Source organism: Rhodanobacter umsongensis, from assembly GCF_042654965.1.
GTDB classification, from domain to species: domain Bacteria; phylum Pseudomonadota; class Gammaproteobacteria; order Xanthomonadales; family Rhodanobacteraceae; genus Rhodanobacter; species Rhodanobacter umsongensis.
This window is the reverse complement of sequence record NZ_JBHSMK010000009.1, coordinates 744,644-801,115: the sequence shown is the minus strand read 5'-3', so window position 1 is coordinate 801,115 and position 56,472 is coordinate 744,644. Positions and strand designations below refer to the sequence as shown.

The window sequence follows — 56,472 nt, the reverse complement described above, 5'->3', positions numbered from 1 at the left end:
GAGCCGGTGCATGATGCGCCGGACTGGCTGCTCGGGCGTATTGCCTGGCGTGGCTGGCGCGTGCCGCTGGTGTCGTTTACCAAACTGGCCGGCACCGAGGAAGGCGACGCCGAGCTGAGCGTGCGCGTGGCCGTGCTCAAGGCGCTGGGCGGCAACCCCGCCTTGCCGTTCATCGCGGTGTTGACTCAGGGCTTCCCGCGTTTGACCACCCTGAATGCAGAGCTGATCATTCCCACCCATGATGGCAGCGCGCTGCCGCCTGGAGTGCGCGCCCATGTGCTCGTGCGTGATGACGTGGCGATGATCCCCGATCTGGAGTGGCTCGAAGTCGAGCTGCTGAGTCTGCTCGACGAAGCCGACTTGACCGCGTCCATCGAACCGGATGAACCGGTCGAGATTTCCGAACACTTCGACGCCGAAGACTGAGCGCCTTGCAGGCGTTGCACGGCGACCTAGCCGTCGCCGTGCAACGCCTGCAAGGCCGCGAGCGCGGCCAGCCCGGCGGTTTCCGTGCGCAGGATGCGCGGGCCCAACCGCAAGCCGTCGAACCTGGCAGCGCGCAAGGCCGCTGTATCGCGCTCACCCAACCCGCCCTCGGGGCCGACCACCAGCAGGCCGCCGGTGGCCGTGAAACGCAGCTCGCGTGATGAGCGCGTGGCTTCGGGCAACAGCGCCAGGCGCAATGCAGAGTCCTCGACAAGGCTGTCCAGCCAGACGGGCAGCGGCAATGCTGCGGTGATCAGCGGCAAGCGTGCGCGGCCACTCTGCTCGCAGGCGCTGGCCGCCACCGCGCGCCAATGCGTCAATCGCTTTTCGGACCGTGCGGCATCCAGCTTCACTTCCGATCGTTCGGTCAGCAACGGCACGATGCGCACCACGCCAAGCTCGGTCGCCTTCTGCACGATCAGATCCATCTTTTCGCCGCGCGCCACCCCCTGCGCCAGGGTCAGCGGCAACGGCGACTCGTTGTGCAGCATTTGCCGTGACGCGACCCGCACCACGACGTCGCGTTTGCCCACGACGAGGATGCTGGCCGCGTAGTCGCAGCCGTCGCCGTTGAACAGGGTCAGCGGATCGCCTGTCGCCAGCCTGAGCACGCGGGCGACGTGCTCGCCGGCCTGCGCCGGCAGCGTCAGTTCGATGCCCGGTTGCAGCGGCAGGTCGGCATGGATTCGGATGGTGCGCATGGAAGTCGTGGTTCGTCGTGTAATGTGGGGTCAGCCAGCCACGGCGCGTTCGATACCGGCGATCGCGGTATCGACCAGCAGGTCGAGTTCCGCTTCGGTGACTACGTAGGGCGGCATGAAATAAACCACGTTGCCCAGCGGACGCAGCAGCACCCCATGCTGCAGGCCATGCAGGTAGACGCGCAAGCCGCGTCGTTCGTCCGCGGGAAACGGCTGCCGGCGCGTCTTGTCGACGACCAGCTCGATCGCCGCGATCATGCCGGTCTGGCGGACCTCGGCCACATGCGGATGATCGCGCAGCGGCTGGAGTCGGCGGGCCAGATGGGCGGCCAGCCGACGGTTGCGTGCGAGCACCGGCTCATCGCGAAAGATGGCCAGCGTTTCCAGCGCCACCCGGCAGGCCAGCGGGTTGCCGGTGTAACTATGCGAATGGAGGAACGCCTTGCCGGCATTGTATTCGGCGTAGAACGCTGCGTAGATGCCGGTGGTGGTCAGCACCGCCGACAACGGCAGGAAGCCGCCGGTGAGCCCCTTCGACAGACACAGGAAATCGGGTGTCACACCGCCCTGCTCGCAGGCAAACAGGGTGCCGGTGCGGCCGAAGCCCACCGCGATCTCGTCAGCGATGAAGTGCACCGCAAATTCGTCGCACAGCGCGCGCAGGCCGGCGAGATAAGTCGGGTGATACATGCGCATGCCCCCGGCGCACTGCACCAATGGCTCGACGATCACGGCGCAGGTCTCGTGCGCATGCCGTCCAAGCAGCGTGCGCAACTCCTCCAGGCGGCGTTTGGCCGTCTGTTCCGGCGACTCGCCCGGTTCGCCCCCGTAGGCATCCGGGGACGGCGCCAGGAGCGGCGCCAGCAGCAGCGGCGCGTAGGTCTTGCGGTACAGCGCCACGTCGCTGACGGACAGCGCGCCCAGCGTCTCTCCGTGGTAGCTGCCGGTGAGCGCGATGAAGCGGGTCTTCTCGCCATGGCCCTGATTGAGCCAATAGTGGAAACTCATTTTCAGCGCTACTTCGATTGCCGCCGAGCCGTTGTCGGCATAGAACACGCGATCGAGGCCGGGCGGGGTGATCCGCACCAGTTCCTCGGCCAGATCGATTGCCGGTTCATGCGTGAACCCGGCAAAGATCACGTGCTCCAGCGTGCGCGCCTGTTCGGCCAGCGCGGCCGCGATGCGCGGGTTGGCGTGGCCGAACAGGTTGGTCCACCACGAACTGATGCCGTCCAGGTAGCGGCGACCATCGGCGTCGACCAGCCACGCGCCATCACCGCGCACGATCGGCACCATCGGCACGCCGCCACCGGCGAGGTCGTGATCGTGCATCTGCGTGCAGGGGTGCCACAGATGTTTCAGGTCGCGCGCGGCGAGCGCGGCATTGCCGTTTGCGGGGTTGCTCATCCGGCTATCATCGACGTTGCGCGATGGGCGCTCAAGCCCGCGCATGGATCGATGTGGGAATCGACGCTTGAACTACCTGCGCAAAAGCCTGCTTGGCCTTGGTGTGTTGCTGCTGACAGCGGCCGTGCTGCTGTGGTTCCTGCCAGCGCGCTGGGCCTTGCCCTGGATCGAGCCACAACTGCACGGGCTGCGCCTCCAGCAGGTGCAGGGATCGGTGTGGGATGGTCGAGCCGCTGAAGTGACGGCTCCCGACGGAGGCGTACTGGGTCAGCTGCAGTGGCGATTGTCGCGCCTTGCGTTGCTCGGCCAATTGCGGCTGCAGTTGCGGTTCAACGGGCCGCAGCTGCATGTTTCCGGCACGATGGCACGGCTGCCCGGCGATCGCATCGCACTGGATGACGCGAACATGCGTGGCGACCTTTCCGCACTGCATATCGACCCGGGCCCGCCGTGGGGTCAGCCGCGCGGCGAGCTGCAACTGAGCGTCGACCAGGCGGTACTTCAAGGCGGCTGGCCGCTGAAATTGCATGGGCAGGCGCACTGGCGGCACGCCGTCATGCACACATCGCGCGGCGATGTGGTGCTGGGCGAACTGGAGATGCAGGCGCAGGCGCACGGCGGAGTGATCGAGGCGCAACTGCGCGACGATGGCAACGGCCCGCTGCATGTCGATGGTCAATGGCAGCTGAGCCCGCTCGGTTGGCGACTGGACGCAACGCTGCGGCCTCGACAGACTGATCCGTCGCTGCGCCATTGGCTGGCCGGTCTCGGACCGGCCTCCCCCGATGGCAGCGTGCCTGTGCACCGTAGCGGTGGCCTGGCGGCGACATCGCTGGCGCCGCCACCGAAATGAGGATACGAGACCGCATGACTCCCGACATCGCCGCCACGGCACTGGCCGCCGCCCGCGAGGCCGCCGCCGCTGCAGCCGAAGTGATCAAGCACTATTGGCGGCGCGGGGTCGAAGTCGAGCTGAAATCCGACGCGACGCCAGTCACCATCGCTGACCGCGAAGCCGAGCAGGCGATCCGGAGCATCCTGCATGCGGCGTTGCCGCAGGCGTCCATCTACGGCGAGGAATTCGGTCTGGAGGGTGAGCGCGGCGGGCTGCTGTGGCTGGTCGATCCGTTGGACGGCACCAAGAGTTTCGTGCGACGCACGCCGTTCTTCTCCACCCAGATCGCGCTGATGGATGGCGATGAGCTGGTGCTCGGCGTATCCAGCGCACCGGTCTATGGCGAGGTGATGTGGGCAAGCGCCGGCGGCGGTGCATGGCTCGACGGCGAGCGTGTGCAGGTGGCCGCCACGTCGGCGATCGCCGAAGCGTCACTTTCCATCGGCAACGTCAGGACGCTCACTGCCGATGCGCGCTGGGCCGCCCTGGGCGCGCTGATCCGCGACAGCAACCGCATCCGTGGCTACGGTGATTTCTGCCACTATCACCTGCTGGCACGCGGCAGCCTGGACCTGGTGGTCGAGTCGGACGTGAACATCCTCGACATCGCGGCTCTGGCGGTGATCGTGCGCGAGGCCGGCGGCGTGTTCACCGACCTCGACGGCGCGCCGCCGACGCTGGAAACGCGCAGCGTGCTGGCCGGCACGCGGGCGATCCACGCGCAGGCACTGCCTCGACTGCGGCGTTGAACCGCGCGCGCTAGAATGTGGCGATGCCCAAGCTACCCATCATCCATGCCGTGCGGGATGTCACCGACAGCCGGTTCCTGCAGGTCGAACAGATCGATCTGGAGTTCTCCAACGGCGTGCGCCGCACGTATGAACGGTTGAAGGGCAGCGGTCTGGGCGCGGTGATCATCGTGCCGATGCTCGATGATGAAACCGTGCTGCTGGTGCGCGAATACGGTGGCGGTGTGGGGCGCTACGAGCTTGGCCTGCCGAAGGGTCGGCTGGATCAGGACGAGACCGCCGAGCAGGGCGCCGAGCGCGAGTTGAAGGAGGAGATCGGCTACGGCGCGCGCAAGCTGAAGATCCTGCACAACCTGTCGCTGTCGCCTTCGTACATGACGCACATGGCGCACGTCGTGCTGGCGCAGGACCTGTATCCCGAAAAGCTGGTCGGCGACGAACCGGAAGAGCTCGAAGTGGTGCCGTGGAAGATGGCCGAGCTGCACACCCTGCTCGGTCGCGATGACGTGACCGAAGGGCGCTCGATTGCCGCGCTGTTCATGGCCCGCGAATACCTTGCCGGGCGCTTCCAGCGCACATGAACACCCGCGCCGCCCCTGCCTTTGCCCGCCGGATCGGCGAGATCGCCCGCGCCGCCGGCGACGCCATCATGGCGGTGTATCGCAGCGATTTCGAGGTGGAGACCAAGGCCGACGCATCGCCCCTGACGGCTGCCGATCTCGCCGCGCAGCAGGTCATCCTGACGGGCCTGGCCGGGCTTGATTCGCTGCTGCCGATACTGTCGGAAGAAGCCCGGGCGCTGCCGTGGTCCGAGCGCCAGCACTGGTCGCGCTACTGGTTGGTGGATCCACTCGATGGCACCCGCGAGTTCGTCAAGCGCAACGGCGAGTTCACCGTCAACATCGCCCTGATCGAACAGCAGCAATCCGTGCTCGGCGTAGTGCTGGCGCCGGCGACCGGCGAGCTGTACGTCGCCGAGCGCGGGCACGGCGCCTGGCTGCAGGCGATGCCAGGTGGCGACTGGCATCGCATCCGTACTCGTCCGCTGGCACAATCGCCGCGGGTGGCGGGCAGCCGCTCGCATGGCGGGTCGCAGCGCGCCCTGCTGGAGCAGCTGGTCGGCAGCGACTACGAACTCGTTCCGCTCGGTTCGTCGCTGAAATTCTGCCTGATCGCTCGCGGTGCGGCGGACGTCTATCTGCGTCTCGGCCTCACCAGCGAGTGGGACACCGCCGCCGCACAATGCGTGCTGGACGAGGCCGGCGGCGCGGTGCTGGATCTGGCTGGCCGCCCGTTTCGCTACAACCGGGGCGAATCGCTGCTCAATCCCGAATTTCTTGCAGTGGGCGATGGAGCGATCGATTGGGCCGCGCGCTTGCGGAGCGCCGTGCAACGCTGATTTCGATGGATGCAGGTTGGCCCCTCGCCCCGGTCTTGTTGTCCAGAGCGGGAAATGAGTTGCGGTACTGATGGAGCTTTTCGCAGCATGAGCGACTCACCTCGATACGGCCTCGACGACCTGCTCGCGATCATGGCGCGCCTGCGCGATCCCGCGCGCGGCTGCCCTTGGGATGTGCAGCAGGATTTCGCGTCGATCGCGGCTTACACGATCGAGGAAGCCTACGAAGTGGCCGACGCGATCGACCGCCGCGACTGGCCGGATCTGCGCGACGAGCTGGGCGATCTGCTGTTGCAGGTGGTATTCCACGCGCAGATGGCGCAGGAACAGGGGCTGTTCGACTTCGCCGACGTGGCCCACGCGATCAGCGCCAAGATGCGGCGCCGTCATCCGCACGTGTTCGGCGACGTGCAGTACGCCAATCTCGACGAGCAGATGCGTGCATGGGAGGACATCAAGACCGTCGAACGCGCGGACAAGGGCGAAACGGCCGACGACAGCGCGTTGGCGGGGATCTCCAGCGGCCTGCCGGAATGGAAGCGCGCGCTCAAACTGCAGCAACGTGCAGCCGGGACCGGTTTCGAATGGACCGATCCCCAGCCGGTACTGGCCAAGCTGGCCGAGGAAGTGGACGAGGTGCGCGCCGAGCTCGCCAATGGCGCCGATCCGGTGCGGCTGGAAGACGAGATCGGCGACGTGCTGTTCGTGACGGTGAATCTGGCGCGCCACACAGGCGTCGATTTCTCGCAGGCATTGCGTCGCGCCAATGCGAAGTTCGAGCGGCGCTTCCGGCGGATGGAGCAACTGGCTGCCGCCGAAGGGGCCACATTCGGGGAGCGCACGCTCGCCGAACAGGAACAACTGTGGCAGCGTGTCAAGGCGATCGAGCGCCAGCCGTGACCGTCGGATGTCGAGCCGCGGCAGTCCATCGGGGCACATCCACGCGTTGGCATGCAACCTTTTTGCCCCGGGTTGCATCCCAAGCCTGTCGCCAACCCGAGGAGTTCATCATGCGCCGTCTTTTCACCGCTACCCTGTTGCTTGCGCCCATCGCTGCCTTCGCCGCCACGCCATGCAAGTACGAAGCGCCGCGAAACCTCCAGCTGGACCTGGCCGGCGTGCGCGCCGTGCAGATCGAAGTGCACAGCTACAACCTGCACCTGACCGGCAGCGACAGCGCCAGGGGTCTTGCCGTTACGGGACGCGCCTGCGCTTCGGAGAAGGCCGCGCTGGACGATCTGCAGGTCACCCAGCGGCGCGAAGGCGATCAGTTGCTGCTCGACATCGGCGGCAGCAACAACAGACATTTTTCGCTAAGCCTGTTCGGCGACTCTTACGCCAATCTCGAGGTCACCGCGCAGCTGCCGGCGAACTTGCCGGTGACCCTCAGCGTGGGTTCCGGCGACGCCGACGTCAGTGGCGTGCAGCAGCTGCAGAGCAATGTCGGTTCGGGCGACCTGCATGTGCGCCAGACAACGGGCAAGTTCAGCACCAGCGTGGGCTCGGGGAACGTCGACGCGACCGACATCGGCAGCCTGGAGCTGGGTTCGGTCGGCTCCGGCGATTTCAAGGCCGATGGCATCAAGGGTGATGCCAAGGTCGGCAGCATCGGTTCGGGCGATGTCACGCTGAGCCATGTCGGCGGCAGCGTGCATGCCGACACGCTGGGTTCCGGTGATCTCGCCGTGAGCGATGTGTCCGGTGATTTCAGTCTCGGCGCCAAGGGCAGCGGCGACGTCAATCATTCCGGCGTGAAGGGCAAGGTCAGCGTGCCGCGCGATAAAGACGACGGCGATGACGATTGAGATGGCTTGAACTCCTGCCCGCGCCTTGCGTGGGCAGGAGCGACCTGACTTCAGCCCAGCCAGCGCCAGGCCAGGTACACCATCGGCGCGCACACCAGCAGGAACGGGATCGATACCAGGTGCAGCCGCCGCAGGCCATGCGGCTGCTTCGCCAGACGCAGTGCAATCAGGTTCGCCAGTGAGCCGATCGCCACGCCGAAGCCGCCCACGTTCACCGCCACTGCCAGCGCGATCGGGTCCGGAGCGCGATCCAGCAGCAGCACCGTAGCCGGGACGTTGCTGATCAGCTGCGAGGCGACGATGCCGCTGGCATACAAAGTCAGCGGCTGGCTGAAGTCGAGCCGGTCCAGCGCATCGCGCATCAGCGGCAGTTCGGCGAAGTGGCCCAGCCCCAGGAAGATGGCGGCGAACGTCAGCAACAGCGGCCAGTCGATCCGCGCCAGACTCGAGCGCGCCAGCAGCGCGAACAGCCCCAGCAGCAGCGTGGCACCCAGCGGCGCCTGGTGATACTCCATCAGCAGCACCATGCCGGCCAGCGCGACCATCGACCATGCGCCGAGCCGGTTCGACGCTACCCGACCGTCGATCCTGTCCGGCGTCAGTGCGACCCGATCGCGCGGCAACCACAGCAGGGTGAAGGCCGCCACCAGCGCGAACATCACCGCCGCAGCCGGCAGCATGGCTGCCGCGAAATGCAGGAACGGCAATGACGAGTGCTGCCACAACAAGAGGTTCTGCGGGTTGCCGATCGGGCTCAGGGTGGAACCCGCATTCACCGCCAGCGCCTCCAGCACCACCATGCGCAGTACCGGCAGGTTCGACATGCTGCCGATCGCCAGCGTCAACGGCACGATCAGGAACAGGCTCACGTCATTGGTCAGCACCATCGACAGCAACGCCGTCGCGGTTACCAGCAGCAAGCCGAGACTGCGCAATGAATGTGCTTTCGCCACCACGGCGACCGCCGCGTGCTGCACCAGTCCGCTGTCGCGGATGCCCTGGATCGCTATCAGCAATCCCATCAGTCCGGCCAGCGTCGGCAACTGCAGCCAGTGCCGATACTTCGCCAGTGGTTGCGGGTCGAGCAGGGCCAGCGCGATCGTCACTGCGGCGAACAACAGCAGCAGCCATTCGGCCCGAAGCTCGGCGCGCCAGTCGGTGCGCGCATGTGCGGAGTCGTTCACCACCGGACGGCGCGTCGGTGCCGGCCGAGCGGCTTCAGCCGCGATTGTGTTGCAGAGGCGCCTGCGCCGATCGCGAGCGGAGCTGCTCCCGCCATCGCAGCGGGCCCGTTGTGCACGCGCGCGGTCCGAACGCCGTAGCTCACCACTCGCCCAGTCCCTCGATCTCGTACAGCTTCTGCCAGCTCGGCCGCGCGCGGACCAGATCGGCCAGCCGCTTCAATGCCGGCCATTCGGTGGCCGGGCGCGGCATGTTGCGCGACCAGCGCATCAGCATGGTCAGCAGCAGGTCGGCGCCGGAGAATTCCCTACCCAGCAGGTAGGGGCCACTCGCGGCGAGTTGCGCATCCAGCAGGTCCCACACGCCTTCGATCTTGCGCTGCAGGGCGGCGTGCACGGCCGGCGTGTGCTCAGCTGCACCCAGTTCCGACGGATAGAACCAGAAGCGATACGTCGACATCAGGGTGTTGCTGAGATAGACGACCCACTGCTGCCACGCCTCGCGTTCTGGCGTACCCGGCGCCGGCGCCAGCTTCGCTTCCGGGTGACGCTCGGCCAGCACCATCAACAACGCCGCCGACTCCGACAACGGCCGGCCATCGATCACCAGCGTCGGCACCACGCCACGCGGATTGAGTTTCAGATAGGCCGGATCGTGCTGTGCGTCGGCGTCGAAATCGACCAGCCGCAATTCGTGCGGCGCACCGATCTCCAGCAGTGCCAGATGCACCACCATGCTGGCGGTGCCGGGGGAGTAGTAGAGGGTGTACATGGCGTGCCTTTGCGGATTGGTCGGGGGTGATCCTGCGCAGACGCCCGTCTGCATGACGGTGTCGTTGCCGCCAAGTATGCCAAGGTCGTCCGCGATTGATCGAACATGCCACGATGGCGCCGGTTCACGAGGGGACACCTCCGGGCGTAGTCCGGCGCCGGCGTCGCCGACGGGATCGCAGCTTGGCGCGAATCGCGTGGATCATCACGCTCATCAGCAGACCGGCGACCAGTATCAAGAACGACAGGATCAGGATGGCCACGCCAAGGCCGTCACCGGGCGAACCTTGAAGCCCTGGGCGCGACATGTCGTCTTGGATGGCGTAGGCGATCAATCCGCCGAAGCCGCAGAACAGGAGCACGGCATAGGCCAGCCGACCGCGTTCGTTGAGCAGTATCGGAGCGGCAAGCGCGACAACGACGGGGATCATCCAGGACATCATGAGTGGACATCCTGGTTGGGGTAGCGCGCGCAAGTGTGCATCGACACCATGGCTATCCGCGGTCCCGCTCGGGGCGTGATCGGGCAGAAGCGATGACGGCGGCAGTGAACCTATCCCTCCCGCAACAGCCGCATGGGCGAAGTCCTCGTCACCTTGCGTGTTCCGGCCAGCCCCAGCAGCATCACCACGAACCCCGCGCCGAGGGCGGCGGACACCAGTGGCCACAGCGGCGGCACGAAGCCTTCGATGTGGAACACGGCCTGACCCAGCCACAGACCGGCGCCGGCGGCACCGAGCGAGGCGGTGAGCCCGGCGACCAGCCCGAGCAGGGCGAACTCGCAGGCGGCGGCGACGCGCAGCTGGTTTCGACGTGCACCGAGCGTGCGCAGCAACGCGGCCTCGTGGCGGCGTTCGGCCGCGCTGGCGGCGAGTGCGGCGGCCAGCACCAGCGCGCCGGCGAGCAGGCTGAAGCCAAGGATCCAGCGCACCGCGTTAGCGACCCGATCGACGATTTCGCGCACGCGGTCGAGCAGCGAGTCGACGTCGACCAGACTGAGGTTGGAATAGTCGCGCGACAGCTGCGCCAGTTGCGTGGCGTGCCCGCGCGACAGATGGAAGCTGGCCAGCCAGGTGTGCGGCAGGTCGCCGGCGTGCGCCGGATCGAGCAGCAGGAAGAAGTTGACCCGGAACGAACTCCAGTCGACCTTGCGGATGCTGCTGACTCTCGCGTCGAGGTCGCCTTCGCCGACGTTGAAGCGCAGCGTGTCGCCCACCTTCAGCGCAAACATGTCGCGCCACATGGTATCGATCGAGACTTCCGCCTGTGCCGGATGCGCGCCTTGCCACCGGCCCGCGATCACCTGGTTCGACGGCGGCAACGCAGCGGCCCAGGATAGCCGCAGTTGCCGGTCCGCCCAGTCCTTTGCGCGCTCGTCTTCAAAATGCAGCTGGTCGATCGGCGCGCCGTTGATCGCGGTGAGCTTGCCCACCGCCAGCGGCAGCATGTTGAGCTGGTCGCCACCGATGCCGGCCAGGGCGTGCTCGAAACCGGCGCGCTGGTCATCCTGCAGGTTCAGCGCGAACCAGTTCGGCGTATCCGCCGGCAGTTCCTGTCGCCACCCTTGCAGCAGGGCCGGTGCGACGATCGCCAGCAACAGCAGCGCGCACAATCCCAAGCTGAGCGCGGTGGCCTGGACCAGGCTCAGCGTGCGCCGTCGCGCCAGCGCAGCCAGGCCCAGCCGCAGCGCCGGGTGTGCGCCGGGGGCGATGCGGCGCGCCATCCACAACAGCAGCGCGGCCAGCAAGGCGGCCACCACGGCCACGCCGAGCAGGCTGGCGGCAAGGATGCCAGCCAGCTGCAGCGAACTGCTCTGGCTCCAGATCAGGCCCAGCGCGACCAGCGCGGGGATCAGGTACAGCATGTCGAAACGCCGAACCCGGCGCGTCGCGCTCTGGCGGAATACCGCCACTGGTGAGACCTCGGCCAGCCGTACCAGCGGCGGCAGTGCAAAACCGGCCAGCACCGCGATACCCATTGCGGCGGCGGCGAACGATGGCGCCAGCGGCAGCACGGTCGGCAGGCTGCCGAACAACTGGCTGGCGAACACCCATGCCAGCTGCGACAGCCCCAGCGCCAGCAGCAGGCCGAGTGTCGCTGCAGGCAGCGCGAGCGCGCCGAGCGTGCCGAGCAACAGTCCAAGCACGCGTCGTCGCGAGGTGCCCAGCGCGCGCAGCAGGGCGACTTCGGAGGTCTTGCGCCGCGCATAGCGTTGCGCGGACAGCGCAATCGCGATGCCGGCCAGCAGCGCCGACAGCAGCGCGGTCAGGCGCAGGAACGCGCCCGCCCGGTCGAACGACGTCCGCATGCGCTCCTGGGTCTGCTCCGGCGTGATCAACTGCGCACCCTGCGGCAAGGTGGTGGCCTGCGCCCAGTCGCGCCAATGCTGGACCGCGTCGGGAGCGCCAGCCAGCAGCAGCTGGCGGCGGGCGCGGCTGCCGATGCCGAGCAGGCCGGCCTGTTCGGCATCGGACAGGTTCATCAAGGCGCGCGGCGCCAGCGCGAACAACTGGCCGCCATCGGGCTGCCGCACCAGTTCGGCGGCAATGGTCAATTTGCGGCCACCCAGTTGCAGTGGCTGGCCGACCTTGAGGTTCAGCGCCACCAGTGCGCGGTGATCGAGATAGACCTCGCCGACGCCGGGTGCGTGACCGTTGCGAGTGCGGCCGGCTGAGTCGCCCAGCTCCAGCGTGCCGCGCAACGGATAGTTTGGCGTGCTGGCCAGCACGTCGAGCAGCTGGGTCTGCTGGTGGGCGAACGCGACGCTGGGGAAGCTCGCCGTGCGCGTGATCTGCAGATGGTACTGATCGGCCTTGCCGACAAAGTCACCTTGCACGGTTTGCGGTGATGAGATGCCGATGTCGCCGCCGATCAGTTCGGCCGCACTGGCCAGCATGCCGCGCTCGATCCGCGTGGCCAGCGTGGCGACCACGCCGAGCGCGACCACCGCCAGCACCAGCGACGCGGCCAGCGTGCGCAGCTCGGGCAGGTGCCATTCGCGGCGCAGGCTGCGCAGGGCGAGCAGAAACATCTTCATGCGTGTGCGCTCACGTCGTGCGGCACCACGCGGCCTTCCTCCAGTTCGATCCGCCGATCGCAGCGCGCGGCCAGCGTGGCATCGTGGGTGACCAGCACCAGCGTGGTGTGATGATCGCGGTTCAGCGCGAACAGCAAGTCGCAGACATGGTGGCCCGTGCGCTGGTCGAGGTTGCCGGTGGGCTCGTCGGCAAACAGCACGCGCGGGCGGTGCACGAACGCGCGCGCAATCGCCACGCGCTGCTGCTCGCCACCGGAAAGCTGGGCCGGATAATGCCGCCGCCGCGCACTCAGCCCGACGGCTTCGAGCGCTTCGCGGGCGCGCTCGCGCGCCGCGCCGACGCCCTCCAGCTCCAGCGGCAGCATCACGTTTTCCTCGGCGGTGAGCGCGGGCAGCAGATGGAACGACTGGAACACGAAGCCGACCAGCCGTCGGCGCAGGTCCGCGCGCGCCTCCTCGTCCAGCTGCTGCAGTGCATGCCCGTCCAGTTCGATGCTGCCAGCATCGGGAGTGTCCAGCCCGGCCAGCAGGCCGAGCAGGGTGGTCTTGCCGGAGCCGGAGGCGCCGACGATGGCGAAGCTCTCGCCCGGCCGGATCTGCAGGCTGACCTGACTGAGGATCTCCAGTCGTCCCTCGGGGCCGCTGACGGACTTGCTAACATCGCAGGCCTGAAGAATGGGACGGGAAGAATCACTCATGCGTCGATGCCTATGGCTGTTGATCGTTCTGTGTGGCATCGGCAGCGCCCAGGCGGCGGCGCCGAGAACCGTGCTGGTGCTGGGTGATTCACTGTCCGCCGCGCACAACATTCCGACGGAATCGGGCTGGGTGCACCTGCTGGACGCGCGTCTCGGCAAGATGGTGCCGAAGTGGGCCGCGATCAATGCCAGCATCAGCGGCGAGACCTCACTGAGTGGACGCCACCGATTGCCGGCATTGCTGGCGAAATACCGGCCGGCCGTGCTGGTGCTGGAGCTGGGTGCCAACGACGGCTTGCGCGGCTTGCCCTTGTCCGACTTGCGCGACAACCTGGCCGCGATGATCGATCAGGCGCGGCGGGCGAATGTTCGCGTGCTGCTGGTTGGCATCGAGCTGCCGGTGAATTACGGCCCGCAGTATCGCGACGGACTGCGCGCGATCTATGCCGAGCTGGCGCGCAGTCGGCATACCGCGCTGGTGCCCTTTCTGCTCGATGGCGTGGCGCTCGATCCCGGGTTGATGCAGGACGATGGTCTCCACCCCGTGGCGAAAGCCGAGCCGGTGGTGCTGGAAACCGTATGGCGCGGGTTGAAGCCCCTTTTGTGAGTTCCAGCCGAACGATTTGTGAACTGCCGAACCCGGTTTCACGGAATCCTCACCCATCGCTTGATTAGATTTTCACCTATGTGAAGCCATGGAAGTGGGGACTATGACCGTACATGACGAGCAAGCAGGGTTGATCCTGCTGGTAGAGGACAACCGCCAGATCGCTGAAATGGTGGGCGAATTTCTCGAACGCCGCGGCTATTCGGTCGACTACGCCGCCGATGGTGTCAGTGGGTTGCATCTGGCGGTATCCAACAGCTACGACGTGCTCGTGCTGGATTTGATGCTGCCCGGGCTGGATGGTCTGGAGGTATGCCGCAAGCTGCGCAAGGAGGCGAAGAAGTCCACGCCGGTGCTGATGCTGACCGCGCGCGACACGCTGGAGGACAAGCTGGTGGGCCTGGAGGCCGGCGCCGACGATTATCTGGTGAAGCCGTTCGAGGTACGCGAGCTGGAGGCGCGGCTGCGTGCGCTGATCCGGCGCGATCGCCGTCAGGTATCCACCGAAGTGCTCACCGTCGGTGACATGATGCTCGACACCGCGACGCTGCGGCTGACCCGCGAAGGACAGGAGCTCACCGTGTCGCCGATCGGGTTGAAGCTGCTGGCGATCCTGATGCGCGAATCACCCCGAGTGGTAAGCCGGCGCGATATCGAACGCGAGATCTGGGGCGATACGCTGCCCGATTCGGACACCCTGCGTTCGCATCTCTACAATCTGCGCCGGGTCATCGACAAGCCCTTTGCGCGGCCTTTGTTGCACACCATCCATTCAGCCGGCTACCGTCTGGCGGATCTGGAATCGGAAGTCGCTTCAACCGCGCAGACGGCCTGACTTTGTCTTGCAGCAGCGCAATCGTGCAGAAGTGATGGACAGCAGGGTCAAACCAATCACCTTCCGCGTGGGCGCGTTCCGGCGGCGAATTGCCTGGGTCTTCGGACTCCAGTTGGTGATCGTGGCAATCGTCAGCATCCTTGGCATCTACAACGCCATGCCGATGGCGGCGGTGATCACCGTGATCGTGTTCACCGCCGCCATCGCCTGGCTGATCACCCGGCGCGAGTGGCGGCCGGTGCGCGCGCTGGCACGGGTGGTCAATCGCTGGGGCGGGCAGCAGTTCGATCCGGACGCGCTCGACCTCGCCCGGTTGTCGACGCATACCGACGCCGACGTCGCTTCCCTCGTGCGCGGGCTGCACGGGTTCGCCACGCGTATCGCCGGATACAACCAGCGCGAGCGCAATTTCACCCGCGACGCCAGCCACGAGCTGCGCAGTCCGCTTACCGTCATCAAGATGTCGGTGGACATGCTGGGCGAAGAGGAGAGCCTCAGCGAGTTCGGGGTGCGCTCGGTCCTCCGGATCAAGCGCGCGGCGCGCGAGATGGAGATACTGGTGGAAGCGCTGCTGCTGCTCGCGCGTGAGCCGGATGCATCGGACGGCGAGCATTTCGTCGTCAACGACCTGCTCGGCCCCCAACTCGCGTCCGCCCGGGACTTGCTGGCCGGACGACCCATCGAACTGCTGCTGAAGGAATCGGCCAGCTTTGCCGTACAAGGTTCGACCCTGGCTTTTTCAGTGCTTTGCTGGCAGTTGATCCGCAATGCCTGCCAGCAGACCGAGCAGGGCAGCGTGGTAGTCAGCGTCGCGCCTGGCGTGGTCAGCGTGAGCAATCACGCAGCCCCGCATGTCTCCGGCGACAGCTCGCGTCCCGTGCGTGTGCCGGGTGCCGACCGCCATGGATTCGAACTGGCCATTGCCCAGCGCATCAGCGACCGCTTTGGCTGGCCGCTGGAGTTGCAGACACGCCTTGGCGAGGAGAACATCGCCCGCATCCATTTTCCGCAACCCCTGCCGCCGCACCCCGCGAACCGACCGAGCCACCACTCCACCGGGTTGTAGGGTGCACGCGCGCCGTGCGCGATGCTCTCGCGGCACCCTTGAAATACAGCGCAGTGGCTGTGCTCCGGCCAGTCTCAGCCAGTCCGCAGCGCCGGGTCCACGCTGAACGCGCAACCGGTTTTCGCCTTCACCTCGGCGAGGCCGATGCCGTCGTTGAGTTCGATCAAGGTCAGCCCCTGGCCCTTCTCCACCTTGAACACGCACAGGTCGGTGATGATCAGGTCGACCACCTGCTTGCCGGTCAATGGCAGGTCGCAGGCGGTCTTGATCTTCGGGCTGCCGTCCTTCGCGGTGTGCTCCATCAACACCACCACGCGCTTGACGCCACTGACCAGATCCATCGCGCCGCCCGGGCCCTTGACCATCTTGCCCGGCACCATCCAGTTCGCCAGATCGCCCTGGCAGGACACTTCCAGGCCGCCGAGGATGGACAGATCGATGTGGCCGCCACGGATCATTGCGAACGAGTCGGCGCTGGAGAAAAAGCTGGAGCCGGGCACGGTAGTGATGGTCTGCTTGCCGGCGTTGATCAGGTCCGGGTCGATCTGCTCTTCCGTGGGGAATGGACCGATGCCGAGCAGGCCGTTCTCCGACTGCAAAGTGACGTTGACGCCCTCCGGGATGTAGTTCGCCACCATGGTGGGAATGCCGATGCCCAGGTTCACGTAGAAGCCATCCTGCAGCTCCCTCGCGGCGCGTTTGGCCATCGCCACCCGGATCGGGCTTTCCTTCCCCCCGGCGACGCCGGCGAGCGTGCGGAACTCGATCCTTTTTTCGTATTTCGCGCCCTGCACGATGCGGTCGACGTAGATGCCCGGCACGTGGATGTTGTCCGGGTCGAGCTCGCCCACCGGCACCAGGTGCTCCACCTCGGCTACGCAGGCCTTGCCGCAGGTGGCGATCATCGGGTTGAAATTGCGCGCGGTCTCGCGGAACACCAGGTTGCCGTGGGCGTCGCCCTTCCACGCCTTGACGATCGACAGGTCGGCATGGATCGCCTCTTCCAGCACGTACTCCTTGTCGCCGAACATCTTGGTCTCCTTGCCTTCGGCCAGCTTGGTGCCGAAGCCGGTGCGCGTGTAGAAGCCGGGGATGCCGGCGCCGCCGGCCCGCAGCTTCTCGGCCAGGGTGCCTTGCGGGGTCAGGTGCAGCTCCAGTTCGCCGGCCAGCGTCTGGCGCTCGAATTCCTTGTTCTCACCGACGTAAGACGCATATACGCGCTTCACCTGATGCGTCTTCAGCAAGGGGCCCATGCCGAAATCGTCCACTCCGGCGTTATTGCCGACGATGGTCAGCTCCCTGGTGCCGGCCTCGAGCAGCGCGCCGATCAGGTTCTCGGGGATGCCGCACAGACCGAAGCCACCGGCGGCGATCGTCATGCCATCGAACAACAGGCCGTCAAGGGCTTTCGCCGCGCTCGGATAAACCTTGTCCATTGCTGTGCCTTCCTGCAGGGAGAGTCAGCTGCCAAGGATACGACGGTTTGGCCCGCGCCGGCCTTGTACCAAGGTCGCAGGGCAGGCCGGGCCCGCTGTTCTCCCTGTCTGCCTGCGGTAGACGTGTCAAGCGGAGCGCCTGTGCCCACGCTGCTTGACGCGATCATTTACGCGTGTAAGCATAACTTCACTTACACGCGTAAACGATGACCCATGACGATCAGCGAAGCCGAAGCCGTGGTGATGGATGTGCTCTGGCGCGAATCGCCACGCACGGCCGAGGAGATCCTCGCCGAAGTCGGGCCCGCGCAGGCATGGCAGGAAGGCACGGTGAAGTCCCTGCTCAACCGCCTGCTGCGCAAGAAGGCGGTGCACGCCGAGCGCGACGGCCGCCGCTATCTCTACACGCCGCTGCTGAAGCGCGAGCAGTACGTGCAGCAGCAAAGCAAGGGCCTGCTCGATCGTCTGTTCGGCGGCCGCGTGGCGCCGCTGGTCGCGCACTTCTCCGAGCAGCGCAAGTTGTCGAAGAAGGACATCGCCGAACTGCGCAAACTGCTGCAGGAGCTCGACGATGAACAGCGTTGAATGGGCCGGAATCGATTGGCTCGGGCGCGGCTGGATGCTGCTCCTCGCGTTCACCGCGGCGGTACTGGCGGCGGCGGCGCTGCGCAGGGCATCCCGTCATCTGTTCGGCGCCGAGCGCGCGTTCGGGCTGTGGCTGCTGCCGCCGCTGGCGATGCTGGCCAGCCAGCTGCCGCATCTCGCCGGTGGGGATCGGGCGCCCTTGCCCGCGCTGGTTTACCTGATCGCCTCGGCGATTGGCTCGATGCCCGCTGTCGTCAGTGAGTCGGCAAGCATCGGCTGGCGCAGCTGCGCCGCATGGGTGTGGCTGGCGGGTGTCGCGATCAGCCTGGGGCGGGCCGTACTGGCGCAGGCGCGCTATCGCTGCCTCCTGCGGGGCTCCATTGCGATGGCTGACGTGCCGTCGCGCTGGCCGGTGCTGCGTGCCGCCTACGCCGATGTGGGACCGGCGCTGGTCGGTGCGTGGCGGGCGCGTATCGTGCTGCCCGCCGATTTCGAGCGTCGCTACGACGCCAGCGAGCGCGCGCTGATCCTGGCCCATGAGGCGATGCATGCGCGCCGGCGCGACGGCTGGTGGTGTCTGCTGGCGCAGATCGCTGTGGCCTTGTTCTGGTTCCATCCGCTGGCGTGGTGGGCGCTCGGCGCTCTGCGCCGCGATCAGGAGCTGGCTTGCGATGCCGCTGTCCTGCGCGAGCACGGCACGCAGCGGCGCAGCTATGCCAGTGCGATGTTGAAGACCCAGTCGGCGCCGTTTTCCTTGCCGGTGGGTTGCCTTTGGTCACCTCGTCATCCACTCACGGAGCGCATTGCCATGTTGAAATCACCCTTGCCGGGTCGTCTTCGTCGCCGCATCGGCGGCATCGCGGTCGCCACGCTCGCGTGTCTCGTGGGCGGCGCTGTCTATGCCGTCAGCGCACCATCCGGGCCGCGTCCAGGAATGGCCGCAGCCTCCGGCGCCGTCGGCGAATACCAACTGGACATGACGCTTGAGCTCGGCACCGACGATGCGCCGGCCAGCCATGCCGAGCGGATGACGCTGGCCTTGTGCATGCGAGCCGGCAAGAGCGGCACGGTGGACACCCACGGCTGGACCGTCGAGGCTACGCCGGTGCCCGAGGGAGAAAGCCGGCTGCGTATCGATCTGGCAGTGACCCACGCCGGCGGCGCGCCCGTGGCCCGTACCCAGCTGCATGGCGCGCTCGGTGAATCCGTGCACGCCGAAGGCAAGGGTGATGACGGCAAGCATGCCTATGCCGTTGACATAACGCCGCTGGCTGGCTGTCCGGCGCGTACCGCGACAGCCGACACCGGTGCCCGTTCGCGCCTGATCAGCCAGGCAGTGCGGAATGAATCCGCACGCGCGGTGGCCGTATCGGTGGCACTGGCAGCAGGGCTGACCCTGGTCAACCCGGAAGCACTGGACGATCGTCCGGTCACGCTCAATTTCGACCGGATCCCGGCCGAGCGCGCGATGCACCTGATTGCCGATATCGACGGCGCAAAAGCGATGTTCGACGGAAACCGGGTGCGCTTCGAACCGAAGTGATCGACGGGCTGGCTATACTCGCCCCGTCACGCATCCGGAGAGCGAAGTGAAGCCGCGTCACGTGTTGTTTGCCCTTGCCGCCCTCGGTGTCGCCTCCATCAGCCACGCCGCCGTCTCGCCCGTCTTGGTGATACACGGCGGTGCTGGCGTGATCAAACGCGACATGACACCGGCCCGCGAAAAGGCGGTGCGCGCGGCGATGACGCGGGCATTGCAGGATGGACACGCCCGGCTCGAGGCGGGCAAGAGCGCGCTGGATGCGGTGACCGCGGCGCTCACCGTGCTGGAGGACGATCCGAACTTCAATGCAGGCAAGGGTGCGGTGTTCACCCATGACGGCAGGAACGAGCTGGACGCAGCCATCATGGATGGCTATACGCTGCGCGCCGGCGCGGTGGCTGGCGTGCGGCGGATCAAGAATCCGATCGTGCTGGCGCGCGCGGTGATGGACCGGACGCCGCATGTGATGCTGTCCGGCGATGGCGCCGAGGCGTTCGCGCAGAGCATCGGCATGCGCCTGGTCGATCCGTCGTACTTCCGCACCGGGGAGCGCTGGCAGCAGCTGCAGAAAGCGCTGCAGGAAGACGCTGCGAAGCAGCCGCATGCGGACGTCGAGACGGCCAGGCATTTCGGCACGGTGGGCGCGGTTGCGCTGGACGCGCAAGGCCATCTGGCCGCCGGCACCTCCACCGGCGGCATGACCGACAAGCGCTGGGGCCGCATCGGCGATTCGCCGCTGATCGGCGCGGGTACTTATGCGAACAGCGGCTGTGCGGTTTCCGGCACGGGTTGGGGCGAGTTCTACATCCGCACCGTGGCGGCGCACGAGATCTGCATGAAGGTCACCCAGATGCGCGTGCCGCTGAAGCGGGCGGCTGCCGAAGTAATCAATCAGGAAATTCCCGCGATGGGTGGCAACGGCGGCGCGATCGCGCTGGATGCCGATGGCCACATCTCGATCCCGTTCAATACCGATGGCATGTACCGTGGCTGGATCGGGGGCGATGGCGTGCCGCATGTGGCGCTCTACGGCGACGAGGATGATGGCACCGCCGAGTTGCCGCAACCGGCCCCTGCGGAGAGCATCGCGCAACCCTGAGCTCCTACAGGAGCTTCTGAAGTTCGGTCGGGGTCAGTGCACCGCTGATGCCCAGCCGGCTTCCATCGGCGCGGATCACCAGTACGCGCGGCGTTTCCCCGCCCCATTGCGGATCGAGCAGGAAGTTGATGCGTTCGGGTGAAGCTTCGGCGTAGGCTCGGGCCGGATAGGCGTCCATCCCCATGTGGTGCAGGCGCGCTTCGATCGCTTCGCGCCGTCCGATGCTGTCGGTTGCCACGATGATCAGCTCGATGGCGTGTGGATGGGCGCGTTGCAGCTTGTCCAGCGCGTCAAGGTTTGGCTCGCAATAAGCGCAATCGAGCGCCCACAACGCAATGATCCGCTCGCCCTGTGCTGGCGCTTTCAGCAGCGCGGGCACGTCGGCCGCGGTCAACGGCTGCAGGGAAGCCGCCACGGCCAAGCTGGGGAGCAGCAGGGCCCATGCCAGAAGCATCAGGTATCTCATCGCGGCGCCTCGATCAGCTGAAAGCCGCCGGCGGTATTCCAGGCGACGAACGCGCGGTCCTGCTTCAGCAGCAGCTGCGGCGACGCGACCGCGCCATGGCTGCGGGCCATCTCGCGGGCGGCTTCGAAGTGTGCGCCGTTGTCGGTGGAGCGGCGCAGCATCAGGGCGTAGCCCTCGGCATTCACCTGGTTCCACGCGACCCATACGTTGCGTCCATGCACGGCCACATCGGCATGGCTGGCGCCCGCGCCGGCGATCGCCAACAAATGCTTTGGCTCGTGGCCGGGGTCGAGCTGGCCGTACCAGATCGTGGGCTTTCCTTTGGCCTCGTACCACACCGCATGGCGAACGCCATCACTGCCGATCGCCAGGCCCGGACCGTGGTGCGGACAGCCGGCGATTTGCCATTCGCTGAAAGTGGCGCGCTCGGCGCGGCTCGTTTGGCCGTCCACATGCAGCACGGCATAGGCGTGGTCGCGGATGTTGTCGCCGTAGATCGCGCGGAAAAATGCAGCGACTTCACCCCCGGGCGTGAGCGTCAATGCGGTCCGGCAGCATTCACAGCTCTGGTCGATCAGCTTCCTTTCGGACGCGAAACTCGCACCGCCATCGTTCGACCAGCTGTAGTACACGGCGGCGCCGAGATAGGGCTGGTGTCGTGCAGTGGCGGCGACGAGATCGCGCTTGTCGATCCACGCCACCACGATACGGCCACGGCCATCCACCGCCAGCGCGTCGAAGCGGTGGGTGATCTCGGCGCGGTCGTGATGCACGGTGAGGGGGGCGCTGAAGTGTTCGCCGCGGTCCAGCGAGCGGGCGAAGCGCACGAAGCCGGTCCACGGCTCGGCGCGCGGCTGCGACCAGCTCACATAGATCTCGTCGCGCGGGCCGAACGCGATCTTCGGCCGGTTCTCGCCTTCGGCGTAGATGCGTTCGGCGGTCGCGTTCACTTCGATCGGTGCGCTCAGCGAGCGACCGTCATTGTCGGAATGACGCAATCGCACATGGCCGTCCGCCGCGTCCACCAGCCACAGCCGCCCATGGCTGTCGAATGCCGCGCTGGCACCCAACTCGGGGCCCTTGGGCATTTCCATGGGCATGCTGTCGTGCGCGAGCAGCGCGGGCGAGAGCAGGCAGAACAGGGCGATCAGCAGGTGGCGCATGGCGGTTCCTCACAGCTCCCAGCGCAGCTCGCCGAACCAGGTGCGACCGGCGTAGGGATGGTAGACCCAGTAGTGTTCATCGGTGAGGTTGTCGACGCCGAGCGCGGCGGTCCAGCCCGACGCAAAGTTCCAGCGCAGCTTCGCGTCGGCCACGGTGAAGCGGCTCACCGCCCCGTAGCCGTCCACGTAGTCGCTGTTGTCCAGCGTGCCGTACTGGCGGCCGGAGTGGCGGATGCCAAGCGAGGCGTCCCACTGCGGCGCGAAGCGATAGTCGGCGAACACGCTGGCGCGGATTTTCGGGATGCGCGGGAAGGTCTTGCCGTTGGCGAGCGGGTACTGGCGATCCTGCAGCGTCTTCGCATGGTTGAAGGCGAGGCTGGCTTGCAGGTCGAGGCCGTCCAGCCAGAGGTCGGTGAGATTGATCTCGCCCTCGATCCCGCGGCTGCGCATCCTGTCGATGTTCTGCACGCTGGTGACGGTGGGGGTGACGGTGATGTCGGCCTGCGAGTACAGCGAGTCGGCGATGCGGTCCTGGTACAGCGAGACGCGCCAGCGGCCGTGGTCGAGGTGGCGGGTCAGGGTGAGGTCGGTGGACTCGTCGGTCTCGGGCTTGAGGTCGGGGTTGTTGTTGACGATCGCGTTGGCCGACAGGCTGCCCTGGAACAGCTCGGTCACGGTGGGATAGCGCACCGCCTTGCCGTGGGCCAGGCGCAGTTCCCAGCCGTCGGCGAGGTCCCAGCTCAGCGCCGCCTTGGGCGAGAAGTCGGTACGCCGGCGGTCAGCGTAGTGCAATGTGTCGACCGCGTTCGCGCGCAGGCCGCCGTAGGCGCGCCACTGTTCCAGCCGGCCGCCCAGGGTCAGCGCCCAGGCGTCGGCGAAGCTCCACACGTCCTGCAGGTACAGCGCGCGGGTCTGCGTGCGGCCGGCGAACGCGCTGACCTGCGCGCCGTCGGCATCGCCGCGCCAGTCGCCGGCGTTGCGCACACGGCTGTCCAGCACGTAGCGGTCGCCGTGCACGCCGGCGTACAGCATGTGACGATCGCCGAGCGGACCGGAGCTGCGCAGGTCGAAAGTGTCCCAGCCGGAACCGGCCTTGTCGGCGATCGTGCCGGGGCCACCGCTGGGCGCGCCGGGTTCGGCCAGGTTGGCGGTGGCGGCCTGCGAATGCAGGAAGTCGTAGTGGCTGGTCACCGCGGTCCAGCGCCAGCCGTTGTCGAGGTGGCCGTTCAACTCGACGCCGTAGAGCAGGTGGGTGTCGCTGGCTGAAGAAGGTGCCAGGCCGCTGGCCGGCAGGGTCCAGGTCTGCCCGGCTGCGCTGATCACGCCGCCGGCGACCGGTTGTCCATCGGCGTCGCGGATCAGGCTGCGGGTGCGGTCCTCGGCGCGGTTGTGCCACCAGCCGACGGTGAACAGCGCGGCAACCTGTTCGTTGATGTCCACGCCGATCTTCAGCTTCGCCTGGTCCTGCACCGTGTGTTCGATGCTGTTCGCGCCGTACACCAGCCGCGGCGAGCCGTTCGGGTTGCGATCCGGCACGGCGCCGCTGACCGGCACCGCCGCGGCCGCGTCGCGGCCGGCCTTCGCGGTGGCGTACTGCATCGGCTGGCCGTGATTGTCGAGCCGGCTGAATTCCAGCAGCCAGCTGAAGCGGCCCTGCTTGTCGCCCAGCGTGGCGACGGCCTGGTAGCCGTTGTAGTGGCCGCCGGCGCCGTAGGCGTCGCGATAATCCTGGCTGAAGAACTGGGTGCTCATGCTGGCCGTCAGCTGCTGCGGCAGCACGGTGTGGACCAGCACGGTGCTGCCCAGCGAGTTGCCCGGGTACAGCGCGGAATAGGGCCCGTACAGGATGTCGACGGCGCCGATTTCCTCGGCTGCCACCATGCCCCAGCGCGGCGCGCCGTCCCAGCCGTTGGTCATCAGGTTGGAGAGCAGCAGGCCGTCGGCATAGACCAGGCTGCGCGCGCTCTGCAGGGTGCCGGCGTTGCGGCCGCTGATCACCGCGTTCGGATCGCCGATGTAGCGCTTGCGCACCATCATGTTCGGCGCGTATTTCAGCGCGTCGGCGCTTTCGGTGACGTTCTGCTGCTGCAACTTCTGCCGGTCGATGCGCACCTGCACGCTGGGCGTCTCCATCACCATGGTGTCGCTGGCGTGCACCGAAACCGGCGCAAGGGTGGTGGTGGCGGGGGCGGGTTCATCGGCGGCCAGCAGCGGGCCGGCGGAGACCGCGAGTACGACTGCGCAAAGGCCGAGCGGGAGGGCGTTCAAGCGACACTCTGGATGGGGGTCTAGGGTTGCAAGGATAGTCCGCTGTCGTGCACGCGACAGATGGCGCGTTGTCGCAGCGGGGGCGGCGATGGGATGCGCCGGCGCGCCGAAAGGTGCCCGGGTGGAGCGAGAAGTGAGTGGAGAGCAGTGAGGAGTGAGAGAGAGCAACGGCTCGCGTCGGAGTCAGGGATGAGCACGCCCCCTCTCACTCCTCACTGCTCTTCCCTCACTCCTGCCCGGTCATTCTTCGCGGTCGGGGCGCTCGCGTACCGGATGCTTGCTCAGCTTGCGCTGCAGGGTGCGGCGATGCATGCCGAGGCGGCGGGCGGTCTCGGAGATGTTGCCGTCGCATTCGGTGAGCACGCGCTGGATGTGTTCCCACTCCAGACGGCGCAGCGCCAGCGGCTGCTCGGGAGCATCCGGCGGGTCGTTGTCTTCGATATCGTTGTCGCTATCGAGCAAGGCGCGCACGACGGCGTCGGCATCGACCGGCTTGGCCAGGTAGTCGTGGGCGCCACGCTTGATGGCCTCCACCGCCGTGGCGATCGAAGCGTAGCCGGTCAGCAGCAGCACGCGCAGGTCCGGTACCAGCGAGTGCAATTCGGGAATCAGGCGCAGGCCGTTGTCCTCGCCCAGCTTCAGGTCGAGCACGCAGTAGCGCGGCTGATGCCGGCGCGTCAGCATGCGCGCTTCGTCGAAACTGGTGGCGGTTATGACCTCGAAACCACGCGAGCCGAGCGCACGCGCCAGAACGCGCAGAAACGTGGCATCGTCGTCGACCAGCAGGAGCGGGCGTGCGGCGGCGTGGGGCGAATCGGTCATGGCGGGGTTTCCTCGAGCGGGGCAATGCCCATTCTTGCCGGAAGCGCGGGCGCTTGCACGCGGGCAGGATCGAGCGGACTATTTTTCGGCAATCACCGCCAGCGGCAGACGCAGGCGCACTTCCGCGCCGTGTCCGGTATTGCCGGCAATCAGCTCGCCGTTCAGCCGTTCGGCGGTGGCTTCGGCCAGGGCCAGGCCGATGCCCAGCCCGGCCGGCTTCTGCGAATAGCCCAGCAGGGTCAGCTCGCCGGTGGCGTCAAAGCCAGGTCCGTGGTCCTGCACGCTCAGCTGCAGCCAGCCGCCATCGACAGACACCCGCAGCGTCACCGTCCGCGAATGGTTGGCGGCCGACGCATCGACGGCGTTGTTGAGCAGGTTGAGCAGCGCGTGGCGCAGCCCTGGCGGCGTGCGCAGCACGGTTCGGGCGGTGGCATCGTCCAGCTCCAGGGTCAGCTCGGCTTCGGGACGCAACAGCTGGAAGCGTTCCAGGCAGCCGTGAATGAACTGCGCCACGCTGAGCCGTTCCGGCTCTTGCGACAGCTGCGCCTTGCCGAAGGCGACCATTTCCCGAAGGATCGTGCGGCAGCGGTCCACCTGGCCTTCCAGCAATTCCAGGTCTTCAGCCAGCGAAATGTCGCCGGCATGCTCCCGGCGCAGTTCCGGCAGCAGGGTGCGCATGGTCGACAGCGGCGTGTTGAGTTCATGGGCGGCACCGGCGGCCTGGGTGGCGATCGCCAGGATGCCCTCGTCGCGCAGCGCCCGCTCGCGCACGCGCTGCACTTCGAGCTGCTGTGCGCGCAAGGCGTAAGCCAGCCGATTGATGAAGAAGCCCAGCAGCAGCGCACTGATCACGAAGTTCACGCCCATGCCGGCGACGTGCAGCGAGAAGCGGCCGGGGGGGCCGCCGTGCGCGGGCATCGGCAGCGGTACCTGCCAATACAACAGGATCACGTACGCGATGCCGGCCAATGCCGCCACGGCCAGAATCGCACGCGCCGACAATGCCGCCGCGCTGAGTGCGATCGGCACCAGCAGCAGGGTGATGAAAGGGTTGCTGGCACCGCCGGTGAAATAAAGCAGGTAGCCGAGCACCAGCGTGTCGGCGGCAATGTGCCCGACCGTCTCCCACTCGCGCAATGGCCACGGTTGGCGCAAGCGCCAGGCGGCGAACACGGAGAACACCGCGAGCAGGCCGATGCCCAGCAGCAGCGGCAGCAGCGGAATCTCCAGCTGCATCCACCACGCGCACACCAGCACGGCGACGCTCTGCCCCGCGATGGCGCACAGGCGCAGCCAGGCCAACGTGCGAGTCAGCGCGAACGGGCCGATGCGGCTGCTGCTGCGATGGGGCATCGCGGTCATGGGCTGATCAGGAGGCCTGTGGAAACCCGCCGCCGCTGGCGGCGGATCCCCGCGGACTCACGGGTTGTTGAATTCCTCGCTGCGCACGGCGGGCAGCGGAGTGTGGTTGGTCGCAGCATCGGAATGGCTGGCCGACAGCTTGTTCATCAGCGGCAGCATGGCCAGCGCGATCACCACGCAGGCGATGCCGACAAAGCCGAGCTTGTCGAACAGGCTCACGTAGATCGTGAGCGACTCCACCGGATCGGTAATGTTGTCGGGGATGTGCGCATAGTTCGCCACGATGCTGCCGAGGTACTGCGACAGACCCACGGCCACGTAGTACGCACCCATCATGAAGCCGCCCATGCGGGCCGGCACGTAGCGGGCGATCATCGCCAGGCCGAGCCCGCTGACCAGCAGCTCGCCCAGCGAGTACCAGCCATAGCCCCAGATCATCGTCCACGACGACACCTGGCCATTGATGGCGGCGTGCGCGCCGACGCCGTACATGAAGAATCCGATGGCGACCGCGGCGAATCCCAGCGCGAACTTCAACGCGATCGAAGGATCCTTGCCGACCCGGCCAAGCGCGTTGTAGGCGAGCACCAGCACGGGGCTCAGGACGACGATCCAGATCGCGTTGAGGTTCTGGTACTGCTCGGGAATCCAGTTGAACAAGTGGGCGCCGAATACATTGAACGACAGGTCCACGTTGTGTTGTGCGAACAGGTTCAGCGACGTCGCCATCTGCGAGTAGAAGATGAAGAAGAAAATCGTCTGCACCGTCAGCACCAGCGCTGCGATCAAGCCGGCCCGCTCGCTGGGCTGGCTGCTGCGGATCAGATGGGCGAACACCCCCAGAATCACCACGCCGGCGGCGTAGACACAGAATCTCGCCACGGCTTCGCTATGGAGAATGAACGCGACGACGAAGACCATCAGGAAGGCAGCGCCGAAGACCGGCAGGGCGCGACCCAGGTTCATCGGCAGGTCGTCCGCCGGCGAGCCGATGTGCACGAGTGCGCGACGCATGAACACATAATTGACCAGGCCGATGATCAGGCCGATGGAGCAGACGCCGAACGCGGTGTGCCAGCCCAGGGAATCGCCGTACTTCGCCGCGACCACGTCGCGGATCCATGGCGTGAGCGTCATCGAGATCATCGAGCCGATGTTCACCGCCATGTAGTAGATGGTGAACGCACTGTCGATCCGGGTGTCGTCACCCTCGTAGATCTTGCGCACCAGGTTGCCCGCATTGGGCTTGAAGAAGCCGTTGCCGACCACGATCACGCCGAGCGCGAAATAGGTGAGATTGGCGGGGGTCAGCAGCGCCATCAGGCCGCTGCCGCCATCGGTCAGGCCCAGCGTCTCCGGCGGGATCCACAGGATGCCGTAGCCGATCGCCAGCACCGTCGCGCCGATCAGCATGGTGCGCCGCGTGCCCAGCAGCTTGTCGCCAACCCAGCCGCCGATCGCCGGCGTGGCGTAGATCAGCGCCGCGGCCGCGCCCCAGACGAGGTTGGCCTTGGTATCGACGAAGCCGAGCTTCTTCATCAGGAAGGTGACCATCAATACCTGCATGCCGTAGAAGCCGAAGCGCTCCCACATTTCGATCAGGAAGACGGTGCTGAAGGAGCGCGTCTGCGAGACGGGCGGATTCTGGATGGCCATATTTTTTCCGTGCGAGATTTCTAACCGTGACGCGCCGCGGCACTGCCTGCGGTAGGCGAGCCTGAACGGACGACAACCGTCGAAGGGTAACCCATCCGGCACCCGGCAGTAGCTGCACTGCGGCATGGCGACGCGCGTGCGAGCGTCGGCGCCACGTTTTACCCTGCCGTCGCCATCGCCAGGCCGCTTGCCGTGTTGGGGCCTGTGGCATCATGGAATGCTTGCATCCGCCTGTCCGAAGGGAGTTTCGCCAATCATGCCGACCGCCGATCTGTCCCCGTCGAGCCGCCTTGCGGCCACGCCCGTCCCCGCCGCACTGGCGCATTGCGGGTCGCCGTCGCCGGCGGCTGGCTGAGCGGACCGCCGCGATGGCAGCCGAAGGTTTTCGAGGTCCGAAGCAGCTGTGGAATGCTTTCCGGTGGTCGATGTTGGGGTTCCGGGCGGCCTGGCGGCACGAGGCTTCATTCCGGCTGGAGGCGGGCCTGGTGATCGTGCTGGTGCCGCTGGGGCTGTGGCTGGGGCAGGGCGGGCTGGAAAAGTTCGCCTTGATCCTGGCTCCGCTGCTGGTGCTTTCGGCCGAACTGTTCAATTCGGCCATCGAGGCGGTGGTCGACAAGGTCAGCCCCGAGTTCCATGAGCTGGCTGGTCGCGCCAAGGACATGGGCTCGGCGGCGGTGTTCGTATTGCTGGTCATGGTGGCGTTGAGCTGGGGCCTGATCCTGGGGCCGCGCCTGTTCGGCTGAGTCGGGCTTCACTCCGCGGCAACACGATTGCGGCGGCTCGCATGGGATGATGGAATGACTTCCCACCCGAGCGGAGCGAGCCCATGAAACTTCTGCGCAATCTCGTGCTGTTGCTGCTCGCCGCCAGCCTCACCGGCTGCGGTTACAACGCCATCCAGAAGCAGGATGAGGCGGTCAAGGCGGCCTGGTCCGAGGTACTCAACCAGTACCAGCGACGCGCGGATCTTGTGCCCAACCTGGTCAACACGGTCAAGGGTTACGCCCAGCACGAGGAAAAGGTCTTCGTCGAGGTGACCAATGCGCGCGCCAAGGTCGGCAGCCTGCAGGTCAACGCGGACTCGCTCAACGACCCGCAGAAGCTGCAGCAGTTCCAGGCCGCGCAGGGCGAACTGGGCAACGCGCTGTCGCGGCTGATGGTGGTCAGCGAAAACTACCCGCAACTGAAGGCCGACGGCCTGTTCCAGAACCTGCAGGCGCAGCTGGAAGGCACCGAGAACCGGGTCACCGTGGCGCGCAACCGCTATGTGCAGTCGGTGCAGGCATACAACGGGATGATCCGTACTTTTCCAAACAACCTGACCGCGAAGATCTTCGGCTACAAGGTCAAGCCGAACTTCAGCGTGGACAACGAGAAGACGATCTCCACCGCGCCCACCGTCGACTTCGGCGCCGGGGCGCCGGCGCCCGCCGCCTCGTCGCGCTGACCATGTTCCGGCGCCTGCCGCGGCTGTGGCTGATGCTGGCGATGGCCTTGCTGTCGCCGGCCTTGCTGCATGCGGCCGATGCAGTACCGAAGCTGACCCGCCACGTCACCGACCTGACCGGCACGCTCACGGCACAGCAGGTCGACCAGCTGGAGACCCAACTGGTTGCGCTGGAAAAAGCCAAGGGCGCGCAACTCGTCGTGCTGATGGTTGGCAGCACGGCCGGGCAGGACATCGAAAGCTATTCGCTGGCGGTGGCCGAGGCGAACAAGGTCGGCCGCAAGGGTACCGATGACGGCGTGTTGCTGCTGATCGCGAAGGATGACCATCGCGTGCGCATCGAAATCGGTTACGGCCTCGAGGGCGCGATTCCCGATGCGGCCACCGCGCGGATCATCCGCGAATACATCGCGCCAAAGTTCCGGGGCAACGATTATTTCGGCGGCATCAGCGATGCGGTTGGCGCACTGACCCTGCTGATCAATGGCGAACCGTTGCCGCCGCCCGTGCAAGGTTCGCCAGCCGATGAGCGTTCCGGCCCGGGATTGCAGAACAGTCTGGTGATCGGCGTGTTCGCGGCACTGTTCCTGCGCAGCGTGTTTGGCCGCGCCCGACCGTGGTTGCGTGCACCCGTGGGCGCCGCGCTCGTCGGCGGCCTGCTGTGGGTGCTTGTATCGATGGGGGCGGGACTGTTCGGTGCGCTGATCGGTGGTGTGTTGATGCTGTTGCCCGGTGGCGCCGGACGTTCGATCGGCGGCGGTGGCTGGGGTGGCTTCGGTGGCTTCGGTGGCGGCGGCTGGGGTGGCGGTGGCGGAAGCTCGGGCGGCGGCGGTTTCAGCGGCGGCGGTGGCAGTTTCGGTGGCGGCGGTTCGTCGGGGAGTTGGTGATGAAGCGCACGCGGCGATTGCTGGCGAATCTGTTTGGTGGCTGGTTCCAGTTGTCCCGGCGCTTTCCTGCAGCGTTGCTGGACGACATCGCTGCGGCGGTGGCCGCTGGCGAGCGCATCCATCGGGGCGAGATCTGCTTCGCGATCGAATCGCGGCTGTCGCCGCTGGAGGTGCTCGATGGGCTCGACGCTACCGCACGCGCGCAGCAGGTGTTCGGCCAGCTGCGGGTATGGGATACGGAGTGCAACAGCGGCGTGCTGTTCTATGTGTTGATGGCGGAGCGGCGCATCGAGATCGTCGCCGACCGCGGCATTGCCGCGAAAGTGGCGGCAGGCGAATGGGATGCGATCTGTGCACACATGCGCCAATGCTATGCCCGCGGGGAATGGCGTGCCGGCAGCCTTGCCGGCGTGGCTGCCGCGAACGAGCTGTTGCGGCGACATTTTCCCGATGGTGGTTCACCCCGGCACGACGAGCTGCGCGATCGCCCCATTCTGCTCTGAATGGCGCGCCTGTTGCGGATGGCACCCGGCGCCGGGCCATGCAAGATGGAACGAAACGGCCGCCGCGAGGGTGGCCGTTTCGTTCACGCCGGTGAGCGCGGCTTACGCGCCTTTGCCGATGTGCTTTTCCAGGAACGCCTGCAACAAGTTATAGAACTCGATGTTGTTCTTCTCGTCGTAGAAGCCATGGCCCTCACCCGGCTTGCTCAGCCACTCGTAGGGCTTGTGCGCGGCATCGAGTGCCGCACGCATGGCTTTGGCCTGGGCGAACGGTGCGCGCTTGTCGTCTTCGCCATGGACCAACAACACGGGCACGCCGATCTTGTCGGCCAGCTTGTCCGGTGAATTGGCGGCGAGGTCGGCGTCGTTCTTGCCGATGACCGTATTCAGATAGCTGCGGCCGGACTTGTTCTCCTGGATGTCGCCCTTCTTGTACATCATGGCCAGGTCGTAGATGCCGGCATAGCCGACCGCGCACTTGAACATGCCCGGCGCACGGATCGTGGTCATCATCGCCGAGTAGCCGCCGAAGCTGCCGCCATAGACGCAGACGCGCTGCGGGTCGGCATACTTCTCCGCGATGGCCCACTTCACGCCATCGATCAGATCCTGCTGGATGCGGGTGCCCCATTTCAGGTAGCCGGCTTCCTTGAAGTCCTCGCCGCGACCGCTGGATCCGCGGTAGTTCACCTGCAGCACGAGATAGCCGCGGCTGGCGAGGAACTGGGCGTCGTTGTCGTAGGACCAGTCGTCCTGTATGCCGATCGGGCCACCGTGCGGCAGCAGGATCATGGGCAGGTTGGTCGGGCTGGCGCCGTTCGGAATCGTCAGGATCGCCTCCAGCTCCATGCCGTCGCTGGCCTTGAAGCGCAGCGGACGACGCTCGGCCATCCTGGCCGGATCGATCCACGGCGCCGTGGCGAACAGCTTGAACACTTTGTAGTTGTGCGTATCGATCAGGTAGTAGGTGCCCGGATCGCGGTCACTGCTGACCTCGAACAGCACCTTGCCGCCATCCTCGCTGAAGTCGATGAAGCGGACGTAGTTGCCGGGAAATTTCAGGCTCAACGCGCGATGCAGTTTCGCCATGGGCAGGTTCGGATCGAGGTAACTGACCTGGGGCACGCCGGTTGCCGGCGCCGTGGCGAACGGCTGATACGGCAAGGCTGTCCATTGGATGTCGCCGATGCTGCTGAAGCTGTCGCTGGCGAGCACCTTGCGGTTGCCACCGTCCTCGTCCTGTTCCACCAGCGCAGTGGGTCCACCATCAGCGTTGTACTCAGCGTAGATGCCTTGTTTGTCCGGGGTGAAAAAGATCGGTGTGAAGCTTCCGCCAACCTGGGCTGGCGTCATCTTGGCCCAGCCGGCTGCCTGTTGGTTGTAGACCACGTAGTCGTAGTTGTCGTTGCGGCCGTAGGCAAAGTGGGCCTTGCCATCGGCGCCGACCATGAAGCTCATGCCGCCGACGTTGATCTGGCCGATCAGATGACGGGTGTTCTTGCCCGCGTCAACGTCGTACAGCGTGCTGGTATCGTTGTTCTCCCAACTCTGTGTGCCCATGTAGAAATGGCCATTGGTGGGCAGCGGCTTGCTCTCGACGAAGCCCCAGCCGCGGTCGGTGCCTCGCGTTGCGGCGCGCGTGCCGTACCTCAGGCTGTCGCGGCCGTAGAGATAGTCCTGGTTCTTGCCGTCCAGATCGGTGGCGATGACTTCACCGGTCAGGAAAGGCTTGTCGATCGAGCCGTACACCTTGCCCTTGTCCACTACCAGCCGGGTATTGCTGACCCAGGTGATATCGGCGGCAATCTCGTACTTCGGCAGGCGCAACATGCTCACCGGCTGCTTCATCTCGTCCACTTTGTAGACGGCCAGCATGTGCGAATCGCCGCCGGGATCATTCATGTTCACGGCGAGGTACTGCCCATTCGGCGAGAGCCGCGGCATCGTCAACAGCGGATGGCGTGCGAAATTTTCCACCGGAACCAGATCGGCCGCTGCCGCAGCGGCAGGCAACAACAGGCAGGCAGCGGACAGCGCGGTCCGTGCAATACGGTAGGACATCGGACTTCCCCCTGACACGCTCCGTGTGATGAGCCAGCCTCGCCTGGAGCGCACGACGGGCTGACTGGATGCGGATATCGCTGGCGGTGACGACGGCTGCCTGGTCCCGTCCCCCGGTGCAGGCAGCGTCAACGGTGATTCTAGCGCCGGCAAAGACGCCATCGAAAGGGCTGCTGACGCCATGCATTCCCGGCCCGCTACACTTGCACTTTGCCAGCCCAGCCTTGTCCTCATGTCCCAGCCCTTCGTTGTCGATATCAACCCCGTCGCGTTCCACCTCGGCCCGGTCCAGGTGCACTGGTACGGACTGATGTACCTGCTCGGTTTTTTCTTCGTCGCCGTGCTGGGCGAGTACCGGCGGCGACGTGGACGCCTGCCGGTCAGTCGCGATGCGCTGGGCGATCTGCTGTTCTACGGCATGCTGGGCGTGATCGCCGGCGGACGGATCTGGTACATGCTGTTCTATGCCGACATCGACTGGATCTGGACCGCACCGCAGACATTGTTCAAGGTGTGGGACGGCGGCATGAGCTTCCACGGCGGCCTGCTCGGCGTGCTGGCCGCCGGCTGGTGGTGGTCGCGCAGGCAGAAGCTGCATTTCTTCGACACCATCGACTTCGTGGCGCCGCTGGTGCCGCTTGGGTTGGGCCTGGGCCGGCTCGGCAATTTCATCAACGGCGAGCTGTGGGGCAAGCCCAGCGATGTGGCATGGGCGATGATCTTTCCGCAGGCGCCGGATCGACTGCCGCGGCATCCCTCGCAGTTGTACGAGATGCTGCTGGAGGGCGTGGTGATGTTCGTGGTGCTGTGGCTGGTGTCGATGAAACCGCGCCCGCGCTACCTGGTGTCCGGCCTGTTCGCGCTGCTGTATGGCTGCTTCCGCTTCGCGGTGGAATTCGTGCGCGTGCCCGATGCGCAACTCGGCTACCTGTTCGGTACGCAGTGGGTGACGATGGGACAGATGCAGTCGTTGCCGCTGATCGCGGTCGGGCTGGTGTTGATCGCGTTGTCGCGGCGGGCGCCCACGCTGCCGCCCGCACCCGTTGCCGCGAAGGCCTGAAGCATGCGCGCCTATCTCGATCTGCTCCGCCATGTACTCGATCACGGTACCGAAAAGACCGACCGTACCGGCACCGGCACGCGCAGCGTGTTCGGCTGGCAGCTGCGCTTCGATCTCGACCGGGGCTTTCCGCTGGTCACCACCAAGAAACTGCATCTGAAATCCATCGTGCACGAGCTGATCTGGTTCCTGCGTGGCGACACCAACATCGCCTACCTGAAAGAACACGGCGTGCGCATCTGGGACGAGTGGGCCGATGCGAATGGCGATCTCGGCCCGGTCTACGGCCGCCAATGGCGTGCGTGGCCGACCGCCGATGGCGGCGTGATCGACCAGATCTCATGGGTGATCGACGAGATCAAGCGCAACCCGGATTCACGCCGCCTGATCGTCAGCGCCTGGAACGTGGGCGAGCTGTCGAAGATGGCCTTGCTGCCGTGCCACAGCCTGTTCCAGTTCTACGTGGCGGATGGCAAGCTGAGCTGTCAGCTGTACCAGCGTTCGGGCGACATCTTCCTCGGCGTGCCGTTCAACATCGCCAGCTATGCGCTGCTCACGCATATGGTGGCGCAGGTATGCGGGTTGGCGGTGGGTGATTTCGTGCACACGCTGGGCGATGCGCACCTGTACAACAACCACGTGGAACAGGCGCGGTTGCAGCTGACCCGCGAACCGCTGCCGCTGCCGCGGCTGAAGCTCAATACCCAGGTGCATTCGATCTTCGATTTCCGCTACGAGGACATCGCGATCGAAGGCTATCAGCCGCACCCGGCGATCAAGGCGGACGTCGCCGTCTAGCAGCTCGGGGTGGCGGTCGCGAACTTGGTCATCCTGTTAAGATTCAGTGCCATCGGTGGCGTCCTTTCCAGGCGAAAGCCACCTTATTGACTCACGCCTTCAAGGACTTGTTATGGCTATTTCGCTGATCGCCGCACTCGACGAAAATTTTGCCATTGGCCGCAAGGGTCAGTTGCCCTGGCATCTTCCGGATGACCTGCGCTGGTTCAAGCAGCTGACCACCGGCAAGAACGTCTTGATGGGCTACAACACCGCCGTGTCGATCGGGCGCGCGCTGCCGGATCGGGTCAACCTGGTGTTGTCACGTCGGCACGAGGCGCCGTTTCCCGGCCAGATCACGGTGCGTTCGGTGGAAGAGGCGCAGGCGCGCACCGACAATACCGGGCTGATGGTGATTGGCGGCGGCATGGTGTTTTCCGAAGCCTTGCCGCGCGCCCGCCGCATGTATCTGACCTGGGTAAGCACCGCGATCGATGGCGCCGATACCTTTTTTCCGGGCGTGCATTTCAGTGACTGGACCGAGGTTTCCCGCGTGCATCACAAGGCCGATGCCGAGCATGCGTATGACTTCGACATGGTCGAATACCTGCGCAACAGCTGATGGTGGCAGCGGTCGCGCCCAGGCCGGTCATGCATGTGATGGCTGCGGTGATGCATGATGCCGAGGGCCGCGTGCTGCTCGCGCAGCGGCCTGCCGGCAAGCATCTGGCCGGCATGTGGGAGTTTCCAGGCGGCAAGCTCGAACGCGACGAGGCGCCGCTGGCGGGGCTGGCGCGCGAGCTGCGCGAAGAGCTCGGCGTCGACCTGCAACGTGCCGAACCGCTGATCCGCGTGCCATGCCGCTACGTCGACCGCGAACTGCTGCTGGACACGTGGCACACCGACCAATGGCGAGGCGTGCCGCAATCGCTGGAAGGGCAGGCATTGCAGTGGCTGGCGCCGGCGCAGATCGATCCGTCGATCCTCACGCCCGCCGACCGGGCGATTCTGCAGGCATGGCGGCTACCCCATCGCTATTCGATCACGCCGCCCGAGGTGAGGCCGGAACAGTGCGGCGCCTGGTTCGAGCACATCGGTCAGGCGATCAAGCGTGGTGAGCGGCTGATCCAGTTGCGGTTGCCGCTGTGGCCGCGCGAGCAGGTGCGCGTACTGGCGGCGGCGCTGCTGCCGCTGGCCCGGCGGCACGGTGCCGGGTTGCTGCTTCATGGCGATATCGAGGGTGCGCTTGGGTTGGGGATCGGCGTGCAACTGAAGAGCGCGCAGCTGGCGACCCTGTCCGCGCGGCCGTTACCGCTATCGCAACCGGTTGGCGCAAGTTGCCACGAGGCGGCGCACCTGGCGCAGGCGCAGGCCATCGCCGCGGATTTCGCCACACTGTCGCCGATAGCGGCCACGCGCGACCTGCCACAACGTCTGCCGCTGGGCTGGCAGCGTTTCCATAGCTGGGCCGAATCCGCCGCGCTGCCGGTCTACGCGCTGGGCGGCACGGCGCCCTCGCACATCGCTCAGGCCCGCCAATGCAGCGGGCAGGGCGTCGCCGGCATGCGAGAGTTCTGGCTCCTCTAACAACCGCTCCCGTCGATCAGCAGCGGTTGGCCAGCGTCAGATAGCGTTGATGCAGTTCGGCGACGGCGTCGTCCAGGGCGGATTCGTCGCCGCTGTTCTCGATGACGTCATCAGCCAGCGCGAGCCGTTCGGCGCGGCTGGCCTGATGGGCGAGCATGCGGCGGGCGAGGGCTTCGTCGATGCCGTCGCGTGCGATGAGGCGGGTGATCTGCACCGATTCGGGTACATCGACCAGCAGCACGCGGTCGAGCCAGCGGTAATGCTCGATGTTCTCCGCCAGCAGGGGAATCGCCAGCAGGCAATACGGAGCCTGCTCGGCCAACGCGCGTTCGCGCAGCCAATGGCGCACGCGCGGATGAATGATCGCCTCCAGCCTGCCGCGGGCCGCAGCATCGGCAAAGATGCGTTGACGCATGGCCGGCCGATCGAGCCGTCCCGAGGCATCGAGCACGCCGCTGCCGAACGCGGCGACCAGTTCCTGCAACCCGGGCGTGCCGGGCTCGATCACCTCGCGCGCCGCCACGTCGGCGTCGTGCACGTGCACGCCCAGCGCCTCGAAGCGCCGTGCCACCGCCGTCTTGCCAGCCGCGATGCCGCCGGTCAACGCGATGGTCAAAGCGTGGGTGCGTGCGCTCATTGCAGGCCGGTCAGTTGCATGTAGCCCTGCAGCAGGCCGTGTCCGGCCACGAACCAGACCCAGCCGGCGGCGGCGATGAAGGGGCCGAACGGCATCGGAATCTCGCGTTCGTGCTTGCGCAGCGCGATCAGGGTGCCGCCGACCAGCGCTCCGATCAGCGAGGACAGCAGAATCGTCGGCAGCAGCGACACCGGTCCCATCCACGCGCCCAGCGCGGCCAGCAATTTGAAGTCGCCATGGCCCATGCCTTCCTTGCCGGTGAGCAACTTGAATGCCCAGTACACGCTCCACAAACTCAGGTAGCCGATGGCCGAGCCCACGATCGCCGCTGGCGCGGTCACGAACATGGGCAGCAAGGCCAGCAGCAGGCCCAGCCACAACAATGGAAAGGTCAGCTGATCGGGCAGCAGCTGGGTGCGCAAGTCGATACCCGACAGCGCGATCAGCATCCAGGTCAGCGCCAGTCCCGCCAACGCCGCCCACGATGGTCCGAACTTCCATACGATCACCGCACTCAGCACGCCGCTGAGCAGTTCGACCAGCGGGTACTGGACCGAGATCTTCGCCTGGCAGTAACGGCAGCGTCCCCGCAGCAGCAGCCAGCCGAACAAGGGAATATTGTCGGCGGCCGATAACGGATGCTTGCAGTGCGGACAGTGCGATGGCTCGCGCACGATGCCCGGCGGCAACGGCGTCACATCGGCCTCAAGCTCCAGCACCTCGCGCGCTTCCTGCCGCCAGCCCGCCGCCATGCGTTCGGGCAGCCGCAGGATCACCACGTTGAGAAAGCTGCCCACCAGCAGCCCGAGCACACCGGCCAGGGCGATCCACAGGGCGAAAGGAAGTTCGGGCATGCGTCAGCCTTGTGTCGTGGGCCCCGCGATAGAGGGGAGGGCGGTAGGGTACGGCGCTTTGTACAGCAGCGCACCCCGGATCAAGTCCTGGCAGGTTCCATGCGCGATGCTCCGATGTTGATTGCCGCGAGAAGCATCGCGCACAGGTGTGCCCCTGCAACAGGAACGGCGGGCAATGCCCGCCGTTCCTGTGTCGCCCCTGGAAAAATCAGAACGTGCCAGCGAGCTTGAAGATGGGCAGGTACAGGGCGATCACCATGCCGCCGACCAGGGTGCCGAGCACCACCATGATGATGGGTTCCAGCAGCGTGGACAGGGTATCGACGGCGTTGCTGACCTCTTCCTCGTAGAACTCGGCGACCTTGAACAGCATGTTGTCCAGCGCGCCGGATTCCTCGCCGATCGCGGTCATCTGCACCACCATGTTGGGGAACAGGCCGGTCTGCTTCATCGCCAATTGCAGCTGATGGCCGACCGAGATGTCGTCGCGCATCTGCTTGACGGCATCGCCATACACCACGCTGCCGGTGGCGCCGGCCACCGCATCCAGCGCCTCGACCAGGGGCACACCGGCGCGGAACGTCACGCCCAGCGTGCGGGCAAAGCGGGCGATCGCGGAATTGCGCACGATGTTGCCCATCACCGGCATCTTCAGCGCCATGCGGTCGAGGAAGTGGGCGAATTTCAGCGAACGCTTCTTGGCGATGACGAGTGCGGCGATACTGCCGCCAATCACCCCGATCACCACCCACCAGTAGCTCTGCATGAACTCCGAAGCGGTCACCAGCAACTGGGTCGGCGCGGGCAGCTGCGCACCGGCGTCCTGGAAGGTCTTGGCGAACACCGGCACCACGAACAGCAGCATGATCAGGCAGACCAGGAACACCACGGCCAGCACCATCATCGGGTAGAACAGCGCCTTCTTGATCTTCTTCTTGATCGCCTCCGTGCGCTCCTTGTAGGTCGCCACGGTATCCAGCACGGTGTCCAGCACGCCGGACGTCTCGCCGGCATGCACCAGGTTGCAGTACAGCTCGTCGAACTGCACCGGGTAGCGGGCCAGCGCCTCGTGCAGCGCCGCGCCGCCTTCGATGTTCTGTTTCACGTCCAGCAGGATGTTCTTGAAACGGACGTTCTTCTGGCCGTCCGCGATGATGTCGAACGACTGCACCATCGGCACGCCGGAAGCCATCATGGTGGCGATCTGGCGGCTGAATACGGCCACGTCACCGGGCTTGACCGTGCTGCCGGTGGCGCCGAACAGTGGCTTGGAGCGTTCCCGCACGGTTTGCGGGTTCATGCCCTGGCGGCGCAACTCCGCCTTGACCAGCGAGGCGTTCTTCGACGCCATGTCGCCTTTCATGCGCTTGCCGCGCTTGTCCAGGGCGACCCACTCGTAGGTGGTCATGCGGGTGACTTCGGCGCGCTGTGCACCCAGCGCGCGCGCCTTGTTTGCGTTTGTGGTTGCGGTAGCCGTGGCCATGCGCATCTTCCCCCAGTGGTTCAGTGCCGAAGCCGTCCAAGTGGGCGACTGACAAGGTATTTGTACAGCTTATGTCACTTCCGAGGCACCAAACCGTGGCGCCGGACTCAAGTTCAGTGCTGCGGACATCCCATATCCATGGCTCATTCCTTGGTCACGCGGTCGATCTCGGTCAGGCTGGTCAAGCCCTGCTTGACCTTGAGCAGGGCCGATGCGCGCAGGTCGTTCACCCCGGCGGCCTTGGCCACCTCGCTGATCTGCAGCGCATTGCCGCCCTGCAGGATGATTTTCTGGATGTCCTCCAGCATCGGCATCACCTGGTAGATGCCCACGCGACCCTTGTAGCCCTCATTGCAGCCGTCGCAGCCACCCGCTTCGTAGATGGTCAGCCCGGCGTCGATGTCGGCCTGGCTGAAGCCGGCGGCGAGCAGCACCTGCGGCGGCAGGTTCTGCGGCTTCTTGCACTCATGCAGGCGCCGCGCCAGGCGCTGGGCGATGATCAGGGTGACCGACGAAGTGATGTTGTACGGCGCGATGCCCATGTTCATCAGGCGCGCAATGGTCTGCGCGGCATCGTTGGTGTGCAGGGTGGACAGCACCATGTGGCCGGTCTGCGCGGCCTTGATCGCGATTTCGGCGGTTTCCAGGTCGCGGATCTCGCCGACCATGATCACGTCCGGATCCTGGCGCAGGAACGAACGCAGCGCGCTGGCGAAGGTCATGCCGCGCTTCACGTTCTGCTGCACCTGGTTGATGCCCTCGACGCGGATTTCCACCGGGTCCTCCACCGTCGAGATGTTGCGCTCGGCGGTGTTCAGGATGTTCAGGCCGGTGTACAGCGACACCGTCTTGCCCGAGCCGGTGGGGCCGGTGACCAGCACCATGCCGTAGGGTTTCTGGATGGCATCGAGATAGAGCTTCTGCTGCTCCGGCTCGTAGCCGAGCTTCTCGATGCCGATCTTGGCCGACGAACCGTCCAGGATACGCAGCACGATCTTCTCGCCGAACAGCGTCGGCAGCGTGCTCACGCGAAAGTCGATCGCACGGGTCTTGGACAGGTTGAGCTTGATGCGGCCGTCCTGCGGCACCCGCTTCTCGGCGATATCCAGCTGCGCCATGACCTTGATGCGCGAGGAGATGCGGTTGGCCATCTTCATCGGCGGACTGGCTACAGCCTTGAGCATGCCGTCCATGCGCAGACGGACGCGGTACTGGGTTTCGAAGGGCTCGAAATGGATGTCCGAAGCGCCGCGACGGATCGCGTCGACCAGGATCTTGTTGACGAACTTCACCACCGGGGCGTCGTCCTGGGCATTCGCGTCGATGCCCGTGCTCTCGGCCTCGTCGTCGCCGACCTCCAGCTCCAGCCCGTCCAGCTCGCCGCCACCCATGTCGGGCATGGTGTCGCGCATGCTGTTGAGCAGGCCCTCGATCACCCGCTGCAGCGAACTGCGTTCGACCAGGATCGGTTCGACCATGCAATTGGAGTGGAACTTGATCTCGTCCAACGCGTGCGATTGCATGGGATCGGCAATCCCCACGAACAGCCGCTTGCCGCGACGGAACAGCGGCAAGGCCTGATGCTTGTTGATCAAGGCCTCGCTGATCAGGTCAAGCGGCATGGTCGCGGGGTTCAACGCAGCCACATCCATCATCGGCATGCCGAACTCGGCGGAGGCGATCTGCGTCAGCTTGCCGCCGTCGACCAGGTTGTGGTCGAGCAGCCAGGCACCCAGCGAGGCCTTGTGCTGCCCACTGTCCGCCATGGCCTTGCGTACATCCGCCTCCGGCAGCAAGCCCTCGGACACCAGCCGGCGGGCCATGCCGGACAAACCTGCGAGCGACGGTTGCAATTGAGATGACATAACCCGATTCGACCTTTCCCCTGTATGTGGTTGAATCTACCGCAGTCCGGGGCGCAGGTCATCCATTCCCTGCAACATGGAGGCAGCCGGGGCCAGGGGGTGACGAGCTGTGCTCGCCCGTGCGCCGTCGACTCCCTACTCGCAGAGACATCGCATTCCTCCTCCCCCCAATTTCCCGAGGCTGGCCCCGGATGCTTGCAGAGGACAGCCTTTCCATCTCCATCTGCTTGCAGAGGGCGGTGGGGAGGGGCAGCACCCCGGGTCTTCCCGAGAAGCGGCCTCACCCAACCCGCTCTTGCGCGCAGGGCAGGGCGCAAAGCGGGACGCAGCACCCCAAAAAGCCAGGTCCATCCCCAACCCTCCCCAACCTTCACGCTATGATCCCCCTTCACCCGGGGAGCCCACCTGTTGAATCGCCTGAGCATCATCCTGCCCGCCAAGAACGAGGCGCCCGCGCTGGCCGCTCTGCTACCGGTCCTGCGCGCTGCCCAACCCGAGGCCGAGATCATCGTCGTCGACGACGGCTCCACCGACGACACCCGCAGCATCTGCAAAACCTGCGGCGTCGAATGCCTGTCTTCCCCCTATTCGATGGGCAACGGCGCGGCGATCAAACGCGGCGCGCGCGCCGCCACCGGCGACATCCTTGTTTTCATGGACGGCGATGGTCAGCACGATGCGGCCGACGTCGCCCGGCTGCTCGATCAATTGAACCGTGGCTACGACATGGTCGTCGGCGCCCGCGACTGGGGCAGCCAGGCCGGTGTCGGCCGCGGCCTTGCCAACACCTTGTACAACTGGCTGGCCACCCGCATGACCGGCCACCCGGTACTCGACCTCACCTCCGGCTTCCGCGCCGTGCGCGCAGACAAGTTCCGCGAATTCCTGCACCTGCTGCCGAACGGCTTCAGCTACCCGACCACCAGCACCATGGCGTTCTTCCGCAGCGCGTATCCGGTTGCTTACGTGCCCATCAAAGCTGCCCAGCGCGTCGGCAAGAGCCATATCAAACCGTTGCGAGATGGCGTGCGCTTCCTGCTGATCATCTTCAAGATCGCCACGTTGTATTCGCCGTTGAAGCTGTTTGCGCCGGCCAGTGTGGTGTTCTTTCTGCTCGGCTGTGCCAACTACGCATGGACTTTCATGCACGAAGGCAGGCTCACCAACATGAGCACGCTGTTGTGGAGTGCTGCAGTGATCGTGTTCTTGATAGGATTGGTGTCTGAGCAGATCACGGCGCTGACCTATAGGCGGGATCAATGAATTTGGATAACCACTGGTTCGCCTACGCACGGCACCGCGAATAACAAAGATTCGGGATCCACATGGCTAATATGTCGAGATGAAACGCATGTCACCGAGGTCAAAAGCGCCGGCAAATTTCTTTGCCTTCGTCATTGGGACACGCGCTCAGTTGATCAAGGTGGCCCCGGTCATAGTTCTGTGCGAGAGCAGGGGGATGCCAATATGTCTGCTGATGACCGGCCAGCACTTGGAAACTATCCAGGATCTTGTTGACGAATTTGGCATTCGTACACCCCTCACTCGAACCGTCGAGGCGATGGAGCGGTCGACTGTGGTTTCATTGTTGCGGTGGTTGCCGTCGGCATATTTTGGTCTTCGCAAAAGCCTGCAGAGAATCAAGGCGGAAAACGCCAATTTCGATGTGATTGTCCACGGAGATACGTTGTCGACGCTTATTGGGGCTTTCGCTGGCTGGCGCGTTGGTGCTCGGGTCGTGCACCTGGAAAGCGGTCTTACTTCCGGCAAGCTCTTTGATCCCTTCCCGGAAGAATTGTCTCGACGTGTCGTTTTCCGGCTTGTCGATGTGGCCATGTGCCCGAATGAGGCTGCGGCGGCATACATGAGAAGCAGACATCGCTGCAGGGTGGAGGATACGAGAGGCAATACGATTCTTGACGCCATTGCGATGGTTGGAGCAATGGATGTTGCCCGCAATCAGAAGCCGGCTTACCTGGTAGTTTCACTTCACCGATTTCAAAATATCTATGACTCGTCGCGTTTGCTGGAGCTGGTGACGTTGCTGGAGGCGACTGCATCGAAATATCCAATTCATTTTGTGTTGCATCCTGCAACCCGCAAGCGTCTGATTCACGAAAAGCTATTCGAGCGATTGGCCGCGGCTCCCGGAATGATCCTTTCGCCAAGACTAGGATATGGCGATTTTCTACGCCTCGCCGCGGGCGCGGCTTGCGTAATGACCGATGGTGGTTCAAACCAGGAAGAGTTGGCGGCCTTGGGAGTCCCGACTATTATCATGCGCAAGGCCACAGAACGGTCTGATGGGTTGGGCAGCAATGCCATGATGGAGGGGGATATATCCGAAGGAGTGCAGCCGTTTCTTTTGAAAGGTGAATTTGGGCGCTTGCTCGCCAGCCCCATTGCATTGGTGGCTGATGGACCCTCCGAGCGAGTGGTGCGGGCGCTATTGAAATGACGGATGCTGACTTGGTGGTTGTTTTGTTCCGCAAACTTCAAGCGGCTGGCGTTTAATCAAAGCAAGCTGCTCAGAAGGCTCTCCAATTTCGCCCCCTGCATTTGCCAGGTCAGGCGATTGCCGTAATCAGCGCTGGGCTTGGCAAGCATTTCAAGAATTCCCTTGGAAAGAGCTTCAGAACTGTCGGGAACCACGAGATGTTCTCGTTTTTCAGAGAGCATCCAGCGAACCGGTTCCGTCGCAGTGGCAATCACGGGTACCTCACAAGCCATGGCTTCGCACAATTTGGCCGGATAGCTGTAACGGCCGAAGCTGGTATCGGCCGTGATCACACATGAGATGTCGAGCGCATTGATCAGCTTGGGCAACAGTGCGTCAGCGACGTAACCTGTACCGATAACCCCCGGTTCCTTCAATGCGTGCTCGGGGGGACTGCCACTGAGCACCAGGCGAGGCCCAGGTTTCGCAAGCCGCGCCTGACGAAACGCTTCGAGAAGGACTTCCGTTCCGCGGCTCTGAGACCAGCTGCCGATATAGCCGATCAATGCCCCATCGATCGGCAAACCCAGCGTCTTGCGACATGTAATTTTGTCCAAAGGAAGGAACTCTGGATCCGCCGCCATGGCCAGGACCTCGACCGGATGTCCCGTTGGTCGCTGCGATTGCAGCTTCTGCGCCAACTGCGGACCAGCTGCTGTTACCAAGTCGGCAGCACGGATGGATCGTCGCCACAGTGCGTGTAGCGGCAGGTTCCATGGCATATAGGCTTCGTAGTTGTCATAGGCATCAATGGCAAGCCGCGCCTTCGTGCTGCTCGCCAGCTTCTGGGCCAGCCACCCATAGTAGGTATCGGAAACGCCGATTACCCAGTCAGGTTGGAACGAACTGGCAGATTGTTCCAGTTTGCGAAAGAGACTCAATGGCCCAAGCGTTCTCAGATCAAGGCTGCCCCATTCCACGCCTGCCATGCGAACCTGCGCAGACGGCAGGCGGCGATGGCTACATAACAGGACATGTACTTCATGACCCAGCGCGGCAAGTGCAACCGGCAGGTGATGGAAACGGCCATAGGGACGCTCGATCAGGTCGCGCTGTTGAGGGTGGCGTTTGCCAACAAATAAGAGCCGCAAGATTCCTCCGGTTGCGATCGCTATAGTCGTACCGTATATTCGTCAAGGCTCTGGAAGTCTAACTTCTTGCAGGTGGTGAGGTCAGTGCCAGACGCTGCAAACGGCGCGTGAGTCATCTGGAATTTGGCGAATTCGAACCATTCCGTGTCGTCAAAAAAGCGCGGACGATGGTATATCCCTTATGGCGCCGATTAAACGATGAGTATCAAGCTTTCCATCTGCATCGCCACTCGCAATCGTGGTGGATTTATCGGCGAAACCTTGGAGAGTATCGCAGCGCAGTGTACCAGCGTGGTCGAGATCGTCGTGCTGGACGGAGCATCGAGCGACAACACTGAGCAAGTCGTCGGCGCTCTTCAGAACACCATGCCGGCACTTCGCTACTTCAGGCAGGGGAAAAATGGCGGAGTGGATCGCGACTATGACACGGTCGTTGGCCTTGCGTTGGGAGAGTATTGCTGGTTGATGTCGGACGACGACTTGCTCCTTCCGGGTGCCGTTGACGCGGTATTGCGAGCAATCGAGCGCCATTTCAGTCTGATCGTGGTGAACACCGAAATCAGGAACCTCGACTTCTCCCAGCTGATTGATGGCAACAGGTTGAACTTCTTCGAAGATCGAATCTATTCCCCGTCTCAATTCGAGGCACTGTTCGAGGAAGTCTCGGGGCATCTGGGATATATCGGTGCAGTGGTAATCCGTCGCGATCTATGGGAAACGCGAGCGAGAGAACCGTACTATGGATCCTATTTCATACATGTCGGCGTGATCTTTCAGCTGCCCCTGCCGTGTGACACCTTGGTGATCAGCCAGCCGCTGGTCTCGATCAGGTTTGGCAACACACAATGGCGACCGAAAGAGTTCGAGATTCGGATGATCCGATGGACGGAACTCGTCTCCTCGCTTTCTTCGATATCGCCAGAGGTACGTGCTCGGTGCTATCGCCGTGAACCTTGGCGCAGCATCAAAAGCTTGATGTTCTACCGGGCCAAGGGAACCTACGATCTGGACGACTACCGGCGATGGATAAAGCCACGACTTGCATCACGGTGGCACAGATCAAAGGCCTACGTTGTGGCGTGCTTCCCTGGACCGCTCGCCAATCTGATTGGCTTGATTTTTTGCAGCTTCAAATACCACGACTCCACCATCCACTATCTCGACATGAAAGCGAGTCGGTTTTTTATCCGAAATTGGTTCAGGCACACCTGACATCCAATCGGGAAATCATTCAGGGCACATCCGATGAATACAGGTTCCGCCACCAGCGAGATGAAGGAAATCAGCAGATGCCGAATCAGCGGAAGCACGCATCTCGTGTCAGTCCTCAATCTAGGTCAGCAATCGTTGACTGGTGTCTTTCCGCGTGACCCGACACAAGCGGTTACTTGTGGACCGCTGGAGTTGGTCTGGTGTCCTGACAGCGGATTACTGCAACTCAAGCACTCATACAGCCTCTCCGAAATGTATGGAGACAATTATGGTTACCGATCGGGGTTGAACTCGTCGATGGTCGCGCACCTGAATGGGAAGGTGCGCGGATTGGAGCGGCAGCATCGGCTTGTATCGGGAGACTGGGTTCTGGACATTGGAAGCAATGATGGAACCTTGCTCAAGGCCTATGCCGCTTCCGGTATCCATCGCGTGGGCATGGATCCGACCGCGGGAAAGTTTCGGGATTTCTATCCCCCCGAAGTGGAAGTAGTGACGGATTTCTTCGATGGGGACCGCTTCCTCCGCGCCTCCCACGGGCACCTCGCCAAGATTATTACATCGATTGCCATGTTCTACGATCTGGAAGACCCAAGCGCTTTTGTTGGCGACATTGCGCGTGCATTGGCTCCGGATGGGGTGTGGCATTTTGAGCAAAGCTACATGCCATCGATGCTGCGAACCAATGCCTACGATACGGTTTGCCATGAACACCTTGAATTCTATTCACTCCGGGTAATACGGGATCTTCTGGCGCGTCACGCACTTCGCATCGTTGACGTGCAGATGAATAGCGTCAATGGTGGCAGCATTGCGGTCACTGCCTGCCACGAAAAGGCTGACATTCCCAGCGCCAGACCAATCATTGACTGGATGCTGCAGCAAGAGGACAACTGGGGTCTCAATTCGGTCAAGCCCTATAGACAGTTTGAGGATCGCGTGTTCAAACATCGCGCAGACCTACAAAGGCTGATTCAGACACTCGTGGCTGACGGCAAACTCATCCTTGGCTATGGTGCGTCAACCAAGGGCAATGTGCTGTTGCAGTTCTGCCAGTTTGGTCCTCAGCAGATCCCTGCTATCGCCGAAGTGAATGCGGAGAAGTTCGGGGCCTACACTCCGGGAACTCTGATTCCGATCATCTCGGAAGAGGACGCGCGCGCGATGCGACCGGATTATTTCCTGGTGCTGCCATGGCACTTCAAGTCCACGATCGTCCAACGGGAAAAGGAGTACTTGGCCTCCGGCGGAAAACTCATCTTTCCGCTACCGGAAATCGAAATCGTGGGCGACTGACGTTGCGCGCCCTGATCATTGGTCATGATGGCCAAGACGGCGGCATTCTCTGGAAACAGCTTGCCGCGCGTGACTTTTCACTACTTGGAGTTTCGCGACGCGGAATACGTGTTCATGCTTCCGAATGGAATGATGTCGTTGATATCACGGATTTTTTGGACGTAGAGCGGCTGGTCGCTGGCTTCAATCCGGATCAAATCTATTATCTGGCAGCGCATCATCACAGCTCGCAAGATTCGGGTAGCGCGGAAGGGGATGCGTGGCATGGAAGCTGGAATGTTCATGTGCACGCCTTCTCCAATATTCTGCGCGCGGCGAAAGACCACTGTCCCGACGTACGTATATTCTATGCGTCATCCTCTCGCGTGTTTGGTGAGGCTTTCGAGAGTCCGCAAGACGAAACCACGTTGATTGCTCCTTCCTGCGTTTATGGAGTCACGAAGGCGTCGGCGATGCTGTTGGCTGACTACTACGTCCGGGTACACGGTCTTTTCGTGTCTTGCGGGATTTTATTCAACCACGAATCGCCGGTGCGTGGCTCGCAGTTTGTTTCGCAGCGCATTGTCAACGGTTTGGTTGCGATCAAATATGGTCTGGCGAATGCGCTGGAGATAGGTAGTCTTGATGCACGTGTGGATTGGGGGTATGCACCTGATTACACGCGTGCGATGCAACTAATCCTTGAGTGTGACCAGGCTGGGATTTTCGTCGTCGCTTCTGGTCAAACTCACAGTGTCCGGGAAATGATTGCAGTAGCAGCGGAATATTTGCAGCTTTCCACGGAAGTACGCGTAATGGAAACGGCAAGTATTCTTCGGCGCCGGTCACAGGATTTGTGTGGAAATCCGTTTCTCTTGAGAAGTGTTACGGGATGGCAGCCAGTGATCGGATTTCATCAAATGGTCCGCATCTTGGTTGACGCAGCTGTGGCCCGTCACCATGGGCACGCTCCTTCGTTTCCCACCTAGAGCATAACGATACTCAGTATTTCCTGACAAAAACGCCGAAAAAAACCCTTTTGCCGAACCAAAGCAATGGAAGCACGTTGGCTAAGCAATAGGTTGTGACGGTGACCCACGGTATCCAAATGATTCCAACTCGTGCAACAACCCACACTTTGCCAACGATGCATAGCGCCGCGAATACACACGACGTGACCAACTGATAGCGCATAACGCTGGCCGCATTGAGGAACGTAGCGATCGCCGTGCCAGCCGCCTCCATAACGCACCAGCAGGCGAATCCCGCCAGCATGATCCCGGAGACTGCAATTGGGTGATGGACCCACAGGTCAATAATGGACCCAAAATCGGCTGCAAGGATCGTCGAACCGGTGGCCGCAAATATCACCGCCATAAACAGGGAGCGGCGTAAAGTACGTACTATCCACGCGTGATCTTCTGCGGCCAGCGCTTGGCGGTAGATCGGCCACAGTGGCGCCCATATCAATGAAAGCGCCAACGGAATTACGGAGAAAAGTCGCTGAACTATGGCATATGCCCCGGCTTCCGATGCTCCACGGAATATCGATATCAACGGTAAATCGGCAGAGAAGGCCAACGCAGCCGCCAACTGTAAGACGAAAAACATGAGTCCTTCACGGCGGATATTGAATCGAATTAACGAGCGTTCCCGCGAGGACGCTTGGGTTGTCATAGCGAGTTCGGGATCTCTCGAGAGATTATAGGTGTTAGCCAGCGATGCCAGCAATGGCGTGGCGACCGCTAGGGCAGTCAGCACGGATAAGGGCGCATGTGCAATGGCGAACGCGACTACGCCAGCGAGAGTGACTAACTGCCCAACTGCCTGCCAGCGAAAGGCGCGATCACCTCGCCCAATACCCAGTTGGACTCGGTTGGCCAAATTGAGTGGAATTGCGAGGATAACCGAGAACAGCACAGCCGCCGCCGCAATGCGGCCTTCCGTCGCCGTGACATACATCCCGAGCAAGTGGTTCCAAGGGACAAGTAGAGTCACCAACACTGCAATCGGCGCGAGGCACAATGCAACCCCAAGCAATGCTCGTCGACTTTCTTGCAGTATGTTCGCTACTTCTTCACGCGACTGCCGGCCATATGCTGCAGCGACCAAGTTCATTGTGCCATTCCCGAAGCCGAAATCCAGGAATCCAGTAAAGGTCACAAGTGAAACAAGTGTGGCCCATGCACCGAATTGTTCGGGACCCAGTGCTCGCAGGACGAACGGGACTGAGATGAATAGGTTGGCAGCAGCACTGCCTTTGGCGATTAAGGACCACATCCCGGTGTGCATTATCCGGCGTCCGCGGTTTCCTAACCAAGAATTACGCCCTGTAGACGGTGGTGGCGTGGGGGGGGCAGCCATCAAAATGGCTCGACGCGGCCACTCACCACGTCCAGAACTGGTAAGCCGCGTATCGAAGATTGGCGTTGATCGTATGAGAGGTAATTCAGACGATGTTGCCGATTGCGGCTGTCACGAAAGGTTGGTGTAGTAAATGCCTCCGCAATGCTGATTTCGCGCATATGGCTACTAAGCAGATCCGTTCGTAGATAGTAAGCGTTGTTGCCGGCACTGTTGGTACCGATCAATGCATAGCCTTTCGTCCGCGCGAGTAAGGTGAGCGCAGCGAGTGATGCCCCGAAGTACTGCCCCGAATAGTGTGCATCAAACCGGCGAAAATCACTACTGTAAGGAACGGTGACTGCCCGCTCGCTGCCAAAGAGGGCGTTGTATTCCATGATGCAGATACTAGGCGAAGTGCAGCGAATCGCCTCCCAGAGCCAGTAATCATTTCCGTCGACGTCAATATGCAGCAGGCCGATCTCTTCGCCCGCGGCCCAATCCCCGACCAAGGAATTAACATTATCGCGTGTAACAAAGCACGGGAGAGCAGTCAATCCATAGCGCCAGAACCATTTTCTACGGTGCAGACGATTGATGTTCTCAGGAGAACCATCCATCACCAGACCGGTCCAGTTATTGTTGACCATCAAGAATCGTGTATTCGATTCCGAATAATCCTCAATGCCGAACTCGACGAAACGCTTTGGCGTCGATGGGAGGTGGCTGACGATCCACTGGATGATTCCGTCATCGCCCCATTGGGAGTAGACCCGGAACTCGACGTCGTGGAGGGACGATACGTGTTGTTTGCCAGCGACTTGTTGCGCCAGAAACCCACCGAGTAGTTCGAGCGTGCGCTCATGAGCGTCGCTACCTTGGACCCATGTCCTGACGCGACGGTAATAGCTGATTATCTGAGCAAGGCTCATTGCTGGGCACTCCGGTCAGCCACCGCAGGCAACTGATTGCAAAACCAGCGATATGTTTCGGCAAGACCTGGCGTCAATTCGATCTTTGGGGCCCACCCACGGTTGGACAGCCGGGAAGTGTCCAGTAATTTACGCGGCGTACCATCGGGCCGACTTTTATCGAAGTGTAGTTCTCCCTGGTAGCCCACGGCGCTTGCGATGATGCGTGCGAGTTCTGCAATGGTCACTTCTATTCCAGAGCCAACATTTGTCCCGTAGTCAGGGGAGCAATCGTTCATCAGGAATAATAGCGCATCGGCTAGATCGTCGACGTGCATGAACTCGCGGAGTGGGCGGCCGCTCCCCCATATCGAGACGGATGGTGCTTTAGCCTGTTTGGCTTCATGAAAGCGTCGAATCAGCGCAGGCACAACGTGAGAATCTTCCGGATGAAAATTGTCGCCGGGCCCATACAGATTGGTTGGCATTGCGCAGATCGCATCGAAACCGTACTGTTGGCGATATGCTTGACACATTTTCAAGCCGGCAATCTTTGCAATGGCATACCACTCGTTGGTCGATTCCAGTGGACCAGTCAGCAGATACTCTTCTTTTATCGGTTGTGGGCACTCGCGTGGATAGATGCAGGACGAACCGAGGAACAGCAGTTTCTTGGCGCCATGCTTCCAGGCGCTGTGGATGACGTTGGTCTGGATCGCGAGATTGTCGCGAATGAATTCGGCGGGATAGGTGCTGTTGGCATGGATGCCACCGACCTTGGCGGCAGCCAGAAATACGTATTCGGGCTTTTCACCTACAAAGAATTGTTCGACCTGCGTCTCACTAGTCAGATCGAGTTGTTCATGCGTTCGCAGTAAGAGGTTGTTTGCGCCTTCTGCGAGAAGACGCCGCACGATGGCCGAGCCAACCAGTCCGCGATGGCCGGCAACGTAGATGCGTCCGTGTGTGTCCATGGTCGAATTATTCGTGATGGTTGGGCGAGGCATAACCGGCACTGTTGACCAGCGCATCACGCCGGGCCAGCTGTAGATCGGCCAGCATCATCTCACGCACCAGCTCTTTGAAATCGGTGCGCGCGTGCCATCCGAGTTGCCGACGTGCCTTGCTCGGGTCGCCCAGCAATGTTTCGACTTCTGCCGGACGGAAATAGCGGGGATCGATGGCCACGATCCGCTGCCCGCATTTGACGGCACTATCGGGGGGGGCGCTGTCGACGATTCCACGCTCTTCGACGCCACTACCAACCCACTCGATGCAAATACCCAGTTCGCCGGCGGCGCCGTCCACGAACTCCCGCACCGAATGCTGGATCCCGGTGGCAATCACGAAATCTTCTGGGCTGTCCTGTTGAAGCATCAACCATTGGGCCTCGACGAAGTCGCGTGCATGGCCCCAGTCGCGGCGTGCATCGAGGTTGCCCAAGTGGAGGCAATCCTCCTGACCCAGATGAATGCGCGCAAGGGCACGGGTGATCTTGCGGGTGACGAAGGTTTCGCCGCGCCGCGGCGATTCATGGTTGAACAAGATGCCGTTGCAGGCGTACAGGCCGTAAGCCTCGCGATAGTTCACTGTGATCCAGTAAGCGTAAAGTTTGGCCACGCCGTACGGCGAGCGGGGATAGAACGGCGTGGCTTCCGACTGCGGGACTTGTTGCACCTTGCCGTAGAGTTCCGAGGTGGATGCTTGGTAGAAACGCGTCTTGTGCCCCATCCCCAAGATGCGGATCGCTTCCAACATCCTCAGCGTACCCATGGCATCGGTGTTGGCGGTGTATTCAGGCGTCTCGAACGATACCTGTACATGGCTCTGCGCGCCGAGGTTGTAGATCTCGTCCGGCTGCACTTGCTGGATGATCCGTATCAGGTTGGTGGCATCGGTCAGGTCGCCGTAGTGCAAGAAAAACCGTTGCCCCGTTTCATGTGGGTCCTGATAGAGGTGGTTGACGCGCTCGGTGTTGAATGACGATGCCCGGCGCTTGATGCCATGAACCTCATAGCCCTTCTCCAGCAAAAATTCTGCCAGGTAGGCGCCATCCTGGCCGGTGATTCCAGAAATAAGTGCTCGCTTCACGAGGTTCATCGCCTGATGGGGATCGGAAGTTGTCAGTCTAGCGTTGTCGGTGCCTGCGCCCGCGCGTAGGGTACCTTTTGGTACCTTTTTGTCACTCGCGCGGTAGCCGGGCCAATTGCTCCCGCAAGGGGGCAAGGCTATTGTTCAACCGACCGCCGATATTGAGTCGCTCCAATTGCTGCAACGCCTGAGCGGCTTCATTCGTGCGGCCCTGGGCAACCATCATCCGGATAAAAGTGATCTGATAAGCGGCTTCATTTGGGCTGGTTTCGATGGCTTCCTTTGTCATTCGCATACCCAGCTCCTTGTCATTCAATACGTTCCAGGCGTAATCGCCGTAGGTAGCAAGTAGACGCGCGCTGGGATGGGGATGTGCGAGCGCAGCCATGAACGCGTCCACCATGCGGTCTTGAGGCAGGTCGCAGCGATTTTCCCGCGCACATTGAGTCAACGCACCCAACGAACTTTCGTCCTGCACCCCCGGTGTGTGTGCCTTGAGTTTGGCAATCAGACTACGCCACCAGGAATCTTTTAGTGGCAGATGCATCTTCGCGTTCATGAAGATCAAGGCTTGCTCGGGGAGAATCGATGAACCCGGCAAGGCCGCGGATCTCTCCAGCGGAGCGTAGGCAAGTGATGTAAAAGGCGAGGCTGGATCGTAGTGCGAATAGATGATACAGGTTCGACCCAATTCATACTGGGATCTTGGAGAGTCTGGCGCACGGGACGCAAGGTCTTCGGCTAGCCGCAACGGATCACCCCACGCGTAGGATGTCAGAGCGGTCAGAGCGGCCCAGCACAAGAACAACCCCCCAAGCAAAACGTGACGGGGCAGGGCAAAGGGTCGGTTGCACGGTGCCGCCAGTACCGGCACGACCGCCATGAGCAGCCCGAAGCTGGCGAAATAATTTCGGTGTTCGTATATCAGTTCCAGCGGAAGGATGGTTCCGGTTAGGAGATGGCATCCAAGGAAGAGCGCCATGCCCATGGCAACCAAGGGTTTGCGCGATCGTAGCCAGATGCCCGCACCGATAAAGATGATCAGAAATGCAATGCTGCCAAGCGTGCTCCAGGGAGTGGTCAATCCCACTGATATGCGAAAATCATCGTGATAGAACGAAAGCGCACTGGGCATAGGTAGAAGAGTCCACGCTATGTAGTGAACGACAATGCGTGCTTCGCTGAGCAGGCGCGTACCGAGGGTGAAGTCGCGCGAAGCCCATGTTTCGGGTTTCAACAAGCCCGGAACCAGCCAGACCAAGCCAAGTAGCATTGGTAGAACCAGAACGAGCAGATGAAGACCGACGACGCGCAAGTCGCGTTGGGGTGCTTTTACTTCGACATACCTGATTTCGATCGATTTGCCGAACCGAAACAGCACCCATTCGGTTAGCAGTGCATAGAGCGGCAACATGACCGCCGTTTCCTTGGCAAGAAGGCCAAAAGCTGTTGGAATGGTGATGCTGATCAGGCAAAGAACAAAGCCGGGAAAGTTTGGAAAAAAGCCGAAATTCCCGTTGCCTGCTAACGAATTGTCAGAGGTGTCGGCAAGCATCCGGCGACGGCCATTGACATAGCCGATCAAGCCAATCAATACGAATAGATTGGCCATGCTCTCCATGCGCTGGACGACATACAGCACGCCGGTCAGGTTGATCGGCAGCAGCAACCAGCCACCGGCGACCAGCGCGCCAACTACGCCAGCCCGGGCCATACCGCTCTCCACCGCAGGAAAACGATTCGCCATCGGCGCATCTTCTTTCCGTACCAGTAGTAGCGCCCTTGCCAGCAGAAAAACCAGCAGCCCGTTCAGCAGGTGAATGACGAGGTTGGTCACCTTCATCCAGAACGGATCAAGGCCACTGGTCAGGTAGTTGATCGCAAAACTGAGCGAGGCGAGCGGACGCTTGAGATCGCTCGCTGGTGAGGAGAGGGCTGCGTTGATCAATGAAGGCAGACTCGCATCTGGCGGTTGTACCCCGTGGTTGTCGACAATGTTGGGGTAGTCGTCGAACAGGTAACTGCCTTGAAGACCGGGCCAATACACGGCGGCTGTGATTGCCAGAAACAAGAGCACTAGCCATAGGCCACTACGGCGAGACGAGAGCAATTTCATAGGCACATCGGGCACTCAATAGGTCATGCATCGTACCGGACACATGGGTGCTGGTCTGGTCAGCCGCCCACCTGCTTTGTCGTCGTTGGTTGCGGGGTTGCCGCGCTCGAAGATTTGCCGGGAAGCGTGGATGAGGTTTGCGGATTCGTTGGGATGACAATTGGACACTTCTTGCCAATCGCGGCATTGTCGAAATCGCTCTGCCACGCCGAGTTGACGATGCGAGGGCGAGCATGCCATTGCTGGCTGAACAGACTCCACGTCTCGTCATGGCTGGGGAAATTCGCGCCAGCCATATCGACTAGTGACTCGAAAGTGTTCGCACTGAGCGTACGTTTTCCCGCATGGACACGCAGGTTGGTCACGCGGTCCGGAAACTGTTGAGCATAGGCCTCTGAATACCAGAAAAAAGCCGGAATCTGGAACTCGAAACTGGTGCCGAGACCATGCCCCGTGAAGTCGCATGTCGGCGTCACCAGCATTTCGCCATGGTCCGACTCGAACCATAATGCGGTCGTGGCATCGCTGCGATGCAGAATGTTGATCGCTTCGGCGAGGACGTGGTCGGTATACAAAATCGTGTTGTCGTAACTGTTCCATATGCGACGGCCTTGGAGAACTCTGTCGTCATGATCGGAATAGGTGGGGCGGAAGCGTTTGAAGCTTGCTGGATAACGATAGTCGTAGCCCAAGTGGCTTCCCATCATGTGCAATATAATGAATAAATCGCGGGTTGAATCATGCAGTGCGTCGCGCAGGGGCTCCAGCAGGTCCTCGTCATAGCTCCCCGGCGCCGCCCATGAGGCGTGATTCAGCCATTGGACGTGCTGGGCCTGATAGGCATACATCGACACGGGCGAATCGAACTTGCCAATAGCCAGCTGGTTGGAGATCCAGTAGGTTTCGTAGCCCGCCTCTTGCATCGCCCGCAAAATCGAGGCCTCGTCGAATGTAGTGTCTTTGCTCGTGATTGGTTGTCGCGTCAAGATCTGCGGGATGGCATCGATGGATTCCGGCCATGAGGTCACCATGTTCCCAATCGGTACCAGATTCGCGACACGGCTTAGTTCGGGATTGGTAGCGCGCGGGTAGCCGAAAAGCTGCCAATTGGCGCGCCGGCTGCTTTCACCGATTACCAGTACATACACCTGGCGTTGATGTATTGGGCTGACGCGGTGTGCGTGAAAGCGAAATGAGTCCAGACGTGAGGCGTTGGCGCGCATGGCGGCCCATTCTGTCCGATACTCGGCTACGCGCTGAAACACTCCAAATGGATAGCCAGGTTCGACCTGTGCTCCCAGCGTCGACCACAGGTTCGTTGTGCTGCGCATACGCTGGCGCAGATCCCCTGGCGTTGTTGCGAGCGTTACCGCCATGGTAACGAGCGGCGTGGCAATCGCGATGGCAAGAATCCACGATCGTCCGTGGCCGCGCCAGCGTATGTGCCCGCCTGCACAGCACCGTGCGGCCAGCAGCGCCAGGATCACGGCGGCCAATAGACACAGCACGATGGGGATCAATGCGTCGCCCAGATATTCGCGTGTTTCTCTAGGATTGGTGGCGACCAATGTGGCGATGATCTCGGCTGAGGTGGGATGGTGATAGGTGGCGACGAAGAACGCCTCGATCGGGGCCAGCAACGCAAATGGAGCCAGCAGGAGGCAGACTAGCCATGGTGTGTCGCCCAGCAGTGCGAAAAACACCAGCATTAGGATGACTGGCACCACCAAGGCCTGAA

At 63.5% G+C, this 56,472-nt stretch carries 52 protein-coding genes (2 of these 52 only partly in view); 26 read left to right on the top strand and 26 right to left on the bottom strand.

Annotated elements, in window-relative coordinates; genetic code table 11:
- On the top strand, positions 1-426 hold the 3' portion of the coding sequence (locus tag ACFPME_RS16335; RefSeq protein ID WP_377306736.1) for a chemotaxis protein CheW. It extends 111 nt beyond the left edge of the window; 426 of the gene's 537 nt are visible here — the last part of the coding sequence; its start codon lies beyond the left edge, outside the window; the stop codon is at positions 424-426.
- 26 nt (positions 427-452) lie between these two features.
- Here ACFPME_RS16335 and ACFPME_RS16330 read toward each other — a convergent pair whose 3' ends face one another.
- A complete protein-coding gene (locus tag ACFPME_RS16330) occupies positions 453-1,187 on the bottom strand; it encodes a 16S rRNA (uracil(1498)-N(3))-methyltransferase (RefSeq protein WP_377306735.1) in 735 nt (244 codons plus the stop codon).
- 30 nt (positions 1,188-1,217) lie between these two features.
- Positions 1,218-2,594, bottom strand: coding sequence for an adenosylmethionine--8-amino-7-oxononanoate transaminase (locus tag ACFPME_RS16325; RefSeq protein WP_377306734.1), 1,377 nt, complete (start codon positions 2,592-2,594; stop codon positions 1,218-1,220).
- A 67-nt stretch (positions 2,595-2,661) separates the two neighbouring features.
- Between ACFPME_RS16325 and ACFPME_RS16320 the strand changes: the two genes are divergently transcribed.
- The 6 genes from ACFPME_RS16320 to ACFPME_RS16295 all read left to right on the top strand — a co-directional run bounded on the left by ACFPME_RS16320 (position 2,662) and on the right by ACFPME_RS16295 (position 7,442).
- Entirely contained in the window at positions 2,662-3,447 is a 786-nt protein-coding gene (locus ACFPME_RS16320) for a type II secretion system protein N (RefSeq protein ID WP_377306733.1), read from the top strand.
- A gap of 14 nt (positions 3,448-3,461) precedes the next feature.
- Positions 3,462-4,238: an inositol monophosphatase family protein gene (locus ACFPME_RS16315; protein ID WP_377306732.1), complete on the top strand. Its 777-nt coding sequence runs from the start codon at positions 3,462-3,464 to the stop codon at positions 4,236-4,238.
- Positions 4,239-4,261: 23 nt separating this feature from the next.
- On the top strand, positions 4,262-4,819 hold the full coding sequence (gene nudE / locus ACFPME_RS16310) for an ADP compounds hydrolase NudE (protein ID WP_377306731.1): 558 nt from the start codon (positions 4,262-4,264) through the stop codon (positions 4,817-4,819).
- Positions 4,816-5,637: a 3'(2'),5'-bisphosphate nucleotidase CysQ gene (gene cysQ, locus ACFPME_RS16305; RefSeq protein ID WP_377306729.1), complete on the top strand. Its 822-nt coding sequence runs from the start codon at positions 4,816-4,818 to the stop codon at positions 5,635-5,637. The genes nudE and cysQ overlap by 4 nt, the downstream gene beginning before the upstream one ends.
- 87 nt (positions 5,638-5,724) lie before the next feature.
- A complete protein-coding gene (gene mazG, locus ACFPME_RS16300; RefSeq protein ID WP_377306728.1) occupies positions 5,725-6,537 on the top strand; it encodes a nucleoside triphosphate pyrophosphohydrolase in 813 nt (270 codons plus the stop codon).
- 110 nt (positions 6,538-6,647) lie between these two features.
- A complete protein-coding gene (locus tag ACFPME_RS16295) occupies positions 6,648-7,442 on the top strand; it encodes a DUF4097 family beta strand repeat-containing protein (protein ID WP_377306727.1) in 795 nt (264 codons plus the stop codon).
- A gap of 50 nt (positions 7,443-7,492) precedes the next feature.
- On the opposite strand, the gene ACFPME_RS16290 is transcribed toward ACFPME_RS16295, so the two are convergent.
- The 5 genes from ACFPME_RS16290 to ACFPME_RS16270 form a co-directional block, all read right to left on the bottom strand.
- A complete protein-coding gene (locus ACFPME_RS16290; protein ID WP_377306726.1) occupies positions 7,493-8,626 on the bottom strand; it encodes an SLC13 family permease in 1,134 nt (377 codons plus the stop codon).
- A gap of 139 nt (positions 8,627-8,765) precedes the next feature.
- Complete coding sequence (locus tag ACFPME_RS16285) at positions 8,766-9,395, bottom strand: glutathione S-transferase family protein (RefSeq protein ID WP_377306725.1); 630 nt, start codon at positions 9,393-9,395, stop codon at positions 8,766-8,768.
- A 124-nt stretch (positions 9,396-9,519) separates the two neighbouring features.
- Complete coding sequence (locus ACFPME_RS16280; RefSeq protein ID WP_377306724.1) at positions 9,520-9,837, bottom strand: hypothetical protein; 318 nt, start codon at positions 9,835-9,837, stop codon at positions 9,520-9,522.
- A gap of 110 nt (positions 9,838-9,947) precedes the next feature.
- On the bottom strand, positions 9,948-12,431 hold the full coding sequence (locus tag ACFPME_RS16275; RefSeq protein ID WP_377306723.1) for an ABC transporter permease: 2,484 nt from the start codon (positions 12,429-12,431) through the stop codon (positions 9,948-9,950).
- Positions 12,428-13,129, bottom strand: a complete 702-nt coding sequence (locus ACFPME_RS16270; RefSeq protein ID WP_377306722.1) for an ABC transporter ATP-binding protein — start codon at positions 13,127-13,129, stop codon at positions 12,428-12,430. The genes ACFPME_RS16275 and ACFPME_RS16270 overlap by 4 nt, the downstream gene beginning before the upstream one ends.
- Here ACFPME_RS16270 and ACFPME_RS16265 point away from each other — a divergent pair.
- The 3 genes from ACFPME_RS16265 (at position 13,128) to ACFPME_RS16255 (ending at position 15,637) form a co-directional block, all read left to right on the top strand.
- On the top strand, positions 13,128-13,736 hold the full coding sequence (locus ACFPME_RS16265) for an arylesterase (protein ID WP_377306721.1): 609 nt from the start codon (positions 13,128-13,130) through the stop codon (positions 13,734-13,736). The two genes, ACFPME_RS16270 and ACFPME_RS16265, sit on opposite strands and share 2 nt — an antisense overlap.
- Before the next feature lie 103 nt (positions 13,737-13,839).
- Positions 13,840-14,571: a response regulator transcription factor gene (locus ACFPME_RS16260; RefSeq protein ID WP_377306720.1), complete on the top strand. Its 732-nt coding sequence runs from the start codon at positions 13,840-13,842 to the stop codon at positions 14,569-14,571.
- A 34-nt stretch (positions 14,572-14,605) separates the two neighbouring features.
- Positions 14,606-15,637: a sensor histidine kinase gene (locus ACFPME_RS16255; RefSeq protein WP_377306718.1), complete on the top strand. Its 1,032-nt coding sequence runs from the start codon at positions 14,606-14,608 to the stop codon at positions 15,635-15,637.
- Positions 15,638-15,711: 74 nt separating this feature from the next.
- Here the strand turns inward: ACFPME_RS16255 and ACFPME_RS16250 are convergent, their stop codons facing one another.
- Positions 15,712-17,073, bottom strand: a complete 1,362-nt coding sequence (locus tag ACFPME_RS16250) for a 3-oxoacid CoA-transferase (protein WP_377306717.1) — start codon at positions 17,071-17,073, stop codon at positions 15,712-15,714.
- 213 nt (positions 17,074-17,286) lie between these two features.
- On the opposite strand from ACFPME_RS16250, the gene ACFPME_RS16245 reads away from it, so the two are divergent.
- Genes ACFPME_RS16245 through ACFPME_RS16235 form a run of 3 tightly spaced genes read left to right on the top strand, consistent with a single transcriptional unit; the run spans position 17,287 to position 20,300 of the window.
- Positions 17,287-17,658: a BlaI/MecI/CopY family transcriptional regulator gene (locus tag ACFPME_RS16245; RefSeq protein WP_377306715.1), complete on the top strand. Its 372-nt coding sequence runs from the start codon at positions 17,287-17,289 to the stop codon at positions 17,656-17,658.
- Positions 17,645-19,201, top strand: coding sequence for a M56 family metallopeptidase (locus ACFPME_RS16240; protein WP_377306714.1), 1,557 nt, complete (start codon positions 17,645-17,647; stop codon positions 19,199-19,201). The genes ACFPME_RS16245 and ACFPME_RS16240 overlap by 14 nt, the downstream gene beginning before the upstream one ends.
- Before the next feature lie 46 nt (positions 19,202-19,247).
- Positions 19,248-20,300 (top strand): isoaspartyl peptidase/L-asparaginase family protein, encoded by a 1,053-nt coding sequence (locus ACFPME_RS16235; RefSeq protein ID WP_377306713.1) that lies wholly within the window; start codon positions 19,248-19,250, stop codon positions 20,298-20,300.
- A gap of 4 nt (positions 20,301-20,304) precedes the next feature.
- On the opposite strand, the gene ACFPME_RS16230 is transcribed toward ACFPME_RS16235, so the two are convergent.
- From ACFPME_RS16230 to ACFPME_RS16205, 6 genes are all read right to left on the bottom strand, one after another.
- Positions 20,305-20,754, bottom strand: a complete 450-nt coding sequence (locus ACFPME_RS16230) for a thioredoxin domain-containing protein (protein WP_377306712.1) — start codon at positions 20,752-20,754, stop codon at positions 20,305-20,307.
- Positions 20,755-20,762: 8 nt separating this feature from the next.
- On the bottom strand, positions 20,763-21,929 hold the full coding sequence (locus tag ACFPME_RS16225) for a sialidase family protein (RefSeq protein WP_377306711.1): 1,167 nt from the start codon (positions 21,927-21,929) through the stop codon (positions 20,763-20,765).
- Between the two features lie 9 nt (positions 21,930-21,938).
- Positions 21,939-24,197 carry a TonB-dependent receptor gene (locus tag ACFPME_RS16220; RefSeq protein WP_377306710.1) on the bottom strand — a complete coding sequence of 753 codons (2,259 nt, stop codon included), beginning with the start codon at positions 24,195-24,197 and terminating at the stop codon, positions 21,939-21,941.
- A 240-nt stretch (positions 24,198-24,437) separates the two neighbouring features.
- A complete protein-coding gene (locus tag ACFPME_RS16215) occupies positions 24,438-25,019 on the bottom strand; it encodes a response regulator transcription factor (protein WP_377306709.1) in 582 nt (193 codons plus the stop codon).
- Positions 25,020-25,097: 78 nt separating this feature from the next.
- Positions 25,098-26,372, bottom strand: a complete 1,275-nt coding sequence (locus ACFPME_RS16210) for an ATP-binding protein (RefSeq protein ID WP_377306800.1) — start codon at positions 26,370-26,372, stop codon at positions 25,098-25,100.
- Positions 26,373-26,438: 66 nt separating this feature from the next.
- Complete coding sequence (locus ACFPME_RS16205) at positions 26,439-28,037, bottom strand: peptide MFS transporter (RefSeq protein ID WP_377306708.1); 1,599 nt, start codon at positions 28,035-28,037, stop codon at positions 26,439-26,441.
- A gap of 368 nt (positions 28,038-28,405) precedes the next feature.
- On the opposite strand from ACFPME_RS16205, the gene ACFPME_RS16200 reads away from it, so the two are divergent.
- From ACFPME_RS16200 to ACFPME_RS16185, 4 genes are all read left to right on the top strand, one after another.
- Entirely contained in the window at positions 28,406-28,780 is a 375-nt protein-coding gene (locus ACFPME_RS16200; RefSeq protein ID WP_377306707.1) for a diacylglycerol kinase, read from the top strand.
- Between the two features lie 83 nt (positions 28,781-28,863).
- The gene (locus ACFPME_RS16195; protein ID WP_377306706.1) at positions 28,864-29,484 is read left to right on the top strand and encodes a LemA family protein; all 621 of its coding nucleotides are present in this window, start codon (positions 28,864-28,866) and stop codon (positions 29,482-29,484) included.
- A 2-nt stretch (positions 29,485-29,486) separates the two neighbouring features.
- Complete coding sequence (locus tag ACFPME_RS16190; RefSeq protein WP_377306705.1) at positions 29,487-30,371, top strand: TPM domain-containing protein; 885 nt, start codon at positions 29,487-29,489, stop codon at positions 30,369-30,371.
- Positions 30,371-30,874 (top strand): TPM domain-containing protein, encoded by a 504-nt coding sequence (locus ACFPME_RS16185; protein WP_377306703.1) that lies wholly within the window; start codon positions 30,371-30,373, stop codon positions 30,872-30,874. The genes ACFPME_RS16190 and ACFPME_RS16185 overlap by 1 nt, the downstream gene beginning before the upstream one ends.
- A 102-nt stretch (positions 30,875-30,976) precedes the next feature.
- Here the strand turns inward: ACFPME_RS16185 and ACFPME_RS16180 are convergent, their stop codons facing one another.
- Positions 30,977-32,935, bottom strand: coding sequence for an alpha/beta hydrolase family protein (locus ACFPME_RS16180; protein ID WP_377306702.1), 1,959 nt, complete (start codon positions 32,933-32,935; stop codon positions 30,977-30,979).
- Positions 32,936-33,167: 232 nt separating this feature from the next.
- Here ACFPME_RS16180 and lgt point away from each other — a divergent pair, with 232 nt between their 5' ends.
- The 4 genes from lgt (at position 33,168) to ACFPME_RS16160 (ending at position 36,359) form a co-directional block, all read left to right on the top strand.
- Positions 33,168-33,995 carry a prolipoprotein diacylglyceryl transferase gene (lgt, locus tag ACFPME_RS16175; RefSeq protein ID WP_377306701.1) on the top strand — a complete coding sequence of 276 codons (828 nt, stop codon included), beginning with the start codon at positions 33,168-33,170 and terminating at the stop codon, positions 33,993-33,995.
- A 3-nt stretch (positions 33,996-33,998) separates the two neighbouring features.
- Positions 33,999-34,793, top strand: coding sequence for a thymidylate synthase (locus tag ACFPME_RS16170; RefSeq protein WP_377306699.1), 795 nt, complete (start codon positions 33,999-34,001; stop codon positions 34,791-34,793).
- A 112-nt stretch (positions 34,794-34,905) separates the two neighbouring features.
- Entirely contained in the window at positions 34,906-35,394 is a 489-nt protein-coding gene (locus ACFPME_RS16165; protein ID WP_377306698.1) for a dihydrofolate reductase, read from the top strand.
- Positions 35,394-36,359: a Nudix family hydrolase gene (locus ACFPME_RS16160; RefSeq protein WP_377306696.1), complete on the top strand. Its 966-nt coding sequence runs from the start codon at positions 35,394-35,396 to the stop codon at positions 36,357-36,359. Before ACFPME_RS16165 ends, ACFPME_RS16160 begins: the two co-directional genes overlap by 1 nt.
- A gap of 16 nt (positions 36,360-36,375) precedes the next feature.
- On the opposite strand, the gene coaE is transcribed toward ACFPME_RS16160, so the two are convergent.
- From coaE to pilB, 4 genes are all read right to left on the bottom strand, one after another.
- Positions 36,376-36,996: a dephospho-CoA kinase gene (gene coaE, locus ACFPME_RS16155; RefSeq protein WP_377306695.1), complete on the bottom strand. Its 621-nt coding sequence runs from the start codon at positions 36,994-36,996 to the stop codon at positions 36,376-36,378.
- Positions 36,993-37,850 carry a prepilin peptidase gene (locus ACFPME_RS16150; RefSeq protein ID WP_377306694.1) on the bottom strand — a complete coding sequence of 286 codons (858 nt, stop codon included), beginning with the start codon at positions 37,848-37,850 and terminating at the stop codon, positions 36,993-36,995. Before ACFPME_RS16150 ends, coaE begins: the two co-directional genes overlap by 4 nt.
- A 208-nt stretch (positions 37,851-38,058) precedes the next feature.
- On the bottom strand, positions 38,059-39,333 hold the full coding sequence (locus tag ACFPME_RS16145; protein WP_377306693.1) for a type II secretion system F family protein: 1,275 nt from the start codon (positions 39,331-39,333) through the stop codon (positions 38,059-38,061).
- 143 nt (positions 39,334-39,476) lie between these two features.
- Positions 39,477-41,198 carry a type IV-A pilus assembly ATPase PilB gene (gene pilB / locus ACFPME_RS16140; protein WP_377306692.1) on the bottom strand — a complete coding sequence of 574 codons (1,722 nt, stop codon included), beginning with the start codon at positions 41,196-41,198 and terminating at the stop codon, positions 39,477-39,479.
- Between the two features lie 408 nt (positions 41,199-41,606).
- Between pilB and ACFPME_RS16135 the strand changes: the two genes are divergently transcribed.
- Positions 41,607-42,461, top strand: a complete 855-nt coding sequence (locus tag ACFPME_RS16135) for a glycosyltransferase family 2 protein (RefSeq protein ID WP_377306691.1) — start codon at positions 41,607-41,609, stop codon at positions 42,459-42,461.
- 79 nt (positions 42,462-42,540) lie between these two features.
- The gene (locus ACFPME_RS16130) at positions 42,541-43,656 is read left to right on the top strand and encodes a UDP-N-acetylglucosamine 2-epimerase (protein ID WP_377306690.1); all 1,116 of its coding nucleotides are present in this window, start codon (positions 42,541-42,543) and stop codon (positions 43,654-43,656) included.
- 56 nt (positions 43,657-43,712) lie between these two features.
- Here the strand turns inward: ACFPME_RS16130 and ACFPME_RS16125 are convergent, their stop codons facing one another.
- On the bottom strand, positions 43,713-44,786 hold the full coding sequence (locus ACFPME_RS16125; RefSeq protein ID WP_377306689.1) for a glycosyltransferase family 4 protein: 1,074 nt from the start codon (positions 44,784-44,786) through the stop codon (positions 43,713-43,715).
- Between the two features lie 198 nt (positions 44,787-44,984).
- Between ACFPME_RS16125 and ACFPME_RS16120 the strand changes: the two genes are divergently transcribed.
- Genes ACFPME_RS16120 through ACFPME_RS16110 form a run of 3 tightly spaced genes read left to right on the top strand, consistent with a single transcriptional unit; the run spans position 44,985 to position 48,262 of the window.
- Positions 44,985-45,998 carry a glycosyltransferase family 2 protein gene (locus tag ACFPME_RS16120; protein WP_377306688.1) on the top strand — a complete coding sequence of 338 codons (1,014 nt, stop codon included), beginning with the start codon at positions 44,985-44,987 and terminating at the stop codon, positions 45,996-45,998.
- Positions 45,999-46,031: 33 nt separating this feature from the next.
- A complete protein-coding gene (locus ACFPME_RS16115; protein WP_377306687.1) occupies positions 46,032-47,294 on the top strand; it encodes a class I SAM-dependent methyltransferase in 1,263 nt (420 codons plus the stop codon).
- A gap of 2 nt (positions 47,295-47,296) precedes the next feature.
- Entirely contained in the window at positions 47,297-48,262 is a 966-nt protein-coding gene (locus tag ACFPME_RS16110) for a GDP-mannose 4,6-dehydratase (RefSeq protein WP_377306686.1), read from the top strand.
- Positions 48,263-48,275: 13 nt separating this feature from the next.
- Here the strand turns inward: ACFPME_RS16110 and ACFPME_RS16105 are convergent, their stop codons facing one another.
- The 6 genes from ACFPME_RS16105 to ACFPME_RS16080 all read right to left on the bottom strand — a co-directional run.
- The gene (locus tag ACFPME_RS16105) at positions 48,276-49,565 is read right to left on the bottom strand and encodes a lipopolysaccharide biosynthesis protein (RefSeq protein WP_377306685.1); all 1,290 of its coding nucleotides are present in this window, start codon (positions 49,563-49,565) and stop codon (positions 48,276-48,278) included.
- Between the two features lie 71 nt (positions 49,566-49,636).
- On the bottom strand, positions 49,637-50,548 hold the full coding sequence (locus ACFPME_RS16100) for a hypothetical protein (RefSeq protein ID WP_377306684.1): 912 nt from the start codon (positions 50,546-50,548) through the stop codon (positions 49,637-49,639).
- A complete protein-coding gene (locus ACFPME_RS16095) occupies positions 50,545-51,501 on the bottom strand; it encodes a GDP-L-fucose synthase family protein (RefSeq protein WP_377306683.1) in 957 nt (318 codons plus the stop codon). Before ACFPME_RS16095 ends, ACFPME_RS16100 begins: the two co-directional genes overlap by 4 nt.
- 7 nt (positions 51,502-51,508) lie before the next feature.
- On the bottom strand, positions 51,509-52,627 hold the full coding sequence (gene gmd / locus ACFPME_RS16090) for a GDP-mannose 4,6-dehydratase (RefSeq protein ID WP_377306682.1): 1,119 nt from the start codon (positions 52,625-52,627) through the stop codon (positions 51,509-51,511).
- 82 nt (positions 52,628-52,709) lie between these two features.
- A complete protein-coding gene (locus ACFPME_RS16085) occupies positions 52,710-54,734 on the bottom strand; it encodes a hypothetical protein (RefSeq protein ID WP_377306681.1) in 2,025 nt (674 codons plus the stop codon).
- 59 nt (positions 54,735-54,793) lie between these two features.
- Positions 54,794-56,472 carry the 3' portion of a phosphoethanolamine transferase gene (locus tag ACFPME_RS16080; RefSeq protein WP_377306680.1) on the bottom strand. Its footprint extends 121 nt past the window's final position, so the window shows 1,679 of its 1,800 coding nt (coding positions 122-1,800); its start codon lies off the right edge, out of view; the stop codon is at positions 54,794-54,796.

Excerpts from the sequence above, each read along its gene's own strand:
- ACFPME_RS16330 (WP_377306735.1), bottom strand. The coding sequence starts at position 1,187 with ATGCGCACCATCCGAATCCATGCCGACCTGCCGCTGCAACCGGGCATC.
- ACFPME_RS16325 (WP_377306734.1), bottom strand. The coding sequence starts at position 2,594 with ATGAGCAACCCCGCAAACGGCAATGCCGCGCTCGCCGCGCGCGACCTG.
- ACFPME_RS16315 (WP_377306732.1), top strand. The coding sequence starts at position 3,462 with ATGACTCCCGACATCGCCGCCACGGCACTGGCCGCCGCCCGCGAGGCC.
- nudE (WP_377306731.1), top strand. The coding sequence starts at position 4,262 with ATGCCCAAGCTACCCATCATCCATGCCGTGCGGGATGTCACCGACAGC.
- cysQ (WP_377306729.1), top strand. The coding sequence starts at position 4,816 with ATGAACACCCGCGCCGCCCCTGCCTTTGCCCGCCGGATCGGCGAGATC.
- mazG (WP_377306728.1), top strand. The coding sequence starts at position 5,725 with ATGAGCGACTCACCTCGATACGGCCTCGACGACCTGCTCGCGATCATG.
- ACFPME_RS16295 (WP_377306727.1), top strand. The coding sequence starts at position 6,648 with ATGCGCCGTCTTTTCACCGCTACCCTGTTGCTTGCGCCCATCGCTGCC.
- ACFPME_RS16285 (WP_377306725.1), bottom strand. The coding sequence starts at position 9,395 with ATGTACACCCTCTACTACTCCCCCGGCACCGCCAGCATGGTGGTGCAT.
- ACFPME_RS16280 (WP_377306724.1), bottom strand. The coding sequence starts at position 9,837 with ATGATGTCCTGGATGATCCCCGTCGTTGTCGCGCTTGCCGCTCCGATA.
- ACFPME_RS16275 (WP_377306723.1), bottom strand. The coding sequence starts at position 12,431 with ATGAAGATGTTTCTGCTCGCCCTGCGCAGCCTGCGCCGCGAATGGCAC.
- ACFPME_RS16265 (WP_377306721.1), top strand. The coding sequence starts at position 13,128 with ATGCGTCGATGCCTATGGCTGTTGATCGTTCTGTGTGGCATCGGCAGC.
- ACFPME_RS16270 (WP_377306722.1), bottom strand. The coding sequence starts at position 13,129 with ATGAGTGATTCTTCCCGTCCCATTCTTCAGGCCTGCGATGTTAGCAAG.
- ACFPME_RS16260 (WP_377306720.1), top strand. The coding sequence starts at position 13,840 with ATGACCGTACATGACGAGCAAGCAGGGTTGATCCTGCTGGTAGAGGAC.
- ACFPME_RS16255 (WP_377306718.1), top strand. The coding sequence starts at position 14,606 with ATGGACAGCAGGGTCAAACCAATCACCTTCCGCGTGGGCGCGTTCCGG.
- ACFPME_RS16250 (WP_377306717.1), bottom strand. The coding sequence starts at position 17,073 with ATGGACAAGGTTTATCCGAGCGCGGCGAAAGCCCTTGACGGCCTGTTG.
- ACFPME_RS16245 (WP_377306715.1), top strand. The coding sequence starts at position 17,287 with ATGACGATCAGCGAAGCCGAAGCCGTGGTGATGGATGTGCTCTGGCGC.
- ACFPME_RS16240 (WP_377306714.1), top strand. The coding sequence starts at position 17,645 with ATGAACAGCGTTGAATGGGCCGGAATCGATTGGCTCGGGCGCGGCTGG.
- ACFPME_RS16230 (WP_377306712.1), bottom strand. The coding sequence starts at position 20,754 with ATGCTTCTGGCATGGGCCCTGCTGCTCCCCAGCTTGGCCGTGGCGGCT.
- ACFPME_RS16225 (WP_377306711.1), bottom strand. The coding sequence starts at position 21,929 with ATGCGCCACCTGCTGATCGCCCTGTTCTGCCTGCTCTCGCCCGCGCTG.
- ACFPME_RS16215 (WP_377306709.1), bottom strand. The coding sequence starts at position 25,019 with ATGACCGATTCGCCCCACGCCGCCGCACGCCCGCTCCTGCTGGTCGAC.
- ACFPME_RS16210 (WP_377306800.1), bottom strand. The coding sequence starts at position 26,372 with ATGCCCCATCGCAGCAGCAGCCGCATCGGCCCGTTCGCGCTGACTCGC.
- ACFPME_RS16205 (WP_377306708.1), bottom strand. The coding sequence starts at position 28,037 with ATGGCCATCCAGAATCCGCCCGTCTCGCAGACGCGCTCCTTCAGCACC.
- ACFPME_RS16200 (WP_377306707.1), top strand. The coding sequence starts at position 28,406 with ATGGCAGCCGAAGGTTTTCGAGGTCCGAAGCAGCTGTGGAATGCTTTC.
- ACFPME_RS16195 (WP_377306706.1), top strand. The coding sequence starts at position 28,864 with ATGAAACTTCTGCGCAATCTCGTGCTGTTGCTGCTCGCCGCCAGCCTC.
- ACFPME_RS16190 (WP_377306705.1), top strand. The coding sequence starts at position 29,487 with ATGTTCCGGCGCCTGCCGCGGCTGTGGCTGATGCTGGCGATGGCCTTG.
- ACFPME_RS16185 (WP_377306703.1), top strand. The coding sequence starts at position 30,371 with ATGAAGCGCACGCGGCGATTGCTGGCGAATCTGTTTGGTGGCTGGTTC.
- ACFPME_RS16180 (WP_377306702.1), bottom strand. The coding sequence starts at position 32,935 with ATGTCCTACCGTATTGCACGGACCGCGCTGTCCGCTGCCTGCCTGTTG.
- lgt (WP_377306701.1), top strand. The coding sequence starts at position 33,168 with ATGTCCCAGCCCTTCGTTGTCGATATCAACCCCGTCGCGTTCCACCTC.
- ACFPME_RS16170 (WP_377306699.1), top strand. The coding sequence starts at position 33,999 with ATGCGCGCCTATCTCGATCTGCTCCGCCATGTACTCGATCACGGTACC.
- ACFPME_RS16165 (WP_377306698.1), top strand. The coding sequence starts at position 34,906 with ATGGCTATTTCGCTGATCGCCGCACTCGACGAAAATTTTGCCATTGGC.
- ACFPME_RS16160 (WP_377306696.1), top strand. The coding sequence starts at position 35,394 with ATGGTGGCAGCGGTCGCGCCCAGGCCGGTCATGCATGTGATGGCTGCG.
- coaE (WP_377306695.1), bottom strand. The coding sequence starts at position 36,996 with ATGAGCGCACGCACCCACGCTTTGACCATCGCGTTGACCGGCGGCATC.
- ACFPME_RS16150 (WP_377306694.1), bottom strand. The coding sequence starts at position 37,850 with ATGCCCGAACTTCCTTTCGCCCTGTGGATCGCCCTGGCCGGTGTGCTC.
- ACFPME_RS16145 (WP_377306693.1), bottom strand. The coding sequence starts at position 39,333 with ATGGCCACGGCTACCGCAACCACAAACGCAAACAAGGCGCGCGCGCTG.
- pilB (WP_377306692.1), bottom strand. The coding sequence starts at position 41,198 with ATGTCATCTCAATTGCAACCGTCGCTCGCAGGTTTGTCCGGCATGGCC.
- ACFPME_RS16130 (WP_377306690.1), top strand. The coding sequence starts at position 42,541 with ATGAAACGCATGTCACCGAGGTCAAAAGCGCCGGCAAATTTCTTTGCC.
- ACFPME_RS16120 (WP_377306688.1), top strand. The coding sequence starts at position 44,985 with ATGAGTATCAAGCTTTCCATCTGCATCGCCACTCGCAATCGTGGTGGA.
- ACFPME_RS16115 (WP_377306687.1), top strand. The coding sequence starts at position 46,032 with ATGAATACAGGTTCCGCCACCAGCGAGATGAAGGAAATCAGCAGATGC.
- ACFPME_RS16105 (WP_377306685.1), bottom strand. The coding sequence starts at position 49,565 with ATGCACACCGGGATGTGGTCCTTAATCGCCAAAGGCAGTGCTGCTGCC.
- ACFPME_RS16100 (WP_377306684.1), bottom strand. The coding sequence starts at position 50,548 with ATGAGCCTTGCTCAGATAATCAGCTATTACCGTCGCGTCAGGACATGG.
- ACFPME_RS16095 (WP_377306683.1), bottom strand. The coding sequence starts at position 51,501 with ATGGACACACACGGACGCATCTACGTTGCCGGCCATCGCGGACTGGTT.
- gmd (WP_377306682.1), bottom strand. The coding sequence starts at position 52,627 with ATGAACCTCGTGAAGCGAGCACTTATTTCTGGAATCACCGGCCAGGAT.
- ACFPME_RS16085 (WP_377306681.1), bottom strand. The coding sequence starts at position 54,734 with ATGAAATTGCTCTCGTCTCGCCGTAGTGGCCTATGGCTAGTGCTCTTG.